Genomic DNA, 45,657 nt, shown 5'->3' on the forward strand with positions numbered 1-45,657 from the left:
TACATGGCCTATGCATTCGAAAAGATGCTGCGCCTGATGGCGGAACGCGAAGAGGTATGGCGCCCGACCCGCGCCGAGATCGCCGATTTCATGTTGAAGTCAGGCGCGGTGCCCGAGCTCTATCAGCCGGTCGCCTGAAACGAAAAATCATGGAGCTTTCAGTTGACGCCGAGCACCTCGACGGCGTCGAATGCCTCTGGCGGCAGGCGGCGGTGCCATGTCGCTATCTCGGTAACGAAAGCCCGGCGGCATTCGCGGGCGAGATCGTTCGGCACGTCCATCAGCCTGTTTTTCTCGTTGGAAAGATAGAGTTCCCGACTATATTGCGCCGGTAGCATCACCCAGGCGATTTTCTCCATGTCAAAATAGAGCCGCGCGAGGCTGAGCGGCGTGATGACGGCCCATCCGAAGCCCTGTGCCACGAGATCGAGTGTCGCGCCGGTCGAAAGACAGTCAGTGCTGCGGCTGATGACGATGTCGTTTTCGTCGAAATAGCGCTTGGTCAGTGCCAGCAACTGCGCCGGCACGCCGTTACTGAGGAAGGTCAGCCGCTGGGCGATCTCGGCGATGCTGGTGGTGGACCGGTAGACCTCAGCTGGAACGATGGCGATCAGGCGCTCGCGGAAGAGCGGCTGGCTCTCGATGTTGGGAATATGGGAGAGATCGTCGGTGGAGATCAGGATATCCCAGACTCCACGCAAGAACTCCTCGATATAGTCCGAGCGCGGTGTCGACTGGACCGAGAGATCGCCGACCATATCGCTGAAGGAGGTGATAAGTGTTGGCAGCAGCACCTTCGCGACCGTTTCCCGAACGCAGATGCGCAGCCTCGGCAAAGCAAGGTTCCGGTACCCGTCCAGCGTCTCGAGCATCTCCTCCCCGACTTCGAGCAGGATCGACGCATGACGGCGCAACGCGGCTCCTGCCGGAGTCAGTCGGATGCCATGCGAGCTGCGCTCGAGTAGGGCAACACCGAAATCGCGCTCCAGCCGGGCGATCGACTGCGAAATCGCCGCTGGGGAGACCCCGAGACGAACTGCCGCTGCCTTCATGTTGGGGGCATTGCACACGATCATATATTGGGAAAGCGAACGCAGATCAGGGAACTTTGTCAGGATACACTCCTCGATATCCAAGCGGGCAATATGCACTTCATCGTGTTGAACCGCCCCCGCCACTCCCAAGCAGGAGGGATGAGGAACTCTACATCAGTCCAATCGGCGCACCAGCAGAAAATCCCAAGTTTCTCCGTGTGAGAACTGGTGTCGTTAAGCCTGGCATGGGGATCGGCGGCGTAATTGAGCTATGGAGCGGAAGCTAACACCCACGAGCCCGTTACATCATGGGAAGCGAATATAATATCCACCTTAACGCCGAAGCGCCTAAATACTGGGCAGATTTTACATTCCATCCCAGTAAGTTTGACAAAACCGGAGCCCGAAGCGCCCTTTGTCAAATTTGACCTAAAAATCGCATTGCAGGCTCGTCAAATCTCATGCGATAATGCTGATACTGATTAAGTCAGCAATTAATCGCTTTGGATGGAACTTCGTGGAGACGATTGCAAAGAGCGCCATGGTAGAAACGCATGCCAACTTTGACGTGTTGGCGGGCGGCGCTAGCCAGTGGGAGTTCGATCTCGGGCTTCGCTTGAAGCAGGCCCGCATAGCAGCGCATCTATCCCAACGTCAACTTGCCTTGAGGGCGGATATATCGAATACCACAATTTCATTGATCGAACAGAACCGTACGAGCCCATCCGTGGCTATGCTGAAGCGCATCCTTGCTGCGCTACCCGTCTCTTTGTCAGACTTCTTTGATGGCACTGCCGCCATTGCGCGGAAATCGATCTATCGTGCGGCCGAGCTGGCGGAGGTTTCATCCGGGTCCGTGACCACGCGTCGGCTCGAACTACCGGGCGAGGGGGCGGCGCAAATCATGCATACTTTCTATCAGCCCGGCGCCGACACTGGAAACCGCGTTAGCACCAGCGAGAGCCTCCAGGGCGGGGTGATCGTCCGCGGCCATCTTCAGGTGACAATCGACGGCGTCCGCAGCGTTCTCGGTCCCGGCGATGCCTACTCGCTCCAGGGGAGCCTGTCACACCGTTTCTGCAATACCAACAGGATCGAGTGCGAAGTGGTCAGCGTGTTTTCAACGCAGTCGGCCTGAATGCCCGGAGGCGCGTCCGTCCTGTTTTATCCCAGTTCACCTTTCCCAAGGTAAAGAATTTATGTTGTGGGTGAGAAACTGGAATGGCTTCCCCCAAGCGCAAAAGCCAGTCGGCGTTGGCTCTAAATGCGGGCTATTAGTTCGAATTCCTTCAGAACGAGGGCCCGGTCGGCGGTAGCCAGGGATTCCCAAGCTGCCGAGGAAGCCATGCGTGCTCAGCAGACTCCCGTCCTGAGGGCAGAAACCACGTTGCCTATCGCGAACGGGGATCGAGCGCGTCGCGCAGGCCGTCGCCGAGCAGGTTGAACGACAGTACCGTCATGAAAATCGCCATGCCGGGCCAGAGCGCCATCCAGGGCGCGTTGCCCAGGAAGCGCTGGGCGGAATTGAGCATCGAGCCCCAGGAAGGTGCCGGTGGCTGCAGGCCGAGTCCGAGGAAGGACATGCTGGCTTCCGCTATGATCGCCGACGCGATCGTCAGCGTTGCCTGAACCATGAGCTGCGGCAGGATGTTCGGCAGGATATGCCGGACTGCGATGCGCCATTGCGGATTGCCGACCGCGCTTGCCGCCTCGACGTATTCCTCGGCCTTGATGGAAAGCACCTGGCCGCGCGTCAGCCGGATGAACAGCGGCATGGCGGTGATGCCGATCGCGAGCATCGCATTGGTCAGGCTCGGCCCCAGGAAGGCCGCAAAGGCGATCGCCAGGATCAGGAAGGGGCAGGCGAGCATGGCGTCCGTGAAGCGGCTGATCAGGCCGTCGACGATGCCGCCAAGGAAGCCTGCGGCAAGGCCGAGCGGCACGCCGATCGCCATGGCGATGCCGACCGATGTCAGACCCGCCATCAGCGAAGCGCGAGCACCCCAGACGATACGCGAAAGGATGTCGCGGCCGGCTTCGTCGGTTCCCATCCAATGGAGGGCGGACGGTGCCTTGCGCACCGCGGTCCAGCTTTGGGCGGCCGGATCATAGGGGGCGAGAACCGGCGCGAAGACCGCGACGAACACCATGAACAACACGACGACGAGGCCGACGAGTGCGCTTTTGCGTTTCGACAGCCGCCGCCACAGGCGGCTTCGATAGAAGCCCGTCAAGAAATTGGTCGAGGTTTGGGTTTCCGAGATCGTCAGCACGGTCAGCCTCTCAATCGGGGGTTGACGAGGATATATCCGATATCAGCCAGCAGGTTGAGGATGATGTAGAATAGCGAGGTCACGAGAACGACACCCTGCACGACGGGATAATCGCGGGTAAAGACCGCATCGACGATCAGCTTGCCGAAGCCGGGAATCGTAAAGATCTGCTCCGTCAACACAGCACCCGACAGCAATGCGCCGAATTCGAGCGCGCCGAGCGTGATAATCGGCGTCAGCGCGTTGCGCATTGCATGCTTGAACACTACGACCCACTCGCTCAAGCCCTTGGCGCGCGCCGTTCGTACGTAGTCGCTCTCGAGCGCCTGCAGCATCGCTCCCCGGGTATGGCGCATGATGACGCCGGCGATCGCCATGCCGAGCACGAAGGCAGGCATGACCGTCGTCGAAAGGCTCATCCGCCAGTCCTCCCAAGGACTGACGAAGCCGGACGCCGGCAGCCAACCGAGATGGACCGAAAAGAACAGGATCAGCATGATGCCGAGCCAGAAGTTCGGCACCGAAATGCCGGCGAGCGACACGACGTTCGTCGCGTAGTCCACGGCTGTGTTCTGCTTCAGCGCCGAAATGACGCCGCCGGTGATGCCGAGGATCAGGGCGACGACGATACCCATGATCGCGAGCTGCAGCGTGACCGGCAGCTTCAACAGGATCAGGTCGAGGACGGGGCGGTTGTGGCGCATGGATTCACCAAGGTCGCCGGTCAATACGCCCTTCACCCAATAGAGATACTGGACGAAGATTGGCTGATCGAGGTGATATTGCGCCCGGATTGCCGCGAGCGTCGCCTCGTCCGGATTGTCGCCAGCGAGCACCAATGCCGGATCGCCGGGCAGCAGGTGCTGGAGCGAAAAGATGATGAGCGACAGAAGGACGACTGTCGGAATGAGCTGCAGGAGGCGGCGCGCGAGAAGCGAGGACATGGCTTAGCTTCCTGTGACTGTCTGGGCCGACCGCGCGGCCATGGCCTCGAAGGCTGCGAACAGCTTTTCAAGCTTGGGATTGCGAGGCTCGCGCACGCTCTCGGCCTCGTCCGGTGCGGGCAGATCACGCCAGAAGGCGCAGGCGTTGGCGTGACCGTTCTCTTCGGTTTCGAGCCTCATGCTGACCGTCTCGCACTCCGGCCGGGCATACGGACAGCGCGTGTGCAGCCGGCAGCCCGGCGGCGGGGATAGCGGGCTCGGCAGATCGCCGTGCAACCGCGCGGCGCGCGGCCGCTGATGGCTGGGAGGTGCGGCTACCGGAATCGCCGAAAGCAGGGCGCGGGTGTAGGGATGACGTGGCGCGTCGAATATCTCGTCGGACGTGCCGATCTCGACCACCTTGCCGAGATACATGACCGCGACGCGATCGGCGATATGCTTTACGACGCCGAGATCGTGCGAGATGAAAACGAAGGCGAGACCGAGCCGGTTCTGCAGGTCCTTCAGGAGGTTGAGAATCTGAGCCTGGATCGACACGTCCAAGGCCGAAACCGCTTCGTCGCAGATGATCGCCTTCGGCTCGGAGGCGAGCGCGCGCGCAATCACCACGCGCTGGCGCTGGCCACCGGAGAACTCGTGGGGATAGCGGCTTGCCTGGTCGGGGCGCAGGCCGACCATTTCCAGCAGTTCCGCGACCCGCTTGGAGCGCTGCCCGGCCGGCACGATGTTGTGCAGCATCAGCGGTTCGGCGATCGTCTGGGCGATCGTCATGCGCGGATTGAGCGATGCGTAAGGGTCCTGGAAGATGAGTTGAACATGCCGCCGCTGCTGACGCATCGCCCTGTGGCTGATGTTCGTGACATCCTGTCCGTCGATAAAGACTTCGCCCGCAGTCGGCGTGATCAGCCGCATCAACAGCCGCCCGAGAGTCGACTTGCCGCAGCCGGATTCTCCGACGATCGCGAGCGTTTCGCCCGGCATGAGGGAAAACGTGACGTCATCGACGGCGCCGACCTGCGCCAGCGGGCGGCCAAGGATGCTTCGCTTGACGATGAAGTTCTTGCCGAGCCCGCGGACTTCGATAATCGGCTTTGCCGTAAAGGAAGAGGAAAGGGCTTGGTTCACAGAACGATGTCCTCCATCGGCGCCCGCCAGCAGCGGCTGAAATGACCCTGCGACACTTCCCTGAGCTCGGGCATATTGGCGCATTGCTCGACGCGGAAGGGGCAGCGTGCCTGAAAGCGGCACCCGCTCGGCGGATTGGCCATGTCGGGGACGGTGCCGGTAATCGCCACAAGCCGCTCCCGCTTCTCGTCGAGGCGCGGCAGCGAACCGAGCAGGCCGACGGTATAGGGATGCTGAGGGAAGGTGAAAAGTTCCTCGACCGAGCATTGCTCGACGACTTGGCCCGCATACATGACGATGACATCGTCGCAGGATTCGGCAACGACGCCGAGATCGTGGGTGATGAGGATAATGGCCGCTCCGGTCTTTTGCTGCAGCTCACGCATCAGCTCGAGCACCTGCGCCTGGATTGTCACATCCAGTGCCGTGGTCGGCTCGTCGGCGATCAAGAGCTCCGGATCGCAGGCGAGCGCCATGGCGATCATCACGCGCTGACGCATCCCGCCGGAAAGATTGTGCGGATACTGGTAGTAACGGGTTTCGGGGGAAGGGATGCGCACCAGCCGGAGCATGGCGATCGCCCGTTCCGTCGCCTCTTTTTTGGACATCCGCCGATGCCGCAGGATGACTTCGTTGATCTGCTCGCCGACCGTGTAGGAAGGGTTGAGCGAGGTCATCGGCTCCTGGAAGATCATCGCCAGCCGGTTGCCGCGCAAACTGCGCATGGCGCTCTTTGTTTCATTGAGCAGCTGACGGCCGTCGAAATTGACGCTGCCGGAAATGCGTGCCGTGTGCTCGGGCAAGAGCCGCATCACGGCAAGCGAGGTGACGCTCTTGCCGCTGCCGGATTCTCCGACGATCGCAAGCGTGCGGCCCTTCTTGACAGAAAAACTCACTCCGTCGACCGCGGTGACAGTCCGTGTGTCGCCCTCGAAGACGACGCGCAGGTCCGAGACATCAAGCACGGACGGGACGGGATCGTCAGCCCGATTGGATCGGGCTGACTGGTCGTGAACCATATGGTGAGGCGTGCTCATCGAAGCTTGGTTGCCGACTTAGTTCTTACGGCTGACGCCGGCGAGACGGATGATGCCGTCCGGAGCGGGCTCGAAGCCGGTGAGGTTGGAATTGTGCGCGAAGATCCACTGCGAGTGGTACAAATAGACGATCGGCAGATCCTTGAGCAGGATTGCGATAGCCTTGCCGTATTCGGCGTTGCGGGCCCCGGTGTCGGTGAGCGCGCGGGCCTTGGTCAGGATCGCATCGAGATCCTTGTTGCAATAATGCGCATCGTTGCCGGCAGCGCCACAGGCCAGCATCGGAGTGATGTTGAGGTCGGGATCGACGCGACCGCTCCAGCCCACGAGGTGGGACTCGAACTTGCCCTGACGGGCGACGTCGAGGAGGGTCATCAGTTCGGTCGGCTTGATCGAGACGTTGATGCCGATCTCTTGAACCATCGCCTGAATGAGCTGGGCTACCTGCTGGCGCTCCGCATCGGTGGGAACGAGAAGTTCGAGGTTGACGGACTTCACTCCGGCTTCTTCCATCTTCTTTTTGGCGGCGTCGAGGTCACGTGCCGGAACCGGGAAGCTCTTGTCATAGAAGGGGCTCGACGGCGGGAAGGGCTGGTTGCCGGTGCTTGCCTGACCGTCGAAGACGACGCTGTTGATCGCGTCACGGTCGATCGCGAGGCTGAAAGCTTCACGGATAGCGGCCTTTTTGCCGGCATCGAGGTTTGCGCCTTCACCGGTGATATCGAAGGTGATGCCGTAATAGCCGAGCCCGACCACTGGGTCGACGGCAAGCGCGCTATCGGCCTTGACCGCTTCCACGTCGGTCGCGGCAAGGCGCTCGATCAGGTCGAGCTGGCCGGAGCGCAGGTTCAGCAGGCGGACGTTGGAGTCCGGCATGCCGCGATAGATGAGCTGATCGAAGTGGAACTGGTCGGCGTTGTAATATTGCGGGAATTTCTCAAGAGTGATGTGGTCCTGCGTCACGCGTTCCACGAACTTGTACGGGCCGGAGCAAACCGGGGCATCTGTGAACTTCTCGCCGAGCGCCTCGCCGGCCTTCGGGCTGATGATCATGCCGGCGCGGTCGCTGAGCGCGGCAAGCAGCGGAACGGAGGGTTCCTTGAGGTTGATCTTGACCGTGTAGTCGTCGACCACCTCGACGTTGCTGATCGCACTGATTTCGGCCTTGCGGCGGGAGATCTTGAGGTTCAGGTCGCGTTCGAGATTGTACTTGATCGCAGCCGCATCCACCTTGGTACCGTCGTGGAAGAGGGCGTCCTTGCGCAGTTTGAGCGTCAGCGCGGTGCTGTCTGCGTTCCATTCCCAGCTCGTCGCAAGCATCGGCACGATCTGGCCCTTGTCGTCGATGTCGACGACCTTGTCGCAAAGCGACTGCAGCACGTGGCGGCCGACGAAACTCCAGTTGGAGGCGGGATCGAGCGTGTCTGGATCGTCCTGCAGGCCAATCTTCAGAACCGACTGGGCCGCGGCCGGAGCAGCGGTGACCGCAAGGCCGCTCAGGGCCAGGCCGGCTGCAAGTGCGAGATACAATGGTTTCATCAATCTTCCCTCTCTTTAGTTTTGATTGGTTATTTCTGAGTCAGCGGGCGACGGCGTATCCCTGCACGCCGCGCGGATTGGCGCCGGCCTTTACCAGCTGCGTCTCGCCGTCCATCTCTCTCGCGACGGCGGAAAGCCTGCCTTCCGACCAGGCATCGCCAACGGTGATTTTGTGTCCGCGTGCTGCCAGTTCCTCCCGCATCGCTTCCGGGAAACGGGATTCCAGCGTGATCGCGCCGAGACTGATCTCGCGTGGCCAGAAGGAGCTCGGCAGATGGTCGGTGTGGAAGGAGGGCGCGTCGATCGCCTCCTGCAGATTCATGTTGTTGTGGATGTGGCGCAGCAGCATGATCAGCTGCCACTGTTCCTGCTGGTCGCCGCCCGGCGTGCCGAAGGCCATGTAAGGCTGGCCATCGCGGAAGACCGTCGACGGCGTCAGCGTCGTACGCGGCCGCTTGGACGGCATCAGCGTGGAATTCAGGCCTTCTTCGAGCCAGAACATCTGCCCGCGGGTTGTCAGGCTGAAGCCAAGGCTCGGAATGACCGGGCTCGACTGGAACCAGCCGCCGGAAGGTGTTGCCGAGACCATGTTACCCCAGCGGTCGACAGCGCTGACCTGCACCGTATCGCCACGCTGTGCGCCCTCACGGGTGAGGGCCGGTTCGCCTTCTTTGTCGTTCGGTAGTACGGGCTCGCGCGCCACGGTAGGCTCGCCGCCGCCGAGGCCGGGCTGCGGAATGGTGCCGACCGCACGCAGCGGCGGCAGATTGGGATTGCGGCCGTCCGGTGAGCCGGGGCGCACCTCCATCGAGGCTGTGCTGCCGATCAGCGCGCGTCGGGCGTCGGCATAGCTTGAGGAAAGCAGTGTCTTGAGCGGTACGTCCGAGCTGTCGCCATACCAGGAATCACGATCGGCCATGGCAAGCTTGGCGGTCTCGACGACGAGATGCACGAAATCGGCGCTCATCGGGTCGAGATCGGCGATATCGGTTCCCTTCAGGATCTGCAGCATCTGCAGAAGCACGGGACCCTGCGACCAGGGTCCGCATTTGAAGACCTCGTAGTTGCCGTAAGTGACCGAAACCGGCTCCTCGACCAGCGGCTTGTAATCCGCCATGTCCTGGGCGGTAATCAGGCCTTTGTGGTGGCGGCCCGAGACGTCCCATGCCTCTTCGGTCGCGCAATATTCCTCGATGCGTTCGGCTACCGGTCCGCGATACCAGAAATCTAGTGCCGCATCGATGCGGGCTTCGCGGTTCTTGCCGGACTTTGCTTGATCGAGGATCTGCTGGTAGAGCGCGGCGATCTTCGGGTTGCGGAAGAGTTTTCCCGACTGAGGAGCCACGCCGCCCGGCAGGTAGACCTCGGCCGAGCTCGGCCAGTGAGTTTCGAACAGCTCGCGCATCGACGCAATCGTATTGGCGATGCGCGGCACCAGCGGATGGCCGGTCTTGGCGTAATAGATTGCAGGCGCCAGCACGTCTTCGAGTTCGGCCGTGCCGTAATCCCGCAAGAGCGTCAGCCATGCGCCGAAAGCGCCGGGAATGCAGGCCGCGAGCAGACCGGTTCCGGGAATGATATCGAGGCCGAGATCCTTGAAATACTTGACCGTCGCGTTGGCGGCGGAGGGGCCTTGGCCGGAGATCACGGTCGGCTTTTCGGCACCGGCCGGCGTCACGATGATCGGCACTTCGCCGCCGGGGCCATTCAGATGCGGTTCGACGACCTGCAGCACGAAGCCGGCCGCGACCGCTGCGTCGAAGGCGGTGTGGCCCTTTTCGAGAATCGACATGCCGACGGTAGATGCCAGCCAATGCGTGGAGGAGACAGCGCCGAATGTGCCCCTGAGTTCCGGACGCGTCGTAAAGGTCATTTCAATTCCTGCTCCCTATCGGCCGCCCGCCGACCTGAATGACATCTCGCTTTTGGAGTTTGTCGACAATGTTCGGCTATCTAGGTCAGATTATATACGTGCTTTGCCCTCGTCGAGGTGCTAAACGCCATTGTCACGCGGTTTCTGTAGACATATTGTATATTCGTAACGCGCTTGGCAAGCGGATTGTGTAAATTGCGCGCGCTTGCATAATCAAAGGGGCAGGCGGGAGGAAAAGCGCCATGGGGCAAAGGACGAGAAGATGCTGGATGAAGCGGCTCCCGCTAAGAAAAGTCGCAGTGATTTCATTGCCGAACAGCTCGAAGAAGCTGTGATCAACGGTGCGATCCCGGCGGGCGCGCGTCTCGACGAGACCTCGATTGCCGCGCAGTTCGGCGTATCACGCACACCGGTGCGCGAAGCGCTGCACATTCTCTGCGGGCGCGGGCTTGCCGAACGGGAGCCCTACAAGGGGGTCGTTGTCACGCAGATTTCGGCGCAGCGCATCGACGAAATGTTCGAAGCCATGGCCGAACTCGAAGCCACCTGCGGTCGTCTGGCATCCCACCGGATGACGATGAGCGAGCGGGCAGAGCTGGAGAGCATGCATCACGAGATGAATGTGCTCGCCGATGAAGGCGATCACGCCGCCTATAACGAGCTCAACACTCGTTTTCACAATCTCCTCTTCCAGGGCAGCCATAACAGTGACCTGATCGCTGCGGCCCAGACATTGCGGCTGAAGCTTGCGCCCTTCCGCAAGTACCAGCTCAAGGACAAGGGACGCCTCAAGCGCTCCTGCAGCGAGCATCAGCAGATCGTCGATGCAATCCTCAACCAGGATCCCAAGGCGGCGGAAAATGCATTGCGCCGGCATCTCGTTTCTGCGGCGCAGGAAGTTCTGATCAAGCGTCAGCGGCAGGAAGAAAACACTGTCGCCAAAACAAACCTTATCGAGGAGGCATGAGTTCGAAATGTCCGTGAATGCAGATCAGAATGCTATCCGCACCGTCATCGCCGACATGGAGGCGGCCTGGAACCGGGGGGATTTCGGGGGTTACATGGCAGGGTTCGCCAATCCGGATGTCGTCTTCGTTTCGCGCGGCCGCATCCAGAAAGACTGGCAGGCGACGCTGGATCACTACGTCGCCGATTATGGCGGTTCTCCGGGGTCGCAGGGGCAACTCGCCTTCTCGAATATCCGCATCGAGATGCTCGCGGCCGACGCCGCGCAACTCATCAGCGACTACAATCTCGTGCGTTCCGCCGGCAACCAGACGGGCGTTAATACCCGCCTAATGCGCAAGCGCGATGGCAGATGGGTGATTGCGCTCAATCACGTTTCGCAGATCGAGAAATGACGATGCCAGGCCGCGCCTTAGACCGGAGGCGCATCACGCAAAGGGTTCGGTCGGGCCCTTCGCCGGCTTGGTGAACCACTCAGGTCCGGTTTCGGTCATGTGGATGTGATCTTCGAGCCGGATGCCGAAGCGACCGGGGAAGACAATCATCGGCTCGTTGGAGAAGCACATGCCGGGCTCCAGCATGGTGGCGTTGCCGCGAACGATATAGGGCTCTTCGTGGATTTCCATCCCGAGGCCATGGCCGGCGCGGTGTGGTAGGCCGGGCAGGGCGTAATCTGGACCGAGGCCATGTTTGGCCAATACCCGGCGTGCGGCGTCGTCCAGACTGCCGCAGGCAGCGCCGAGGCGGGCCGCCTCGAACACGGCCTGCTGGGCCTCGCGCTCGATTGCCCAGGCGTCAGCGAATTCCTTCGTCGGCTCCTCCAGCACATAGGTGCGGGTGAGGTCCGAATGATAGCCGTCGAGCCGGCAGCCGGTATCGACGAGGACCACATCGCCCGGTGCATAGATCTGGTCGCCATCGGCGCCATGAGGAAGCGAAGTCGCCAGCCCGAAGGAAACAATGCAGAAGCTTGATCCGCCCTCTGCGCCCAGTGCCCGGTGCTGTTCATCGATATGACGCACAACTTCCGAAGCCCTGACACCCGGCTTGATGAAGGCATGCGCGCGCCGATGCACTTCCAGTGTTAGGCTCATGGCATAGTCGATGAGGGCGATTTCGGTCTGGGATTTCCTGAGACGCAGGTCGCGGATCAGCCGGCCGCCATCGACGAGCTGGTCGGCGCCGAAGACGCCTGCAAGCTGGTGATAGACGAACAGCGGTAGGGCATCGTCGAGCGCCAGTCTGGCATTTGCCGGAAGCATCGAGGCGATCAGCGCCGCGCTTGACTGTTCCTCCTGCCAAACGACGATTTCGCCCGGTAGATGCGGCAGGCTTTCGACCCTGCTCTCTTCGAAGCCCGGTGCGATGTAACAGATGTCCTTCGGCGTCACCAACGCGCCAAGCAGCCGTTCGCTCGGATGCCAGTCGAGACCGGTGAAATAGCGAAGGCTCTCCGTCGAGCCGAGCAGGCAGCCATCCAGAGCCTTGTCTTCGAGCGCGGCCTGAAGGCGCGCAAGGCGCTGGCGCCGCTCATCATCGGTGATCTTCGCAACGGGATGGGACCAGGACATGTCGACGTTTCCTTTTCGCGGAGCCTGAGGGCGAGTCGCTCTATACGAGCATGTCGCCAGATTGTCGACAGGTCACACTTCGACATTGCTTCCGAAGCCGGTCGGTCCTTGGCGGCATAGTCGTTTCTTTCCTTTTCCAGGAAATGGGATGGCCTCAATGGGCCGAAAGGTCGATCGGGTCGGAGAGATCGCGGGCGAGATAATCCTGGACCTGCTTGACGATCTGTTCTGCGTGCTTGGTGGCAAGCTTGTCGGCAAGCTCGACATCACGTCCCTCGATCGCCCCGATGATCTCTTCGTGTTCGTCGACATATTGGCGGGGCAGGCGATCGTCGAAGGTGCGGTAATAGAGGCGCAGGATGCGCCGCCCTTCGTCAAGAAGCCGGCTAAAGAAGGTAGTGTAATAGGCGTTGCCGGCGAGCTCCGCAATCGCCACGTGGAACTCCCGGTTCGCCTCGATCATCGCGAAGGCATCGCGGGCGGCCACGGCGGCGGCGAATTCCTCCTGCCGTTTGCGAATGTTGGACATGGCCGCAGGCGTTGCGCGCTGCGCGGCGCCACGAGTGGTCACGCGGTACATCAGCGTCAGCGCATCGAAATAGGTCGGCAGTGCGGCGAAATCTATCGGCGCCACGATCGAATTGCGGTTGGGGAGCGTCGTGACCAGGCCTTCGCCGGAGAGCCGCAGGAGTGCCTCGCGGACCGGCGTGCGCGACATGCCGAAACGCTCCGAAAGCCGGACTTCGTCGAGCGGGCAGCCGGGCGGCAGCGTCATGGCTAGGATCTCCCCACGCAACGCCGCATAAACGCTTTGGGTGCCGGTGCCGCGCGCGCGGCGGAAGTCGCTTTCTTCTGGTTCGATATGCGCCATAGCCTATTCTTCTTTTATGGGAGACGAACACCGGATCGGGGCAGCTTGTCGACGACCAGGGCACCTTAGTCAAGCAGACGCTCAGGTGAAGTCAAGGTATCCGCCCGCCTCATCCGCCTTACATCGAATTTCTTGTCGACAAATAGAATACAAGGCGCTATGACCTATCCGAGGCACCGTTTTCTGTGTGAACGATCGTCAGGCTGGCAGGCCAATAGGAGTTTGAATGAAAGCCAAGATTTTTTCCGGAGTCATTCCGGCGCTCATGACCCCTTGCAAGGAAGACCGCAGCCCGGACTTCGACGGGCTCGTGCGCAAGGGCAAGGAACTCATCACGCAGGGCATGTCTGCCGTCGTCTACTGCGGCTCCATGGGGGATTGGCCGCTGCTCAGCGACCAGCAACGCATGGAAGGGGTGGAGCGCCTGGTCAAGGCGGGTATTCCGGTCATCGTCGGCACCGGCGCCGTCAACACCGCTTCGGCCGTTGCTCATGCGGCACATGCGCAGAAAGTCGGCGCCCAGGGTTTGATGGTGATTCCGCGCGTCCTGTCGCGTGGCTCGGTGATTGCGGCCCAGAAAGCGCACTTCAAGGCGATCCTGTCGGCTGCCCCCGATCTTCCTGCGGTCATCTACAACAGCCCGTATTACGGCTTTGCCACGCGGGCCGATCTGTTCTTCGCCCTGCGCGCCGAACACTCCAACCTCGTAGGCTTCAAGGAATTCGGCGGCCCGGACGACTTGCGCTATGCCGCCGAGAACATCACCAGCCGCGATGACGGCGTTTCGCTGATGATCGGTGTCGATACGGCCGTTTTCCACGGCTTCGTCAATTGTGGCGCGACGGGCGCCATCACCGGCATCGGCAACGTGCTGCCGAAGGAAGTGATCCATCTTTGCAGCCTTTCGCAGGCTGCTGCCGCCGGCGATGTCGATGCACGTCAACGCGCTCAGGAATTGGAACAGGCGCTGGCTGTCCTTTCGTCATTCGACGCAGGTCCGGATCTCGTCCTCTACTTCAAGCATATGATGGTGCTGAAGGGCGACAAGGAATACACGCTCCATTTCAACGAGACCGACGCGCTGACCGAGAGCCAGCGTGGCTATGTCGAAGCCCAGTTCAAGCTCTTCAACACCTGGTATGCCGAATGGAGCAGGCTTCCAGGTGCCGTGCAGAAGTGGAAGCCCTGAGATCGACCTGATCGAGGATTGAATGAAGGCCCGCCTCGGCCCCGCCTCGGCGGGCCTTTTGTTTGAAATATGCCGGAAGCAAATTGAGGACCGGCGAGTAGTCGACGGCATCCCGCCCGTAGCATCTATAAGTCGAGGCTTGGAGTAATCCCGCCGAGATTTTCTCTGTGCGTCCCGTCTTGCAGAACAAGGGACATGTGCTGCCAGAAGAATGGGTCAGGCGGGACGGGTAGCGAACAATCGTACGCCGCTGATGACAACGCCTAAAGCAGCAAACCCAGCACCGATACCGATGCATTCCAACGCCGCGTCGGCCCCCCTTGACGCGAAGATCAGAGCGACGAGCGCTGATCCCAAGGACCATCCGACCGTTCGAGCGACAGCAACCATGGCACTGGCGGCCGCATTGCGTGTCACGGGGCCGGCCGTCATCAAGGCGGTATTGTTCGGCGTCTGGAAGAGGCCGAAACCGACGCCGCAGAGCGCCATACGCCAGGCAATGTCGAGATCGCTGGGGAGGGACGGCAGGGCGGCCAGGAGCAGAAGCCCTGCAGCAAGGAGCGTCAGGCCGATGCTGCCAAGCACGGAAGCCGGATAGCGTGTCGAAAGACGTCCGGCGACGGGGGCGGTAAATGCAACCAGCACTGGCCAGGGTGTTATCAGCAGTCCCGTCGCTACCGCCGAGCGATGGAGCACCGTCTGGAAAAGGAAGGGCAAGGAAACGAACGCCATGATCTGTGCGATGTAGGAGCAGACCGAGGTGGCCGCCGACAGCGCGAACACCGGAATACGCAGCAAATCAAGCGGCAGCATCGGCGTAACGCGTTGCCGCTGTTGAAGGATGAACACAGCAAAACAGACGAGGCCGGCGCAAATCTGAAGGAGACTCGCTACCGTGTGTTCGCCGCTCAGGCTCCCCACGCCGACCACGATCAGCCCGAAAGCCAGGGCGTTCAGCACAGCGCCGGAATAGTCGAACGGCTTCTTCTGTCCCCGAGTGGCCGGCGCAATCGCCTGGAAGAGGGGCACGGTGATGAGGCAGAAGGGCACGTTGACCAGAAACAGCCAAGGCCACGACGCGATGGACAGGATCAGGGCTGCAACCGTCGGGCCTAAAGCCGCTGATACGGCAACCATAAGAGCAAGCAGCGCAAACCCGTCGGCAATGAGTCGACGTGGATAGATAGACCGGATCATTGCCGGAGAGAGAGCCGCGAGACACGCTCCGCCGATCCCCTGGAAGAGACGCGCGGCGATCAAGGTGTCGATGTTCGGCGACAATGCGCAGCCCAAGGAGGCCACAGTGAACATGACAAGGCCGAAGACGTAGACGCGCTTCAATCCGAAGATCTCACCCATCGCGGCTGCCGGCAGCAGACAAACGGCGACCGTCAGCTGGTAGATGTTGACCACCCAAACAGTGGCTCCCTCACTGGTCCCGAAGCCATGGGCGATCGTGGGCAGCGCGACATTTGCGATCGCCGCGTCGAGGTTCGTCAAGGTCGTCGCAAGCAAGATGCAGACCATAACCCAATAGCGCTGCGGTGCCGCCAAGCCGTCGGCCACATTTTGCGTTGCTTGCACTTCATTCTCCGGATGCGCCGGTTAATCGATGGGCTCCTTGAATCTCATAATGCGGGATTTTGCAACGGACCATTTTGCTGCAGCGTCTATTTGAGTCCGCGTTGTGTTGCCGCAGCAGCACCGCCGCCATTGATCGCGGCCCAGATGGCGCCACGTCGGCATGGCCTTGATGTCCGGCCCATTCCGAACCGGAATAAAGATTAGTCCCCCGCCAACACTGGAAAACTGACCGATAATTCGGGATCTAGTCGGTTAAGGATTGGCAGCGATGTGAGTGCCACGTTGGATACGGCGCCCAGTCACATTGAGATCTGGTTCAGAAATGGTGCCGGACGCTTGCTGCCGAGGCACGGGAAAATTGGGATTTGATCACCATGTTCGACGATCGCAGCGACGACGAGGTCACCTTTTATGCACGCTTACTCCCCGGCTCAGCCGCACCGATAACCGTCGAGCCTAATCCTGACCGGGTCGTGGTCTTCCTCTCAGGGCGACTGATCGCCGACACGAAGAATGCGCTCACGGTCTACGAAGCCGGCCACAGGCCCGTACAGTACATCCCTCGAACGGATGTCCGAATGGACTTCCTCGTCCGCGGGAAGTCACCTGTAGATTCCGATGTCGTCAATTACTACGCCGCTGCTCCATCAGGCGTAAGTACCAACGTTGCTTGGTCCTTTGAAGACCGGCACCCTGTCATTCAAGAACTCAGGGGATATGTCGCGTTCAGGTCGGAACTCGTCGACCTGCGTGAACTTCCGGCCCTCCAGAGCAAAGGCGGGTCTTCCGTCAGAACCTGATCTTTTCGCCACTCGGGTCTGTTCGCGCTGCCTTATGCCACACGCAGCTAACAGCATGGCATGCGTGTCCCACTATGAAGGAAGCCCGTCCCCTTACCCGACAGATGCTCGACGCGACCAACGCGACCTTCGCTCTGCCTTGTTGCATCTTGAAAACCTTTTAGGCAGCCAGTGCAGCTAAATGCCTAAAAAGCCATCGGGATCGAGACGGGGCGGAAGTCGAAGCTCCGCCCCGTCGTCCCCTCAGTACTGTGAGACGCCACCGTCGACATCCAGCTCGACGCCGGTAATGTAGGCGCTGTCGTCGGAGGCCAGGAAGACCGCGACTTTCCCCATATCCTCGGGCGTGCCCAGACGACCAAGGGGGATTGTGCCGACCAGACCCTCATGGGCCTCTGCAGGCAGTAGTCCCGAAAGACCAGGGGTCAGCGTATGACCAGGGCTCAGGATGTTGATACGGAACCTGCGTTCTTTCGTATCGATCATCCAGCCGCGCGCGAGATTCCGCACCGCGGCCTTCGTCGAAGAATAGACGGACATGCTGGGGATGCCCTTCGAGGCGGCGATAGACCCGATCAAGATAATGGAAGCGCCGTCGTGAAGCAGCGGAAGTGCCTTCTGGAATGCGAACAGAAGGCCCTTGACGTTCGTGTTGTAGGTTTTGTCGTAGTGCTCTTCAGTGATCTCGCCGAACTTCATGAATTCATAGAAGCCCGCGTTGAGGACGAGCACGTCAATGTGACCATTGTTCTTGCGGACTGTGTCGTACACCCGGTCGATATCGCTTAAGTTCGAAGCATCCGCTTGAACCGCGACCGCACCGTGCCCGATTTCGGCGACCGCCTTGTCAAGTTCGCTTTGACGCCGGCCCGTAATGTAGACAGTGGCGCCCTCGCGCGCCATTTGCTTTGCAATGCCAAGCCCGATACCGGCACTGCCCCCGGTTACCACCGCGACCTTTCCATCCAACTTCATGCTCATGTTAAATCGTCCTTCGAAAACCCGTTGGCCTGCCTCGTTCTTCTGATTGGTGGCGACGCAGGAGGCGCCGGTCCGGCGCCGGGTTTTCAAATAAAAGCAATGTTGGCGGCGCTGTAGCAGTTGGAACGGACTATTCTTTATTCCTGATTGGAATGAGGGTTCGGCTTGCCGAACACTATCCGGCCGTTAGCCCGTCGCCTTGGATGGCCGATCTGCCGAAAATATCGCGTTAATCGGGGTAGGGGAGGACCAAAGCTCGCGAGACCCCCAAGCTCCCGCGGTAATGCCAGGGTAGGTCTGGAAGAATTCCGGGAGCCGGGGAATTGCCCATAGCCGGCCGCCGCATGCGATTCCTTTGCCTTTTTATCGCATCCTCGAATTGGTTAGGACGCGAGCCACTCGCGCGGCCCGCGTCCTAGCACTCTCGATTTCGTTGGGCCTGTGGTCAGGCGTTCTTGACTTCCAAGGCGAGGGTGATGAGGGACTGCTTCGCGTCGCCGAAAAGCATGGACGTCTTCGGGCTGACGAAAAGGTCGTTCTCGACCCCAGAGAAGCCAGCGCCACGACCGCGCTTCATGGCGATGACGCTCTTGGACTCTTCTACCTTCAGGATGGGCATGCCGTAGATAGGCGATTTTGGATTTGTCCTAGCCGCCGGGTTCACGACGTCATTTGCACCGACCACGAGAGCGACATCGGCCTCCGCGAATCTGTCATTGATGTCTTCCATGTCGAGCAGCTTGTCGTATGGGACGCCTGCCTCTGCGAGCAATACGTTCATGTGCCCGGGCATGCGACCGGCCACCGGATGTATCGCAAAACGAACATCGCCACCGCGCTTTTCGATCAAATCTGCGAGCTCACGAGCCTGGTGCTGGGCTTGCGCCACCGCAAGGCCATACCCGGGAACGATGATGACCTTCTCGGCATAGGCCATGCGAAGTGCAGCGTCCTCGGCAGAGATCGGCACCATTTCACCGCCCGTCGGAGATAGTCCGCCCGCGTCGGCAGAAGGTGCCGACCCGAAAGCTCCGAACAAGACGTTGGCGAAAGACCGGTTCATCGCCTTGCTCATTGCAACGGAAAGGATGAAGCCGGACAGGCCATCGAGCGCCCCGACAATTATCAGGATATTATTGTCGATGGCGAAGCCCGTTGCCACTGCCGCGAGGCCCGCATAGGAGTTGAGAAGACTGACGACAACGGGCATGTCAGCACCACCGATAGGAAGAACCAGAAGAACACCGACGATAAGGCTGACCGCAAGCATGACGGCGGCGACTGTCACGTTCATCGGATCTGCGACAAGCCACACGAGGCTCGCAACACCAACCGCAAGGACGGCGAGGTTTAAGGCGTTCTGTCCGGGAAAGGTAATCGGCTGCCCGGGCAAGATGTCCTGTAGCTTCCCAAATGCCATCAGACTGCCTGTAACAGTGAGGCCGCCGAGCAGCACCTCGAACCCCAACGCCAGCACATGGCCCCGTGTGAGTTCCCCGACGGAGAGGCCGTTGTGATACTCACCGACACCAACCAGCGTAGCTGCAAGAGCACCGAGTGCATGGCTAAGTGCGATGCGCTGTGGCATCGCCGTCATCGGGACCCATTTGCCGAGCGGGTAGCCCGCGACCGCTCCGACAACGCCGCCGATGGCGATCCACTCGTAAGAGACGATGCGCGAATTGAAGAGGGTTGCCGCAATGGCAACCGCCATACCGAAGGCCGCGAGTTGCATGCCTCGGCGTGCCGTGTCCGGTTTGCCCAGGGCGCGCAATGCGGTCAGGAAAAGAAACGCGGCGAAGAGATAGGCGATTTGGATGAGAGTATCGCTCATTGGGCAGAAGCGCTGGATGCGCCCTCCTTGTTCTGGGAATTGTCGCGCTTGAACATCGCCAGCATTCGGTCTGTGATCAGGAATCCGCCAACGACGTTGGCCATGGCGGCAGCAACCGCGACCGTCCCGAGAACAGTCGCCAGTGGTCCGTGATCAGAGCCAGCCAACACCAGCGACGCAACGAGGGAAATCCCTGATATGGCGTTAGTCGCTGCCATCAGGGGCGTGTGCAAGAGCGGTGGGATGCGGCTGATGCTTTGAAAGCCGACGAATCCTGCCAAAAGAAACACGAAGAGCTGGATGAGAGTTGTGGTGTTCATATGAGAGCCCTTTACTTACGCTGCCGTGCGGAGGACCGCGTCTACGCCGAGCAGAGGGCCGACGATCGGATCCTCTGACTTCAAGAGCACGCCGGTCTCGTCGGGGATGAGGTATTCGAGCAAAGCGCGAATATTGCCGCTGAAAAGCCTGCTTGCATCAGCGGCCATCTGACTCGGTAAATTCACCGACCCGATAATCGTGACGCCATTGAACCGGATCGTTTCGCCCGGCTTTGTACGGCTCGTGTTGCCGCCCGTCTCTGCCGCCAGATCGACAATGACTGTTCCAGGCGTCAGCGACGATAGCGCTGCGTCGTCGATCAGTAGCGGGGCGGTTCGCCCGGGGATCTGCGCGCTGGTGACGATCAGTTGCATCTGCGCAAGCGTTGGAGCAAGTGCCTGCCTCAATCTGGCCTGTTGGTCAGCGGATTGTTCCCCTGCATAGCCGTTGGCGACTTCCTGCGACTTCAATGCGTCGCCAAGGGAAACAAACCGCGCGCCAAGGCTCTCGACCTGTTCCCGGGCAGACTCACGCACGTCGAACCCGTGCACCATTGCTCCAAGCCGGCGCGCTGTGGCGATCGCTTGCAGTCCGGCAACCCCGGCACCGAGTGCAATTTCTTGGCCGGCTTCACGCTTCCCGCCGCAGTCGTCAGCATGGGCAGGAATACGTCGAGTTCACGCGCGCCCTCGATGACCGCCGCGTAGCCAGCCACAGTGGCCTGTGATGACAAGACATCCATTGCTTGCGCGCGCATCGTACGCGGCAGGCGTTCGAGACCGAGATGTTTGATATCCCTTTCCAGAACGGCGTCGAGGACGTCTATGTCTCGGCCTCCCAGGGAGATCAGAATTTTTCCCTTGGGCAAGTCGGAAAGATCGATGGGCGCGCGCACGCCCAAGAGAATGTCGGAGGAAGACTTCAAGTCGGTGCGGTCAACAATGGCGGCACCTGCCTCCATGTAAGCCTCGTCGGAGTATCCGGATTTGGTTCCTGCGCCTCGCTCGACGATGAACGTCACGCGATTTGCCATCCGTTTGATGTCGGCGGGCACGATCGCGGCACGACGTTCACCGTCGTGACGCTCGGACAAGAGCCCGATGATCGGCCGAGGGTTCGTATCTGGCATGTTACGCTCCACAAAAATGCTTGGCCATGGAATGTCCCGCTCGCGGGTCCTGCCGTGGCGCTGCTGTGAATAGTGGTTGGTGTCGGGAGGACCGGCCCATGCGGTCGGCTCTCGCCGGAGATGGGTCAGGCCAAAGGTGCTGCTGAGGCCTTTGATGCTTTAAGCAGCAGGCACGAGAGCGGTAACTCGCTCGACGCCCCGCTTAACCGCCGGTCGGGCATCAACTTCGTTGTACCAGCGAGCGATGTTGGGGGTTTTCTCGAAATCGATGCCTGCGAATTCGCGGCGCCAGAGCCAGCCAAAATGGACGATGTCGGCAATTGTGAATTCATCACCAGCGACATACTTGCGGCGGCCGAGGACACCCTCAAGGACGGCGAGCACCCGTTCCGATTCGGCCTGGAACCGGGCTATGGCGAACGGGATCTGCTCCGATGCTTGCCGCTTGAAGAAGCCGAGTTGCCCCAAGGCAGGCCCGATCCCTGTAAGATGGAAGAACATCTGCTCGAATACCCATGCCCGCGCCACGCCATCCTTCGGCAGAAGCTTGCCGGTCTTTTCGGCAAGATAGACGAGGATCGCGCCTGACTCCGTCAGCGTTATTGGTTCGCCGCCGGGGCCGTCGTTGTCTACGAGAACCGGTACCTTCCCGTTAGGGTTCATCGCAAGATGCTCGGGAAGCTTCTATTCGCCCTTCCTTACATTGACCGGTCTGAGCTCGTAGCTCAGTCCCATCTCTTCAAGCGCAATTGGCACACGAACGCTATTCGGTGTGGAAAATGCATACAATTTAATCATGTGTTCTTTCCGTGTTTATTAATGAACGGGGGACTACGCAGGCTTTGCATGAAGACCGCGAACGCTTGTTTTGCTTCCAGCCTGCTGTAGGCAACGCAGCCCGGCGAGGATGTCTGGTGGTTCGATCCGATTGGTAAAATCGCTATCCAGGTAGGAAAACACGATCGTTCCCGAGTCATCGACGATGTAGACTGCCGGTATCGGCAGGTCCGTCGTATCGTTTTCGCGGGCAGGGCGCCCGAGAGCGGCGTAAGTCTCGTCCATCTCGGAGACCGGCGTGAGAGCAATACCGAACAGTTTGGCGACGGCTGCTCCTGTATCCACGAGCAGAGGAAACGAGACGTCCGCCGTGGTGATCCGACGGTCATGCGCAGGCTGCGGTGCAATGGCGACCATTGTGGCGCCCAGTCTTTCGACCTCGCTTGCAACCTCCGCAAGAGCGGCCAGTTCGAGCCGACAGAACCCGCACCAATCTCCCCAATAGAAGCAGAGCACGACCGGCCCCCGCTGAAGAAGCTTGTGCAGGCCTACGATCGATCCGAGGTCATCCGGGAGTTCGAAGTCCGGTGCCGAATTTCCAGCCCTCAGCGCGACTTGGCGTCCGCCCGGCTGCTCAAACGCAGCTGCTTCCAAACGTAGCCGTGTCAGCGCGCCCGAGGGAAGATCGCTCTCGAGCGCGAGGCGCAACGTGGCGAGTTTCTCTTTCAGGGACATATTCCGGGTCTCACATTTGCCGATTATCTGCCGGCGTTGATCGAACCTATTTGCGCGTCTGCACTTGACGATGGTAGGCGGCAGAAGGACATATGCTTCATTCCAAGGAGGAATGGCGATGAATCGGCTAGCAGCCATGGACGCGTTTGTGCGTGTCGTTGACACTGGATCCTTTACCGGGGCGGCTCGACAATTGCGGCTTGGGCAGCCGGCGGTTTCCAAGATGATTGCCCAACTGGAAGAGCGTGTCGGAGTAAAGCTCCTGCTGCGGACGACACAGGGGCTGACGCCGACTGAGGCCGGTGAAAACTTCTATGGACACGCCAAGCGGGCTGTCGAGGAGGCGGACGAAGCCGAACTGAAAGCAAGGGGATCCGGCGCTGCCCTGAGTGGTCGGCTGCGCATCAGCGGTGCGGTGACCTTCTCCAGGCTTTACGTTGTTCCCCGCCTGCCCAAGTTTCTATCGATGCATCCCGCCCTGGACATTGAAGTCTTTCTCGATGATCGGAACGTAGATCTCGTCGAAGCGGGCATCGATGTCGCCTTGCGTATGGGCGAATTGCAAGATTCCTCGCTGACGGCACGGAAAATCGGGCAAAGCCCCCGGGTGGTCGTAGGCTCGCCCGAGTATTTCGCGACTGCTGGCGAGCCAACGACGCCTGCAGAACTCGTTGCTCATGAGGCCGTCGTCTATGATCTTCGCGGGGGAGGAGCCGTCTGGACGTTCACACAAGGAACAGCCGAGAGTGCTGCTACCATCAAGGGCCGAGTCCGCTTGACGGCTGCCGAGGGCGTTCGGGAAGCGGTATTTGCAGGTATGGGATTGGCCGTCGCATCGGAATGGATGTTCGCGCCTGAGATAAAATCTGGCAAGGTCCGGCGAGTCTTGAATGATTGGCGGTTGCCGCCAGTTGACCTTTGGGCAGTCTTCCCGACCGGGCGAAACGTAAGTACAAAGGCACGAGCCTTCGTCAATTTCATCGAGCAGGAACTCACTCAGGATTTCCAAGATAACGCCTGGGAAGCTGACATGACCACAGGCTAACCGGCTTCTAAGGTAAGTGACCTCGGATAGACTTTGCGTTCGGCCTCGGCGTCAATTCAAGCGCCCGCTCTCAGCGAACCCAACGCGCTCGGTATTCCAGCTAGGAATGATTTTCATTCCAGTCACCTGTCTTACGCACATGCCTTCAAGATTCCATTTGTTGCCACAGCCGCCGTCATCCGGGCGGCGCCGAAAGGAGAAAATCGTGTCTAGTCTTGAAGGAAAAGTCGCAGTCGTCACCGGCGGGTCGAGCGGAATTGGCCTGGCAACCGCCAAGCGCTTTGTCGCAGAGGGCGCATATGTATTCATCACGGGTCGCCGCCAGGCCGAGCTTGAGAAGGCAAAGGCTGAAATCGGAAAGAACGTAACAACCGTTCAGGGCGACGTGCAGAATCTGGCTGACCTGGACAAGCTGTATGCACAGGTGAAGGCCGAGAAGGGCGTCGTTGATATCGTCTTCGCAAACGCCGGTTTCGTCGAGCATGCCCAGATCTTCGACCTCACCGAGGAGCACTACAACAAGACCATGGACATCAACGTCAAGGGTGTCGTGTTCACGGTTCAGAAGGCTCTGCCGCTCATGACCCGGGGTGGCTCCATCATCGTGAACGCCTCGGTTGTGGGTGTCAAAGGCATTCCGGCGCATGGCATCTACGCCGCGACGAAGGCGGGCGTCCGCGCACTGGTTCGCACCTGGGTTCAGGAACTGAAGAGCAAGGGCATCCGCGTGAATACTCTGAGCCCCGGTGCTACCGAAACTCCCATCATCCGCGGTCAATTCGACAGCGATGCAGCGTCCGAGGCCGCGAAGAAGGTCTTTGCTGAGGCTACGCCGCTCGGTCGTATCGGTCGTGCGGAAGAGCTTGCGAATGCAGCGTACTTCCTGGCGTCCGACGAGAGCAGCTATGTCAACGGCATCGACCTTCACGTCGATGGCGGCCTTGCACAGGTATAATCGGGAGCGCTGAGCAGACTACCTCAGCCTCGGATATCACCGGCCATCGAGGACTAGATGGCCGGTGAAACTGCCGCAGCGTTTGAACGCGGGCCGCCTTCGAGGATTATCAAATGCGAACCCGTTGTTGGCTTGCGCCGCGAGTTGCTCCTCGAGAATCGAGGCACGTCTTAGGGACCGTAACCCTCCTTAAACTTGACATTGCTGACCTCCCAACATCGGCGAGATGACTGGAACCGCTTTCCTCTGTGGTATTGGTTGCCATTGACTACCGCGCATCACGCACTCGTTACCTCCTCGCCTGTAACAAGGCTCTCTCCGCTTGCGAGTAGCTGACGTGCCCCAATGAAGAGGGGCGTCAACGAGCAACGGAGTACACGAATGTTGAAGACTTCCATCAGCGCCGCCCTTCTTGCCGGCGCAGTCACGTCCGCCCTCGCCACGATGGCAAGCGCCGCGCCACTGACCAAAGCCGAAGCCGCCGCCGCGGTCGCAGCTCACAAAGAGAAGTGCTACGGCGTTGCGCTCAAGGGCCAGAACGATTGCGCCGCCGGACCGGGCACGACCTGCCAGGGAACCTCCGTCAAGGACTTCCAGGGCAACTCCTGGAAGTTCGTTCAAGGCGGTACCTGCGCATCGCTTGAACTGCCTGGCGGCCGCCATGGTTCGCCGAAGCCGCTGACGCGCGACATCTAAACGGCAAAATCAGGAAAGCGGAGGCGAACATGGCCAACGTCAAGGTGACGACCGACCTTCCCATGGAGACGGAAAGCACCCTCCGCTTTCCGACGATTTCAGTTGCCGGACAGGCCGGCACCAGCTTCAAGCCAGAGCATCTCCTCTCAATCGCTGCGGAAGCTAGGCCCCAAGGCTTCTTCGAGGTCCACGCCGAGAACTACATGAGCGCCGGCGGCCCTTCCCACCGAGCTCTGGAAAAGGTGCGCCGCGACTATCCCATATCCCTCCACGGAGTCTGCATGTCGCTCGGTGGGCCGCAGCCGCTCGACAGGGCGCATCTTGGCCGCTTCAAGTCCCTCGTCGACCGCTACGAGCCGGCATTGGTCTCGGAACATCTGGCCTGGTCGACGCACGCGGGCACCTATCTCAACGACCTTCTGCCGCTGCCCTATACCAGCGCGACGCTGGCATATGTCTGCGATCATGTGGACGAGATGCAGAATGCGATCGGTCGTCCGATCCTGCTCGAGAATCCTTCGACCTATGTGCTTTTCGCGGAATCCTCGATGAGTGAGACCGACTTCATCCGGGAAATCTCCCTACGCACCGGATGCGGGCTTCTGCTCGACATCAACAACGTCTTCGTGTCTGCGACCAATCATGGTTATTCGGCACTGGAGTATCTGAAGAACTTCCCGCTGTCGAAAGTGGGCGAGATCCACCTCGCCGGCCATGCCGAACAGGAGGACGACGAAGGCGAACTCCTGCTCATCGACAGTCATGACGGGCCGGTGGCCGATGCGGTCTGGCAGCTCCACGAAATCGTCATAAACAGCTGCGGGTCGATCCCGACGCTGATCGAGTGGGACAGCAAAATCCCCGATTGGCCGGTGCTTCGGGCCGAAGCGCTCGCCGCACAGGCGATTCTCGACAGACACGCGGTTCGAAGGAAGACGTCCCATGCCGTCGGCTGAAGTCATAAAGATCAGCCGGGAGTTGCCGGATTTCGCCGGCCAGTTCTCGGCCCCGCTGCTGGTGCCCGACGCCCCGGCGCCGGCACTCGTGTCGGGTCCGCGCGGCAAGCAGGCGGACAAGCGCTACAATGTCTACCGCAACAACGTTACGGTCAGCCTCATCGAGGCGCTCGCCTCCATCTTTCCGGCCGTCCAGCGCATCACCGGGCCGGAGTTCTTCCGCGCCATGGCGCGCTTCCATATCCGCGAGACGCCACCGCGCTCGCCGCTGCTGTTCGAATACGGCCGGGAGTTTCCGGCCTTCATCGACCGGTACGAGTACGCGCAGGACATGCCATGGCTTGGCGACGTGGCGAGGATCGAGCGCGCTTGGCTGGATTCCTATCATGCAGCGGACGCCCCGATCCTGCGAGGGGAAGAGCTTGCAAGCGTTTCACCGGACCGGCTCGGAGACCTGAGGTTCAAGCCGCATCCGGCTACGCGTGTGATTTCGTCGGAAGATCCCGCCGTGACCATCTTCGCCATGAACCGAAACGCGAGACCCGTCGGCCGGGTTGAAGACCTTCCAGAAGATGGCCTGATCACGCGCGTGGCGGACGAGGTCGTCATCCGCCTTCTCCGGCCGGGGGGCGCAGCCTTTCTTAACAGTCTTGTCGCCGGGGCGTCGCTTGGAACGGCGGCTGCAGCGGGACTGGACGCCAATCCCAACTTCGACCTGTCCGGAATGATCGGACAGATGATCGACGCCGGCGCCTTTTCCAATATCGAGATGGAGACCTCAGATGTCGAACACGCTTGATTCCCTGCCCGATCGCGGCGCCTTCTCTTTCTTGGCAAGGCTGGTGGCGACAGCCAGCGGGCTCGTCCGGGCCGCCGCTCAGCCCGACTTCGTCCAAGCTGTCGTCCGCATGGCGCTTGCCGTGCCCTTCTGGCGATCAGGCATTCTCAAATGGGACGGCTTCCTTCAATTGAACGACACCGCTGTCGATCTCTTCACACAGGAATTCATGCTGCATCTTCCGGGCGGCCCGTATCCTTTCCCCGCGCCGGCGACGATGGCGTTTCTGTCGGGATGCGGCGAGATCGTCTTCTCCACGCTTCTCGTTTTAGGCTTGGGGACGCGCTTTGCAGCTCTTGGTTTGCTGTTTATGACGCTCGTCGTCGAACTCACCGTTCCTGACGGCTGGCCCATCCACATCACTTGGGCGGCGATGGCGCTTTCGATAATGCGATGGGGGCCGGGCCGGCTGTCGCTCGACCATCTGATTGCGCGGACAGCGGGAGCTCCCAATCTTTAGAATGAACGTCGGTCCTGGCTATAGTCTCGTCGTCTGGCTCAAAATCGAGCCGGGCGGCCTTTGCGTTTTGTTGCCGCGCTGCCCCTTGCCGTTTGTTCTACAATGCGCTCAATAGGCGCCGACGTCCGCCTCGCCTCCATTGCCGTGTAAGCAGAATTTTCGAGGCGACCGTAACAAACACGTGGCCGCGCGCGTAGGGGTTAATGGCGGATGAAATATTCGGCCCGTGAAGAGGAATGGGCAGCCTGGATGCGCGCGGCGATGGCCGGCGACACCCAGGCCTACGACCGATTCCTGAAGGCCGTGACACCATATCTCCGGTCGATCGCCCGGCGGCGGTGCGATCAGTTCGGTGCTCCGCCGAGCGAGGTCGAGGACGTGGTGCAGGAAGTTCTACTAGCAGTGCATCTCAAACGCGGAACCTGGGACGTTTCGCGCCCGATCGGCCCGTGGCTGTCGACCATTGTGCGAAACAAGCTCGTCGATAGCCTTCGCCGGCGTGGCCGACGTTCTAGCGTGCCCATAGAGGATGTCATGGAGACGCTCGAAGCGGATCATCGTGACGAGCGAGCGGACCGCGTCGATGTCGATCGCATGCTGGAGGGGCTTAGGAATCCGCAGCGCGACATCGTGCGTTCCATCTCGATCGGCGGCGCTGGTATCCGGGAGACGGCCGAGCGGCTACATATGACAGAAGGCGCCGTGCGGGTGGCGCTGCATAGGGCACTGAAAGGGCTGGCGGCCCTCTATCGGAGCGAAGCACGTGAAAACGGATGACTTGATCAACCTGCTTGCAAACGATGCGCGCGTGCGTGTCCGCTTCGGTCGCGCATTCCTGATCGCGCTGGCCGTCGGGGTGCTGGTATCCGCCGTCCTGCTGCTGTCCACGATCGGCGTCCGTTCTAACATGGAACAGGCCATTCAGACGCCACGCGTCATGTTCAAGATCGGCCTGACCCTGCTTCTTGCGATCGTCACCACAAGGGTGGCATTCAGGATCGGGAGACCGGACGCTTCAGTCCGATCAGCGGCGATGGCGCTGGCCTTACCACTCGTGATTCTTGCCGTCGGGATTTTTACCGAGCTTCTGGCAGTTCCTCAGGACGCGTGGAGACCGAGCATGATGGGGCACTTCTCGGGGTTCTGCCTGTTCTTCGTTCCGACACTTTCGATCGCCCCCCTTGCATGCATCCTGTACTCGCTCAAGCAGGGTGCTCCGAAAAACCCGGGAGCGGCGGGCGCCGTGGCAGGTCTCGCCGCGGGAGGCATCGCCGCTGCCATCTACGCTTGGCACTGCCCTGACGACAGTCCGCTATTTCTGGCAACCTGGTATTCCATCGGGATCTCGATCGCTACCATGGCCGGATTTCTTGTAGGACGGCGAATTCTTCGCTGGTGAGACTGAGATGTTCTTCGGCATCGCTTGATGTCAAACAGAACGCGTTGACAAGAACCTCCTCCGGAGTAGCATCTCATACCAGTGCCATGGTCGAACCAAGATCCGATTAAACGCATCATCGCCACAGGTTGATCCTGTCGAGGGTTGAGCAATGGGACTGTCCTGGCAACAAGGTCCGCTATCTCCAGGAGCAATTGGCCGGTTTCTTCTGCCAGAACCGCTGCCAGAGAGACTATTGTACGCCGAACGGCTCCGCCGGCGCATGCGCGTGCGCTTTGGCGGCGCCTGGATCGCCGATAGCGAAAACGTCGTCCTGCTGTTCGAACCGGGGCGTTATCCCGTGGCTTACTTTCCCGAGAGCGACATCTCTCCTGACGCCCTCCAGCGTACGGAGCATACCACTCGGCATCGCGACCTAGGGCTCACGGCTTGGTACACGGTACGGCTAGGCGACCAGAGTGCTCAGCGGGGCGCTTGGCAGCATGTCGAACTGCCAGAACACGCGAAAGAGTTGCAGCGGCGGGTGGCTTTTGCGTGGCCGGCGATGGACGCTTTCTACGAGGAAGACGAACGTATCCTCGGCCATGCCGCCGACAGTTACCATCGGATCGACATCCGACAGACGTCCCGTAAGCTGATCGTTCGTCAGGGAGACCGCATCATTGCCGACACGGAAAAGCCACTCGCGTTGTACGAGTCAGGCTTTGCGCCGCGATGGTACGTCCCACGCGCCGACGTGGACGAATCCGCCTTGACTGCTGTGGAACTCAAGACCTTCTGCCCTTACAAGGGGCTGTGCAGCTACTATGACATCGGCGACGCCAAACGGGCTGCGTGGTCTTATCGGGAGGCCTACCGCGAGGTCAACCGCATCTCCGACTTCGTGTCGTTTGAGCCCGACATCCTTTCGGTTCAGCTCGATGGGGTTCAGCTTCGTCTTGAGCCGGGTCAGTCTGTGGTTCCTCACGGGCCCGATCGCGACCTCACCGTCGATGAGGCGCTGCCTCCGCATACGCGCTCATGACAGGCGTACGCGATGCTGACCCACGTTTCGCCAAGATAAGAGGTGAGGGGAGGCTGCCAGCCGCCAAGAGAGCAAGGGTGCTATGGCTCAACTATTATCGGTAAATGTCGGACTTCCGCGCGACATCGAGTGGAAAGGCCGCACAGTACATACAGGGATATGGAAGAAGCCGGTGAACGGCCGCTGTCGGGCCGGTAAGCTGAATCTTGAAGGAGATGGGCAGGGCGATCTCGCCGGGCATGGCGGGGAGCAGCGCGCCGTTTTCGTCTATCAGATCGAATCCTATCGATATTGGCAGGAGCAGTTGAAACGGACTGACTTCGTGCACGGCGAGTTCGGCGAGAACTTCACCATCGAAGGCTTGCCCGACGATACCGTTTGCATCGGCGATCGCTATCAGATCGGAAGCGCGCTGTTTGAGGTCACTCAGCCTCGCGTCACCTGCTATCGCGTCGGTATCCGCACGAACGAGCCCCGAATGCCCGCGTTGCTGACCGGCAGTGGGCGGCCGGGATTTTACTTCCGTGTGTTGCAGGAAGGAATGGTGGGCGCCGGCGACGAGATCATCAAGGTGGGAGAAGCCAAGGAGCGCATGACCGTTGCGGAGATCAACGCGCTCCTCTATTCGCCCAACCACCCGCGCGACCAACTGAAGCGGGCGATCGCGATAGAAGCCCTTTCACCGGGATGGCGTTCCTCGTTCGAGGCCCTCTTGCAGAGCGGAACCTCTCCCGCCGAGAGTGGCAATGCTGGTCTTATACCGGCGGCTGCGGCACACCCCGTCAAATCAGGATTTCGGCGGCTGGTTGTGACATCAACCGATCAGGAATCTGCGGATGTGCTCTCGCTGACGATGAAGAACTCGGACGGCCAACCGTTGCAGATGGCGCTACCAGGTCAGTACGTCGTCCTGCGTCTGCAAGGAGCGGGCGGATCACCGCTCTATCGCAGTTATTCACTCTCTGGTTCTCCTTCAACGAAGGAATATCGCATCAGTGTCAAACTTGAGCCGAACGGAGCGGCCGGAGCCTATCTGAAGGAGCATGTCAGGGTTGGCGATGTTCTCGACGTCAGCCTGCCGCGGGGTAACTTTCTTCTACAACCCGGAGAGCGGCCAATTATACTGATCAGCGCGGGGATCGGCGCGACGCCACTGCTTGCAATGCTGCATGAGTTGGCTGGCACGCGATCGGCAAGGCAACTCATGTGGATCCATGGAGCTCGCGATCGCGAGCATCATCCCTTCGCCGGCGAGGTTCGTCGGCTCATGCGAGCGCTTCCACACGGCCGAAGTGTTATTTATCACAGCAGACCTGGACTGGACGAGAAAACGAGCGAAGATTTCGATGCGGCAGGGCACCTGTCGCTATCGGTCTTGAGAGAGATCGGCGTCCCTCAAGATGGGGATTTTTACCTATGCGGGCCTGCATCTTTCATGTCGGAGATGAAGGGGGCGCTTGCAAGCCTCGGAGTCCCGCCTACTCGGATTTACCTCGAAGTTTTCGAGGGAAGCGAACCGCTGACGCCGGGCGTCGTCCGCGCGGCAACGCGGCCTCCCCATGTTCCCGAAAACGATGCGAAAACCGGTCCGCTCGTCTCATTCGCGCGCAGCGGGATTGCCGCGCATTGGGATGGCTCGTTATATCAAAGCATTCTGGAATTGGCGGAAGCGTGTGACGCGCCGGTGCGCTGGTCCTGTCGTACCGGCGTCTGTCACAACTGCGAGAGCGGGCTCATCTCAGGCGCCGTAAGCTACATGCCCGATCCACTTGATCCACCGGCGAGTGGAAACGTTCTGATCTGCTGCTCCCGGCCGCAGAACGACGTCGTGGTCGACATTTGACGAGGTCAGACGTGGCCGCGTTCCTGCAAGATCCAGGTGTTGCCATCCGGATCGGCAAAGTCGGCAAAGCTGGCGTAGTCGCGACGCTGCGGATCCAGTCCTTCGCTCCACCCGCCTGCCCAGGCTTCCACCGGGCTCTTGTGCCGCATCTTCCCGACCGCGACACCGCGACTGATCAGCTCCCGGCGCCCGGTCTCGAGGTCATCGGTAACGAGGTAGAGATTATGCACGCGGTCAGACGAGGCTGCGGCAACCAACTGCACGGAGCATGCCGATCCGGGCGGCGTAAGCTGGACAACGCGGAACGCAGGCGAGGGGCGGTAGTCGACGTCCAGGTTGAAGCCGGCCTGCTCCGTGTAGAAGGCAAGAGCGCGATCGATATCCGTGACAGGCAGCGGAACAACCTCCAGCATAAGCATCGTTGGCCCCCAAAGCTTGCAACGAATGTTCGGCGTTGCAGTGCTCAACAGCCGTCAGTCTATCGCGAAGGTTATGATCGGTCCATTCCGAAGCCGAAGCACAATTCGGTGGCGCAACTGCCCGCATGGAGACAGGGGCCTATCTGCTAGGAGCCTGAGGCCGCACGTACAAGATCAGAGCGCAGCAAATCAATCCAAATCCGATCAGGGGAACGAACGGCGATATCAAGGCCGCGGCCACGAATATTGCGAGCGCGGCAATCGACCGGCGCCGGGCCAGGCGACGGGCCTTTTCGGGCATTTTGGTTGGATCAGCCTGAGCGAAGACTTCCCTTTCAAAGCCCAGATAAGCCACTTCGACAAATACGAAAATCGCGGCGTAAACCGCGACGGGCGCTGGGGCCAGATGTGATCGCGCCAACCAGGCAGTGGCAAACGGAAGTAGCGACACCGCGAACAGATGGACGAAGTTGATCCAAATCAACCGCGGCGTCGCATCTTGAACAAACCGCAATAGATGATGGTGGTTCACCCAGATGATCGCAACGAAGAAGTAGCTCACGCCATAGCCGATGATCGTCGGCCAGAGCGGCGCGAGAGAATCGAAACTCGAATCTTCGGGAGCTTTAAGTTCCAGGGCCATGATCGTGATGATCACCGCCATGACCGCATCCGAAAAGGCGGCAAGGCGATCGGCCGTTATCCTTTGATCATGCATGCCCTAATCCTCCCATATAAAGGCGACGAATTCATCTGTTTGTCGGATATTCTCCATGGCTTCCTAGTAAAGCCCGTCGATTGATAAACTCTCCGCGTCTCCAAGCAAAGCGCATCAGGGCAGCCAGGCAGAGCCAGTTCTGGGCTAAAAAAGAGTCGACCTTCCGAGAAGCCCGACCGCGATCGTCGTCCAGCCAAGGCATTGGACAGACAAGGCTCGCGCCGGCGCTACTTCCAACGTAGGTCCTAGTGCACGGTCTAATGCGGCGAAACTGGTGGGCCCACCCAGCCGAACAGCCAAGCAAGCAGAAACGCCAGTGCCACGGCCAAAGCTATCAATATCCACACGCCCAAGGTACGCCGTGGAGGTCTGCCGGAATATCGATCAGGATCGCTCATTGATCACTCCCGAAGTGTTCGGGAAACGGTGACCGCGCGGGCGCCACGACGAAGGGTCATTCATCGCTGGCGGTTAACAGGAAGACCGCCGCGCGGCCATGCTGATAACCGGTCAACACCGGCAGACGTTCCAGTCTGCTAGCGTACCGAAAAAAACCGGCCGGAAGGGGCGATTTGTGATGAAGAATGAGGCCGCGCGGCTCTGGTTCGAACACAAATCCCACGCCAATAGCACGGTGGGAATATACGCGGCGTCCCGTGTCTCCGCTTGAGTTCGAGCTCTACCGGATGCGCTGACGGGCCCCGGAAATGAGGTTCTCGGTTTCTCTTGAACTAACTCCCTGGATGAGAGCGACATTGCGACCCGCGCCATAGGGCATCGCGCTCCACTCAGATTATACCCATAGAGTATGAAGTTTAACTTTTTTAGTTTTGGACCAGCCAAGTCCAGAACGCTAGTTTCCATGGACCGCTAGGAGAGTAAGACAGTGACGGCTGACATCAGCATCCTTGCAATCGAAGCTATTATACTCGATTTGCCCATCGTACGCCCGCACCGCTTGTCGATGACGACCATGAATCGACAGAGCATGACGATCGTTCGGGTGCGTTGCTCGGATGGCGTCGAGGGCGTGGGGGAGGGAACCACGATTGGCGGCCTTGCCTATGGGCCAGAAAGCCCGGAAGGCATCAAGCTGACGATCGACCAGTATATCGCCCCTTGTCTAATCGGCGCCGATGCCACCCGTATTCAGCTGGCCATGAGCAAAGTCGGCAAATCGGTCAAAGGCAACAACTTTGCGAAATGCGCTGTCGAAACCGCCCTGCTCGACGCCCATGCCCGCCGCCTCAACGTTCCCTTGTCGGAACTCCTCGGAGGTCGCCAGCGCGACCGCCTGCCAGTGGCTTGGACGCTCGCTTCGGGAGACGCCGGCCGCGACGTCGCCGAAGCACAGCAGATGCTGGACCTGAAGCGGCACAAGCATTTCAAAATAAAGATCGGCCGCAAGTCGATTGACGAAGACATAGGCCATGTCGCGCAGATCAGGAAGGCTTTGACGGACAACGCGACCGTGCGTGTCGACGTCAACATGGCATGGCGCGAACGTGAAGCGATCAATGCCGTGGCCGCTCTTGCAGATGTTGGCTGCGTATTGGTGGAGCAGCCCGTATCCGGTATTGCACCCCTCGCGCGGGTTGCCCGCGCCTCCTCGATCGCCTTGATGGCCGACGAGGCCCTGGTCGGTCCGCAGAGTGCGCTCGAAGCAGCGTCGGAGCGGGCTGCGGACGTCTTCTCGATAAAGATAGAACAGGCAGGTGGACTGTTTGCGGCATGGCAGGTGATCGCAGTCGCCGCGGCGGCCGGGATCGGCATTTATGGTGGCACCATGCTCGAGGGACCCATCGGGACAATCGCAGCGGCACATCTGTTTGCGGGCGTCGAAGACTTGCAATGGGGCACGGAACTCTTCGGACCGCTACTTCTAACCGAGGAAATTCTGACCGAGCCGCTCGTTTATCGCGACTTCGAGCTTGAGTTGCCTGACGGCCCCGGTCTGGGCGTCACCCTGAACGAAGCAGCAATAGATCGGTTCAGGCGCGATGCCCAGCCGGTCCCCAATCTGCGTATGGCGAGGTGAACGCGATGCTGTTCCATGTTGAAATGACTGTCAATCTCCCGCACGACCTTCCCAAGGATGTGGCCGACAACCTCAAGGCAACAGAGAAGGCGCGGGCGCAAGAACTGCAGCGGTCGGGCAAGTGGCGTCACCTTTGGCGGATCGCCGGCCGATACGCGAATGTCAGCGTCTTCGACGTCAGCGACACCGCCGAGCTGCACGACATTCTTTCCACACTGCCGCTGTTTCCGTTCATGGCCATCGAGGTCACACCATTGTGCAGGCACCCATCGGCGATCGCAGAAGATTCAAACTGATCGAGACGACGGCCGTCAGCCCCAGGGTTGCCAGCCTGAATGAATACACGGTGGCCCCAACATTTTGTCAGGCTACCCAGCCACAGGAGGAGAAAATGGCAAAAGGTATCATCGAAAGACGTGTTATCGAGGATCTGGCAAGTCGTGCCAGCGGGCTCGACATCCAGGGCGGTGACCGGCGCCTCAAGGAGATCATGAATCGGCTTCTCGTCGATCTGTTCCAGGCCATCGATGACCTCGACATCAGCATGAATGAAGTCTGGAGTGCCGTTGGCTACCTCGGTGCGGCCGGCCGGAACAACGAACTCGGGCTCATTGCGCCGGGTATCGGACTTGAACACTTCCTCGATCTCCGACTCGACGAAGCCGAGCGCCGAGCCGGGCTTGCCGGTGGTACGCCGCGGACGATCGAAGGTCCGCTTTATATTGCCGGCGCCCCGATCTGTCACGGAACCGGGCGCCTCGACGACGGATCGGACGAGGGCGAAGTCCTGTTCATGCAGGGTCAGGTGCGCGACCAGAACGGCAAGCCGGTTCCAGGCGCGATCGTCGACGTCTGGCACGCCAATACCCGCGGGAACTACTCGCATTTTGACCCGCAGCAAGCGCCGTACAATCTTCGTCGCCGCATCGAGACCGATACCCAGGGCCGCTATCAATTCCGTACGATCATGCCGAGCGGGTATTCCACGCCTCCGGGTGGCTCGACCGAGCAGCTTCTGTCCGCGATCGGCCGCCATGGGAACCGCCCGGCGCACATCCACTTCTTCGTTGAAGCCCCAAGTTTCCGCCAGCTCACGACGCAGATCAACATCGAAGACGATCCCTACCTCTTCGACGACTTCGCTTTTGGTACACGTGACGACTTGATCCCCCCAGTCGCCCGCATCAGCGATCCGAAGCTGATGGCCGAAAAGCAGGTGCAGAACCCCTATGCGTCGATCGACTTCGATTTCGTGCTGACGCCAGCTGCGGAAGGCCTGGTCGATACGATCGTCGAACGCGAACGCGTAGTGGCCTAACGTCAGATCAATATCCATGGGAGGCGTCTGAGGAGGCGCCTTGCCAGACGCCAAAGGAGGAGAGCCATGCTCGACACGAACGCGAATGATCGCATTGAGGAAAAACTCTACAACGCTGTTGTCGACGATGCAGATGCGGGCACGTATCGGTGCCGCCGCGACATCTTCACGGACCCCGATCTATTCGAGCTCGAAATGGAGCATATCTGGGAGGGAAACTGGATTTATCTTGCTCACGAGAGCCAGATTCCGAACCCAAACGACTATCTAACCGGCTATATCGGGCGTCAGCCAATTGTGATTTCTCGGGATCGCGGCGGCATACTGCACTGCTTCCTGAATGCCTGTTCGCATCGGGGCGCCCAGATCTGCCGCCACAAGCGTGGCAACAAGGCGACGTATACTTGTCCGTTCCACGGATGGTCCTTCTCCAACACCGGCAGGCTACTGAAGGCAAAGGACCAGGATGGCGCGGGATATCCCGAACAGTTTAACAAGAACGGCTCCCACGACCTGACCAAGGTTGCCCGGTTCGAGAACTACCGCGGCTTCCTGTTCGGAAGTCTCAACGCTGACGTCTTGCCCCTCGAAACGCATCTCGGCGAGGCGCGGAAAATCATCGATATGATCGTAGACCAATCGCCCGACGGCCTCGAGGTGCTGCGCGGCAGTTCCACCTATGTCTATGACGGGAATTGGAAGTTGCAGACCGAAAACGGTGCCGATGGTTACCATGTTTCATCTGTGCATTGGAACTACGCCGCAACCACCAACCACCGCAAGGATGCGATCGCCGCTGCCGCGGGCCAGGATGTTACCCGCGCGATGGATGCCGGAAACTGGGCGAAGCAGGGCGGTGGTTTTTATTCCTTCGAGCATGGCCATCTCTTGCTCTGGACACGCTGGAGCAACCCTGAGGATCGGCCGCTGGCAGAGAAGCGTGATGAACTTACGGGGCGCTTCGGCCAAGCCTGGGCGGACTGGATGATCGACCGATCGCGAAATCTCTGCCTCTATCCAAACGTCTATCTGATGGACCAATTCTCCTCACAGATCCGGATGTATCGCCCGATCGCCGTCGATAAAACAGAGGTGACGATCTACTGCATTGCCCCGAAGGGTGAAAGTGCAGATGCGCGTGCGCGCCGCATTCGTCAGTATGAGGATTTCTTCAACGCAAGTGGCATGGCAACTCCCGATGACCTGGAGGAATTCCGATCCTGCCAGATTGGATATCAGGCGCGTCATGCGGCTTGGAATGATCTTAGCCGAGGTGCGACACATTGGATTGACGGCGCCGACGAAGGCGCGGCTTCCATCGGCTTGAAGCCATTGCTGTCCGGCGCCAAAACCGAAGACGAAGGTCTCTTCGTTATCCAGCATGGCTACTGGAGAGACGCATTGGCGAAGGCGATCGGGCGCGACCCGTCGCGCTGAATGTTGCGAGGCCAGCAGAGCCGCTCCTCGCCGTCATTTCGAAATATCCAGATTGAGCGGGCTGAGGAGCGGTCCGCCGGAGGAGATGTCATGACTATTTCACGCCAGAAGGTCGAGGAATTCCTCTATCGCGAGGCCCGTTATCTTGACGACCGCGACTGGGACAACTGGCTCGCCCTTTATGCACCGCATGTCGAATTCTGGATGCCGGCATGGGACGATGACGACAAGCTGACCGAGGATCCGGAGTCCGAAATCTCGCTGATGTATTACGCCAGCAAGCAGGGGCTTGAAGATAGGGTGTTTCGGATCCGAACGGATCGGTCGAGCGCCACAAGCCTGCCGGAACCCCGCACGGTGCATCACATCTCAAATGTCGAGATCCTGTCTCAGACCGAAGATCGCGTTGAGATCCGCTTCAACTGGATGACGCAGAGCTTCCGCTACAAGACGACCGACACACACTTTGGCACTACTTTCTATACGCTCGAAGTCGCGGGCGAAGAGATGAAGATCGCCCGAAAGAAGATCGTCCTCGTCAACGATTACATCCATCACGTCATCGACATCTATCACGTCTGAAGTCCGAGGAGGTTCCGACGATGCCCAGGATTGCCCTTAATTTCGAAGACGGCGTTACACGTTTCGTCGAATGCGTCACGAACGAACGCCTGGTCGACGCAGCGTACCGCGCGCGGCTCAATATTCCGATGGATTGTCGCGATGGCGTCTGCGGAACCTGTAAATGCCACTGCGAATCCGGCAGCTATGACATGGATTCCTATATTGATGAAGCGCTCACGGACGACGAAGCGGCGCAGGGTTTTGTGCTTGCCTGCCAGATGCGGCCGCGCAGCGATTGCGTCGTCAACATTCCAGCGACATCGGCGCTATGCAAGAGCGGGGCCCTGACCTTCGCAACCCAACTCGCCGACGTCCGCCGGCTTTCCGATACAACGATCGGCTTCACACTCGCGCTTGAGGAGCCTGACAGCCTTTCGTTTCTGCCGGGACAATACGTGAAGGTCTCGGTTCCGGGCACGGAGCAAAGCCGGGCATATTCCTTCTCCTCCCGGCTCAGTGACGGTCGTGTCGATTTCCTGGTTCGCAATATTCCAGGGGGGCTGATGTCCACCTATCTTTCGGAGCAGGCCACACCTGGCGACCAACTGACGATACACGGGCCGTCCGGCGCCTTTTATCTTCGCGACCTCAATCGCCCGGCGATGTTCCTTGCCGGGGGGACTGGCCTGGCGCCATTCCTCGCCATGCTCGACCACCTGCACGACAAGGGCGATTCAACGCCGCCCATCCGATTGCTCTACGGCGTCACCAGGGATGCCGACATGGTCGAGGTCGGCAGGCTCGAGGAGTTCGCCGCGGCACTCCCCAACTTCACCTTCGATGTCTGCGTCGCCGATGCCGCGAGCACCGCCGACCGCAAAGGCTTCGTTACCGACCATCTCGGACCGGAAGATTTTCATGGTGGCGACAGCGATGTTTATCTGTGCGGCCCGCCGCCTATGGTCGAAGCCGTGCGAAAGCACTTCGACATAATCGGCATCAAGCCGGCGTCCTTCCATTATGAAAAGTTCAATGCTTCCGAGGCAGCGTGATGAGGTCGGACCGCTTTGCCGAGAAGGTGATGGTTGTGACCGGTGCAGCCCAGGGCATCGGGCGCGAGGTGGCGGTCCGCGCCGCGGCCGAGGGCGCGCGCCTCGCACTTATCGACCGGTCTGATCACGTTCACAAGGTTGCAGGGCGCATCGAGGCCGCCGGTGGCACCGCGACCGCCATTCTGGGCAACCTGGAGAATTGGGATGGCGCCCAACGGGCCATTGCCCATGCAGAGCAACACTTCGGCCGCATCGACGTTCTCGTGAACAATGTCGGTGGGGCGATATGGATGCGGCCATTCGAGTACTTTGACGAGCGGCAGATCGAGGCGGAAATCAGGCGTTCGCTGTTTCCGACGCTATGGTGCTGTCGCGCCGTTCTGCCGTCGATGATCAAGTCGGGCCGCGGTATCATCGTAAACGTCTCGTCGATTGCCACACGCGGGATCAATCGCGCGCCATATTCAGCGGCAAAGGGAGCCGTTAACGCCCTGACCGTTGCGCTTGCCATGGAGAATGCAGAGCGCGGAATCCGGGTGAACGCGATCGCACCAGGCGGCACCGTAGCGCCGCAACGCGTCATACCTCGCAACAGCGATGACCAGACGGAAGACGATCGGCGTTGGATGGAAGAGGTCGTGCAGCAGACGACGCAATCCAGCCTGATGAAGCGGTACGGTACGCTTGAAGAGCAGGCGAATGCGATCTTGTTTTTGGCATCGGAGGAGGCGTCCTACGTGACTGGAACCATCCTTCCAGTCGGCGGCGGCGATACCGGATAAATGCCTGAATGGAAACTTCGTTGGCCGAGGAAAATCGGTGAACGGCAAGCCAATCCAAGGGAGGAACTATTATGCAGCGGAGAATTGTCGATGTTCAGGAGGTGTTCGATGCGCACCCCTTATCGAACTACCAGAAGATCGTGATTGTACTGTGCTTTCTTGTTGCCGCTCTAGACGGCTTTGATACGGCAGCCGTGGGATTTATCGCGCCCATGCTGAAGGCTGAATGGGGCGTGTCGCCGGTTGAATTGGCCCCCCTTTTCGCCGCAGGCCTGTTCGGCCTCATGACGGGGGCATTTATCTTCGGACCGCTTTCTGACCGGATCGGCAGAAAGCCGGTACTCTTGGTAACCACCGTGTTCTTCGGCCTCGCCACCTGTGCATCGACCTTTGCCACAGATATCCAGATGCTGACGGCCATGCGCTTCATCACCGGACTTGGTCTTGGCGGGGCGATGCCGGCATCGGTGACAGTCACCGCTGAAATCAGCCCTCAGGCAAGGCGAGCCACCCTCGTGACAATGATGTTCTGCGGCTTCACCATTGGGTCGGCTGCGGCGGGACTGGCCGCTTCGCATATCATGGCCGTTTGGGGCTGGCAGGGGCTTCTTGCCCTTGGCGGCGTGCTGCCCCTCCTGCATTTCCTTCTCCTGTGGGCATTGCTGCCTGAATCGCCACGCTATCTCGCACGTCACGGTGCTGCGCCCGACAGGATCGCCGCATTGCTGAAGCGCCTGGTGCCAGCAGCCAATCTTGAACAGACGGAGTTTGCCGTTCCCGTTCGTGCCCCCGGATCGCCCGTCCGGCAGTTGTTCGGACAGGGATTGGCCATGGGCACCTTCCTGATCTGGGTGACCTTCTTCATGAGCCTGCTGGTCTTTTATTTGCTATCGAGTTGGTTGCCGCTTCTGATCACGTCCGCCGGCTTCTCCATGGGAAGCGCTTCTGCAATGGGTGCGATGCTTGCGATGGGTGGTACCATCGGCGCCATCGTGATCGGGAGAATGATGGATGCCTTCGAGCCCCACAAGGTGTTGGCCGGAGCCTACATCGTGGCTAGTCTTTTTGTTGTCATCCTCGGCCACGCCGCGACGGTGCCGTGGCTCCTCGTCGTCGCGATCTTCGGCGCCGGTTTCGGGGTCGCGGGAGCACAGGTCGGAATCAACGCGCTCGCTGCCGGCTATTACCCGACCGAAAGCCGCGGTACCGGTGTCAGTTGGGCGCATGCGGTGGGTCGTACAGGGTCCATTTTGGGATCGGTGACTGGAGGCGTCCTACTGTCGCTTGGCTGGGACCTTTCCACGGTCTTCGCCGTTGCTGCGCTACCGGCCCTGGTCGCTGCATTGGCAATGCTTGCAAAGGCGCCGCGGTCTACCCGCACAGCCGCCCAAACTTCGCCGTCGAGAGCCGAATGAACGACATGCTCATCGACCTCGACGATCTCACCATGTACCTGCGGGCAGATGGCCCGCAGGAGGCACCGGTTCTCTTGATGCTACACTCGCTTGGAACAGATCATGGGGTCTGGGATCCGCAGGCAGAGGTGCTTTCTCAATATTTCCGCGTCCTCCGCCCCGATCTGCGTGGCCATGGCAGGTCCTCCGCTACCCCAGGCCCCTACAGCATCGAGGGTCTGGCTCTGGATATATTGTCCGCGATGCATCGGCTGGGTATCAGGCGTGCGCATGTCGTCGGCCTGTCCATCGGAGGCATGGTCGCTCAGGCTCTGGCAGCGGCTGCACCTGACGTTGTCGCTTCGCTTGTGCTTTCTGACACCGCCACTTCAATTCCCCCTGCTAGTCTCTGGCGAGATCGGGCCAGGACTGTCCGTCTGTCGGGCATGACTGCGATCGTTGATGCCGTTCTTGCCCATTGGGTAACGCCGGCTTTCCTCGATGCTCCGGAAACCCGGCGGCTCAGGTCAATGCTCTTGAATACGGCACCAGAAGGATATGCAGCGGCGGCCGAAGCAATCGCCGATGCGGACCTTTCAACAAAAATTCAAGGGTTGCGAATTCCGGCGTTGATCCTCGTCGGTGACCAGGATACCGCAACCCCGATATCGAGTGCGAAGCAGCTCGCCGACAGCATTCCTGGGGCGCAGTTCAGGCTGATAAAAAACGCTTCCCACATACCGACGTTCGAACGTTCGCAAGACGTTACAAAATTGATCCAGAACTTCCTCTGTGGGCACCTGGAGACGAGGCAAGAAAGCGCCCTTGAAACAAAGTAGATCGCTGCAGTGGACAGGGAGAAGATCTGATAGGTTCGCCATCCGATTGCTTGTCCTCCACCTTGCTGTGATCGGTGCGAGATCATCCTCAGTGTGACGACGGTAAGCGAATATTTGATAGTTGCAGCCATGGCGGGTTAGCGGCGTACATCTCACTGATTAGCTGCTTGACTTGCTTGATCCTTCCATTCGCGTCGGCGCGCCGGTAGCTCATGATGATCGGGGACGTTGCGTTTTCATCCGCGATCATCCTGTAGCAGACATCATCCGGCCTCTGCCTTTGCGAGGCGGCGGGAATGATGCAGAGTCCCATGCCCGCCGCGACCATGCCCAACGCGGCCTGGATTTCTCGAACTTCCTCCACCGAAGCGGGAACGACATCCAACTCGCCAAGGAGGTTCAAGATTTCATCGGCAAAGCTTGGCCGGGGTGTCGAAGGATAGACAATCAAAGGTTCATCCTGCAGCTCGATGAGCGCGATCGGGTCCTTCGGTAGTGATTTTGCATGTCCTTTCGGCAAAGCTACGACCAGTCGCTCTTCACGAAGCGTCAGTCGCTCCACCTCGCGATCGTTGAAGCGAACCCGGCCGAAACCAACGTCGATTCGCCCATCCTTCAATGCGGTGACCTGTTCCGTCGACATCATTTCGCTGATCTCTATGTCCAGTTCCGGCCACTGAGCGCGCATGCGTCGGACAAGGTCCGGAATACCACCATAGAGCGTCGAGCCGACGCAGCCGATGACGAACCGTTCACGTTGCGACCGGCCAATCCGCTGGGTTTGTTCCTTGATATGATCGATATTGACAAGCGTCCTCGTCGCTTGTTGATAGAGAAATCGTCCTGCTTCAGTGAGAGAGAGAGGTCGTTTCGACCTATCGAGGAGATTGACGCCAAGCTCTTCCTCCAGCTGCTGAATCTGACGGCTAAGTGGTGGCTGGGCAATATGCAGTTTGTCCGCCGCGCGCGAAAAATTCTGCTCGCGGGCGACTGCAACGAAATATCGAAGCTGGCGCAGATCCACGCTACTATACCTCCTCGGTATGGAAATCGACCATTATAGTTTTGGACCGGATTTAACGCGAGAGCTAGTGTTCTTCTCCCAAGGGAAAGCGTTTTGTTTTTGTCTCAAGCGCACGTGTCGCGTCTCGAGTGGTCGCCACCTGCCAAACAAAATGCCCCGAAAGATTTGAGTAAGCGAGGGCGGCTTCGACACCGCCTGCCTAAGCAGGAGATCAGACATGGATACTGGTGAGTCGTCGGATCGTCGAGAGCTGAGTGGAGTATCAACTGACAGGGGCGCCTCCGAGGCAGCGCTCTGGAGCTGGAGTGCGGCGAAGCTCGCAACGGCAATACGTGAGCGCGAGATCAGTAGCCGTGAGGCCACGCTCAGTGCTCTTGAGCGGGTCGCTTCCGTCAATCCAAAGGTCAATGCAATTGTCGATCTCCTTGCAGATGAGGCGTTGGCTGCAGCCGATATTGCCGATCTTGCCATCAAGGAGGGAAGGGCCGTTGGCAGCTTGCATGGCGTGCCGGTGACCATAAAGATCAACGTCGACGTCAAGGGACGCCCGACGACCGAAGGCGTTGTGGCGCATAGGGACAGAATTGCGGAGGATGACAGTTCCGCGGTTCGAAACTGGCGCAAGGCGGGAGCCGTGATCATCGGCCGTACGAACACACCGGCGATGTCATTCCGTTGGTTCACTGAGAATGACCTCCATGGCCGAACGTACAATCCTTGGGATCGTCGTCTTACGCCAGGTGGTTCCAGCGGCGGCGCCGGTTCGGCAGTCGCGGTCGGAATGGGCGCGCTTGCCCACGGAACGGACATCGCCGGCTCTGTGCGTTACCCTGCATATGCGTGTGGCGTCTGCGGAATCCGACCATCATTTGGCAGGACTCCTTCCCGCAACCTTCAAGGGGGGCCTATCAGTGCAGCGCTGATGGCCGTCCAAGGTGTGCTTGGCAGGAACATCACGGACCTTCGACTTGGGCTCGAAGCTCTCTCCGCACATGATCCTGGAGACCCCTGGTGGGCGCCTGCTCCCCTTCACTGGCCCGGCTCGGCGAGCAAGCTGAAAGTCGCACTCTTCTCGCATGCGGAAGGCTACAAGCCGGCCCCATCTGTCGTTGCTGCACTCGAAAGCGCAGCCAAAGCCCTCATGGCTGCAGGCTACATCGTCGAAGAAAAGGAACCGCCGCACTTCGCGGAAGGTGCACAGCTCTGGTCTCGCCTCGTGATCAACGAGCGTCGGCAAGAGCTGAGCGTTGGCATGGAGAAATTTGGAGACGATCGTCTCCGGAATTTCGTTGGAGCATGGCTGAAGGTCACGCCGGAAGCTGACATCTACGACTTCTCACAAGCGATGAAACGCCGTGCTGCGATTGCCGCAGCCTGGGACCTTCTATTTGAGGAATATGCGGCGGTTGTCATGCCAAATTCTTGGGAGCCACCATTCCTGAACGATCGCGATCAGGGTGGGCCGGAGGCGGTGCGAGAAATCCTCCACGCACAGTCCCCGATGCTGCTTCCTGCGGTATTGGGTGTGCCGGGACTTTCAGTTCCGACTGGGGTGCTGGAGAGTGTACCGACCGGCGTTCAAATAGTTTCACGGCGATTCCGAGAGGATCTATGCTTCGCAATTGGAGAGGTGATCGAGAACGCGCACCCTATGCCGGTACCCATCGATCCCAAAGGCTAGTTCAACAAGCTACCGGGTCGCCAAACGTCGATCCGCTCAACATCGGTGCTTTGTGATGGTAGGCGGCGTTTTGATGCTCTCCCGAAACCCCGGTCCGGCGCCTGACTCGGATAAGCTTATGCCCTCATTCAAAAGGCGGAGCAGCCTTCATCTTTGGGTATAGCTGCTGCGCCTATGGCTACGTAGAGCATGAAAATGTGCAGATTTTCTAATATGGAAAGCTGATGCAGAATGACGGGTAGCATTTCGTCTCCAGCGCCAATCGAAAGGAGAGAGCTATGTCGTCAAGCCAGGTCAACAACGCGCGGCGTCAAGTCCTCGGTCTCGCTGCCGCAACGGGTGCTAGAGTAGCGGCGATAGGTGCAGTAGCGGGGATTGGTGCCCTTGGGGCGACGGTATTGGCCCAGCAGGGCAGCGGTAGCGGAAACGGGTCCAATTGCTTTCTCCGAGGCACCTCTGTTCTGACACCAACAGGCGAGGTTTGCGTCGAAAACCTTCAGATCGGCGATCTTGTCGAAACCGTGCGCGGCCAAGCCATACCGGTGAAATGGGTCGGTCGTAGTCTCTACAAGCGAAGCGGCCCATCCTGGAA

At 60.0% G+C, this 45,657-nt stretch carries 46 protein-coding genes and 1 pseudogene; 26 read left to right on the forward strand and 21 right to left on the reverse strand.

Features of this window, described 5'->3' with window-relative positions; translation table 11 throughout:
- Nucleotides 1-158: 158 nt before the first annotated feature.
- Nucleotides 159-1,151 (reverse strand): LysR family transcriptional regulator, encoded by a 993-nt coding sequence (locus tag ACPYOJ_RS21475; RefSeq protein WP_481418042.1) that lies wholly within the window; start codon nucleotides 1,149-1,151, stop codon nucleotides 159-161.
- A gap of 400 nt (nucleotides 1,152-1,551) precedes the next feature.
- Between ACPYOJ_RS21475 and ACPYOJ_RS21480 the strand changes: the two genes are divergently transcribed.
- The gene (locus tag ACPYOJ_RS21480; RefSeq protein WP_481418043.1) at nucleotides 1,552-2,172 is read left to right on the forward strand and encodes a helix-turn-helix domain-containing protein; all 621 of its coding nucleotides are present in this window, start codon (nucleotides 1,552-1,554) and stop codon (nucleotides 2,170-2,172) included.
- A gap of 253 nt (nucleotides 2,173-2,425) precedes the next feature.
- Here the strand turns inward: ACPYOJ_RS21480 and ACPYOJ_RS21485 are convergent, their stop codons facing one another.
- Genes ACPYOJ_RS21485 through ACPYOJ_RS21510 form a run of 6 tightly spaced genes read right to left on the reverse strand, consistent with a single transcriptional unit; the run spans nucleotide 2,426 to nucleotide 9,825 of the window.
- Entirely contained in the window at nucleotides 2,426-3,307 is an 882-nt protein-coding gene (locus tag ACPYOJ_RS21485; protein WP_481418044.1) for an ABC transporter permease, read from the reverse strand.
- A gap of 2 nt (nucleotides 3,308-3,309) precedes the next feature.
- The gene (locus ACPYOJ_RS21490; RefSeq protein WP_481418045.1) at nucleotides 3,310-4,251 is read right to left on the reverse strand and encodes an ABC transporter permease; all 942 of its coding nucleotides are present in this window, start codon (nucleotides 4,249-4,251) and stop codon (nucleotides 3,310-3,312) included.
- Nucleotides 4,252-4,254: 3 nt separating this feature from the next.
- On the reverse strand, nucleotides 4,255-5,376 hold the full coding sequence (locus ACPYOJ_RS21495) for an ABC transporter ATP-binding protein (RefSeq protein ID WP_481418046.1): 1,122 nt from the start codon (nucleotides 5,374-5,376) through the stop codon (nucleotides 4,255-4,257).
- Nucleotides 5,373-6,395, reverse strand: coding sequence for an ABC transporter ATP-binding protein (locus tag ACPYOJ_RS21500; protein WP_481418084.1), 1,023 nt, complete (start codon nucleotides 6,393-6,395; stop codon nucleotides 5,373-5,375). The genes ACPYOJ_RS21495 and ACPYOJ_RS21500 overlap by 4 nt, the downstream gene beginning before the upstream one ends.
- 36 nt (nucleotides 6,396-6,431) lie before the next feature.
- Complete coding sequence (locus ACPYOJ_RS21505) at nucleotides 6,432-7,952, reverse strand: ABC transporter substrate-binding protein (RefSeq protein ID WP_481418047.1); 1,521 nt, start codon at nucleotides 7,950-7,952, stop codon at nucleotides 6,432-6,434.
- Between the two features lie 40 nt (nucleotides 7,953-7,992).
- Nucleotides 7,993-9,825: a gamma-glutamyltransferase family protein gene (locus tag ACPYOJ_RS21510; RefSeq protein ID WP_481418048.1), complete on the reverse strand. Its 1,833-nt coding sequence runs from the start codon at nucleotides 9,823-9,825 to the stop codon at nucleotides 7,993-7,995.
- Nucleotides 9,826-10,087: 262 nt separating this feature from the next.
- On the opposite strand from ACPYOJ_RS21510, the gene ACPYOJ_RS21515 reads away from it, so the two are divergent.
- Both ACPYOJ_RS21515 and ACPYOJ_RS21520 read left to right on the forward strand, forming a co-directional pair.
- Complete coding sequence (locus ACPYOJ_RS21515; protein ID WP_481418049.1) at nucleotides 10,088-10,792, forward strand: GntR family transcriptional regulator; 705 nt, start codon at nucleotides 10,088-10,090, stop codon at nucleotides 10,790-10,792.
- 7 nt (nucleotides 10,793-10,799) lie between these two features.
- On the forward strand, nucleotides 10,800-11,186 hold the full coding sequence (locus ACPYOJ_RS21520) for a YybH family protein (protein ID WP_481418050.1): 387 nt from the start codon (nucleotides 10,800-10,802) through the stop codon (nucleotides 11,184-11,186).
- Between the two features lie 33 nt (nucleotides 11,187-11,219).
- On the opposite strand, the gene ACPYOJ_RS21525 is transcribed toward ACPYOJ_RS21520, so the two are convergent.
- Together ACPYOJ_RS21525 and ACPYOJ_RS21530 are read right to left on the reverse strand one after the other, a co-directional pair.
- Nucleotides 11,220-12,362, reverse strand: coding sequence for a M24 family metallopeptidase (locus ACPYOJ_RS21525; protein ID WP_481418051.1), 1,143 nt, complete (start codon nucleotides 12,360-12,362; stop codon nucleotides 11,220-11,222).
- A gap of 154 nt (nucleotides 12,363-12,516) precedes the next feature.
- On the reverse strand, nucleotides 12,517-13,233 hold the full coding sequence (locus ACPYOJ_RS21530) for a GntR family transcriptional regulator (protein ID WP_481418052.1): 717 nt from the start codon (nucleotides 13,231-13,233) through the stop codon (nucleotides 12,517-12,519).
- A 226-nt stretch (nucleotides 13,234-13,459) separates the two neighbouring features.
- Between ACPYOJ_RS21530 and ACPYOJ_RS21535 the strand changes: the two genes are divergently transcribed.
- Entirely contained in the window at nucleotides 13,460-14,422 is a 963-nt protein-coding gene (locus ACPYOJ_RS21535; protein WP_481418053.1) for a dihydrodipicolinate synthase family protein, read from the forward strand.
- 216 nt (nucleotides 14,423-14,638) lie between these two features.
- On the opposite strand, the gene ACPYOJ_RS21540 is transcribed toward ACPYOJ_RS21535, so the two are convergent.
- Nucleotides 14,639-16,006, reverse strand: coding sequence for an MFS transporter (locus tag ACPYOJ_RS21540; RefSeq protein WP_481418054.1), 1,368 nt, complete (start codon nucleotides 16,004-16,006; stop codon nucleotides 14,639-14,641).
- A gap of 374 nt (nucleotides 16,007-16,380) precedes the next feature.
- Here ACPYOJ_RS21540 and ACPYOJ_RS21545 point away from each other — a divergent pair, with 374 nt between their 5' ends.
- A complete protein-coding gene (locus ACPYOJ_RS21545) occupies nucleotides 16,381-16,806 on the forward strand; it encodes a DUF427 domain-containing protein (RefSeq protein WP_481418055.1) in 426 nt (141 codons plus the stop codon).
- Nucleotides 16,807-17,049: 243 nt separating this feature from the next.
- Here the strand turns inward: ACPYOJ_RS21545 and ACPYOJ_RS21550 are convergent, their stop codons facing one another.
- From ACPYOJ_RS21550 to ACPYOJ_RS21585, 8 genes and pseudogenes are all read right to left on the reverse strand, one after another.
- Complete coding sequence (locus ACPYOJ_RS21550) at nucleotides 17,050-17,787, reverse strand: SDR family NAD(P)-dependent oxidoreductase (protein WP_481418056.1); 738 nt, start codon at nucleotides 17,785-17,787, stop codon at nucleotides 17,050-17,052.
- A 445-nt stretch (nucleotides 17,788-18,232) separates the two neighbouring features.
- On the reverse strand, nucleotides 18,233-19,621 hold the full coding sequence (locus ACPYOJ_RS21555; RefSeq protein ID WP_481418057.1) for an NAD(P)(+) transhydrogenase (Re/Si-specific) subunit beta: 1,389 nt from the start codon (nucleotides 19,619-19,621) through the stop codon (nucleotides 18,233-18,235).
- Entirely contained in the window at nucleotides 19,618-19,941 is a 324-nt protein-coding gene (locus tag ACPYOJ_RS21560; protein WP_481418058.1) for an NAD(P) transhydrogenase subunit alpha part 2, read from the reverse strand. The genes ACPYOJ_RS21555 and ACPYOJ_RS21560 overlap by 4 nt, the downstream gene beginning before the upstream one ends.
- Nucleotides 19,942-19,956: 15 nt before the next feature.
- Nucleotides 19,957-20,523 (reverse strand): Rossmann-fold NAD(P)-binding domain-containing protein, encoded by a 567-nt coding sequence (locus ACPYOJ_RS21565; RefSeq protein ID WP_481418085.1) that lies wholly within the window; start codon nucleotides 20,521-20,523, stop codon nucleotides 19,957-19,959.
- Complete coding sequence (locus ACPYOJ_RS21570) at nucleotides 20,409-21,071, reverse strand: Rossmann-fold NAD(P)-binding domain-containing protein (protein ID WP_481418059.1); 663 nt, start codon at nucleotides 21,069-21,071, stop codon at nucleotides 20,409-20,411. Before ACPYOJ_RS21570 ends, ACPYOJ_RS21565 begins: the two co-directional genes overlap by 115 nt.
- Before the next feature lie 159 nt (nucleotides 21,072-21,230).
- Complete coding sequence (locus ACPYOJ_RS21575) at nucleotides 21,231-21,572, reverse strand: glutathione binding-like protein (protein ID WP_481418086.1); 342 nt, start codon at nucleotides 21,570-21,572, stop codon at nucleotides 21,231-21,233.
- Nucleotides 21,573-21,635: 63 nt separating this feature from the next.
- Nucleotides 21,636-21,737, reverse strand: a pseudogene (locus ACPYOJ_RS21580) (glutathione S-transferase N-terminal domain-containing protein); the annotation flags it as partial.
- Nucleotides 21,738-21,902: 165 nt separating this feature from the next.
- Nucleotides 21,903-22,583 (reverse strand): peroxiredoxin-like family protein, encoded by a 681-nt coding sequence (locus tag ACPYOJ_RS21585; RefSeq protein ID WP_481418060.1) that lies wholly within the window; start codon nucleotides 22,581-22,583, stop codon nucleotides 21,903-21,905.
- A gap of 118 nt (nucleotides 22,584-22,701) precedes the next feature.
- Here ACPYOJ_RS21585 and ACPYOJ_RS21590 point away from each other — a divergent pair, with 118 nt between their 5' ends.
- The 10 genes from ACPYOJ_RS21590 to ACPYOJ_RS21635 all read left to right on the forward strand — a co-directional run bounded on the left by ACPYOJ_RS21590 (nucleotide 22,702) and on the right by ACPYOJ_RS21635 (nucleotide 31,799).
- On the forward strand, nucleotides 22,702-23,628 hold the full coding sequence (locus ACPYOJ_RS21590) for a LysR family transcriptional regulator (protein ID WP_481418061.1): 927 nt from the start codon (nucleotides 22,702-22,704) through the stop codon (nucleotides 23,626-23,628).
- Between the two features lie 205 nt (nucleotides 23,629-23,833).
- The gene (locus ACPYOJ_RS21595) at nucleotides 23,834-24,583 is read left to right on the forward strand and encodes an SDR family NAD(P)-dependent oxidoreductase (protein ID WP_481418062.1); all 750 of its coding nucleotides are present in this window, start codon (nucleotides 23,834-23,836) and stop codon (nucleotides 24,581-24,583) included.
- A gap of 381 nt (nucleotides 24,584-24,964) precedes the next feature.
- A complete protein-coding gene (locus tag ACPYOJ_RS21600) occupies nucleotides 24,965-25,279 on the forward strand; it encodes a BufA1 family periplasmic bufferin-type metallophore (protein WP_481418063.1) in 315 nt (104 codons plus the stop codon).
- Between the two features lie 29 nt (nucleotides 25,280-25,308).
- Nucleotides 25,309-26,235, forward strand: a complete 927-nt coding sequence (gene bufB / locus ACPYOJ_RS21605) for an MNIO family bufferin maturase (protein WP_481418064.1) — start codon at nucleotides 25,309-25,311, stop codon at nucleotides 26,233-26,235.
- A complete protein-coding gene (locus ACPYOJ_RS21610) occupies nucleotides 26,222-27,034 on the forward strand; it encodes an HvfC/BufC family peptide modification chaperone (protein ID WP_481418065.1) in 813 nt (270 codons plus the stop codon). Before bufB ends, ACPYOJ_RS21610 begins: the two co-directional genes overlap by 14 nt.
- Nucleotides 27,018-27,533: a DoxX family protein gene (locus tag ACPYOJ_RS21615; RefSeq protein ID WP_481418066.1), complete on the forward strand. Its 516-nt coding sequence runs from the start codon at nucleotides 27,018-27,020 to the stop codon at nucleotides 27,531-27,533. Before ACPYOJ_RS21610 ends, ACPYOJ_RS21615 begins: the two co-directional genes overlap by 17 nt.
- 210 nt (nucleotides 27,534-27,743) lie before the next feature.
- Nucleotides 27,744-28,310 (forward strand): sigma-70 family RNA polymerase sigma factor, encoded by a 567-nt coding sequence (locus ACPYOJ_RS21620; RefSeq protein WP_481418067.1) that lies wholly within the window; start codon nucleotides 27,744-27,746, stop codon nucleotides 28,308-28,310.
- Nucleotides 28,297-28,932, forward strand: coding sequence for an NrsF family protein (locus ACPYOJ_RS21625; RefSeq protein WP_481418068.1), 636 nt, complete (start codon nucleotides 28,297-28,299; stop codon nucleotides 28,930-28,932). Before ACPYOJ_RS21620 ends, ACPYOJ_RS21625 begins: the two co-directional genes overlap by 14 nt.
- 235 nt (nucleotides 28,933-29,167) lie before the next feature.
- Nucleotides 29,168-29,956 carry a DUF427 domain-containing protein gene (locus tag ACPYOJ_RS21630; protein WP_481418069.1) on the forward strand — a complete coding sequence of 263 codons (789 nt, stop codon included), beginning with the start codon at nucleotides 29,168-29,170 and terminating at the stop codon, nucleotides 29,954-29,956.
- An 82-nt stretch (nucleotides 29,957-30,038) separates the two neighbouring features.
- Nucleotides 30,039-31,799 (forward strand): MOSC domain-containing protein, encoded by a 1,761-nt coding sequence (locus ACPYOJ_RS21635; protein ID WP_481418070.1) that lies wholly within the window; start codon nucleotides 30,039-30,041, stop codon nucleotides 31,797-31,799.
- Nucleotides 31,800-31,804: 5 nt separating this feature from the next.
- Here ACPYOJ_RS21635 and ACPYOJ_RS21640 read toward each other — a convergent pair whose 3' ends face one another.
- A complete protein-coding gene (locus ACPYOJ_RS21640; protein WP_481418071.1) occupies nucleotides 31,805-32,218 on the reverse strand; it encodes a VOC family protein in 414 nt (137 codons plus the stop codon).
- A gap of 139 nt (nucleotides 32,219-32,357) precedes the next feature.
- Nucleotides 32,358-32,936: a TMEM175 family protein gene (locus ACPYOJ_RS21645; protein WP_481418072.1), complete on the reverse strand. Its 579-nt coding sequence runs from the start codon at nucleotides 32,934-32,936 to the stop codon at nucleotides 32,358-32,360.
- An 886-nt stretch (nucleotides 32,937-33,822) separates the two neighbouring features.
- Between ACPYOJ_RS21645 and ACPYOJ_RS21650 the strand changes: the two genes are divergently transcribed.
- From ACPYOJ_RS21650 to pcaD, 9 genes are all read left to right on the forward strand, one after another.
- Nucleotides 33,823-34,974, forward strand: coding sequence for a muconate/chloromuconate family cycloisomerase (locus ACPYOJ_RS21650; protein ID WP_481418073.1), 1,152 nt, complete (start codon nucleotides 33,823-33,825; stop codon nucleotides 34,972-34,974).
- 5 nt (nucleotides 34,975-34,979) lie between these two features.
- Nucleotides 34,980-35,270, forward strand: coding sequence for a muconolactone Delta-isomerase (gene catC, locus ACPYOJ_RS21655; RefSeq protein ID WP_481418087.1), 291 nt, complete (start codon nucleotides 34,980-34,982; stop codon nucleotides 35,268-35,270).
- Between the two features lie 95 nt (nucleotides 35,271-35,365).
- Nucleotides 35,366-36,292 (forward strand): catechol 1,2-dioxygenase, encoded by a 927-nt coding sequence (gene catA / locus ACPYOJ_RS21660; RefSeq protein ID WP_481418074.1) that lies wholly within the window; start codon nucleotides 35,366-35,368, stop codon nucleotides 36,290-36,292.
- Nucleotides 36,293-36,358: 66 nt separating this feature from the next.
- Nucleotides 36,359-37,729: a benzoate 1,2-dioxygenase large subunit gene (benA, locus tag ACPYOJ_RS21665; RefSeq protein ID WP_481418075.1), complete on the forward strand. Its 1,371-nt coding sequence runs from the start codon at nucleotides 36,359-36,361 to the stop codon at nucleotides 37,727-37,729.
- A gap of 90 nt (nucleotides 37,730-37,819) precedes the next feature.
- Nucleotides 37,820-38,311 (forward strand): benzoate 1,2-dioxygenase small subunit, encoded by a 492-nt coding sequence (gene benB, locus ACPYOJ_RS21670; protein ID WP_481418076.1) that lies wholly within the window; start codon nucleotides 37,820-37,822, stop codon nucleotides 38,309-38,311.
- Nucleotides 38,312-38,331: 20 nt separating this feature from the next.
- Nucleotides 38,332-39,345 (forward strand): benzoate 1,2-dioxygenase electron transfer component BenC, encoded by a 1,014-nt coding sequence (gene benC / locus ACPYOJ_RS21675; RefSeq protein WP_481418077.1) that lies wholly within the window; start codon nucleotides 38,332-38,334, stop codon nucleotides 39,343-39,345.
- Nucleotides 39,345-40,127: a benzoate diol dehydrogenase BenD gene (benD, locus tag ACPYOJ_RS21680; protein WP_481418078.1), complete on the forward strand. Its 783-nt coding sequence runs from the start codon at nucleotides 39,345-39,347 to the stop codon at nucleotides 40,125-40,127. The genes benC and benD overlap by 1 nt, the downstream gene beginning before the upstream one ends.
- A 71-nt stretch (nucleotides 40,128-40,198) precedes the next feature.
- A complete protein-coding gene (locus ACPYOJ_RS21685; RefSeq protein WP_481418079.1) occupies nucleotides 40,199-41,542 on the forward strand; it encodes an MFS transporter in 1,344 nt (447 codons plus the stop codon).
- Entirely contained in the window at nucleotides 41,539-42,360 is an 822-nt protein-coding gene (gene pcaD / locus ACPYOJ_RS21690; RefSeq protein WP_481418080.1) for a 3-oxoadipate enol-lactonase, read from the forward strand. Before ACPYOJ_RS21685 ends, pcaD begins: the two co-directional genes overlap by 4 nt.
- Nucleotides 42,361-42,448: 88 nt before the next feature.
- Here pcaD and ACPYOJ_RS21695 read toward each other — a convergent pair whose 3' ends face one another.
- Nucleotides 42,449-43,384, reverse strand: a complete 936-nt coding sequence (locus ACPYOJ_RS21695; RefSeq protein WP_481418081.1) for a LysR family transcriptional regulator — start codon at nucleotides 43,382-43,384, stop codon at nucleotides 42,449-42,451.
- Nucleotides 43,385-43,601: 217 nt separating this feature from the next.
- On the opposite strand from ACPYOJ_RS21695, the gene ACPYOJ_RS21700 reads away from it, so the two are divergent.
- Both ACPYOJ_RS21700 and ACPYOJ_RS21705 read left to right on the forward strand, forming a co-directional pair.
- Nucleotides 43,602-45,065: an amidase gene (locus ACPYOJ_RS21700; protein ID WP_481418082.1), complete on the forward strand. Its 1,464-nt coding sequence runs from the start codon at nucleotides 43,602-43,604 to the stop codon at nucleotides 45,063-45,065.
- Nucleotides 45,066-45,343: 278 nt separating this feature from the next.
- Nucleotides 45,344-45,657: Hint domain-containing protein (locus tag ACPYOJ_RS21705; RefSeq protein ID WP_481418083.1), on the forward strand; the 314-nt coding region annotated here is incomplete at its 3' end.

It is taken from the genome of Rhizobium sp. SVR5-9E, from assembly GCF_056755095.1.

Bases quoted from the DNA above. Each gene is read 5' to 3' on its own strand.
- ACPYOJ_RS21490 (WP_481418045.1), bottom strand. From the start codon at position 4,251: ATGTCCTCGCTTCTCGCGCGCCGCCTCCTGCAGCTCATTCCGACAGTC.
- ACPYOJ_RS21500 (WP_481418084.1), bottom strand. From the start codon at position 6,395: ATGGTTCACGACCAGTCAGCCCGATCCAATCGGGCTGACGATCCCGTC.
- ACPYOJ_RS21505 (WP_481418047.1), bottom strand. From the start codon at position 7,952: ATGAAACCATTGTATCTCGCACTTGCAGCCGGCCTGGCCCTGAGCGGC.
- ACPYOJ_RS21510 (WP_481418048.1), bottom strand. From the start codon at position 9,825: ATGACCTTTACGACGCGTCCGGAACTCAGGGGCACATTCGGCGCTGTC.
- ACPYOJ_RS21515 (WP_481418049.1), top strand. From the start codon at position 10,088: ATGCTGGATGAAGCGGCTCCCGCTAAGAAAAGTCGCAGTGATTTCATT.
- ACPYOJ_RS21520 (WP_481418050.1), top strand. From the start codon at position 10,800: ATGTCCGTGAATGCAGATCAGAATGCTATCCGCACCGTCATCGCCGAC.
- ACPYOJ_RS21525 (WP_481418051.1), bottom strand. From the start codon at position 12,362: ATGTCCTGGTCCCATCCCGTTGCGAAGATCACCGATGATGAGCGGCGC.
- ACPYOJ_RS21530 (WP_481418052.1), bottom strand. From the start codon at position 13,233: ATGGCGCATATCGAACCAGAAGAAAGCGACTTCCGCCGCGCGCGCGGC.
- ACPYOJ_RS21535 (WP_481418053.1), top strand. From the start codon at position 13,460: ATGAAAGCCAAGATTTTTTCCGGAGTCATTCCGGCGCTCATGACCCCT.
- ACPYOJ_RS21545 (WP_481418055.1), top strand. From the start codon at position 16,381: ATGTTCGACGATCGCAGCGACGACGAGGTCACCTTTTATGCACGCTTA.
- ACPYOJ_RS21550 (WP_481418056.1), bottom strand. From the start codon at position 17,787: ATGAGCATGAAGTTGGATGGAAAGGTCGCGGTGGTAACCGGGGGCAGT.
- ACPYOJ_RS21555 (WP_481418057.1), bottom strand. From the start codon at position 19,621: ATGAGCGATACTCTCATCCAAATCGCCTATCTCTTCGCCGCGTTTCTT.
- ACPYOJ_RS21560 (WP_481418058.1), bottom strand. From the start codon at position 19,941: ATGAACACCACAACTCTCATCCAGCTCTTCGTGTTTCTTTTGGCAGGA.
- ACPYOJ_RS21570 (WP_481418059.1), bottom strand. From the start codon at position 21,071: ATGCCAGATACGAACCCTCGGCCGATCATCGGGCTCTTGTCCGAGCGT.
- ACPYOJ_RS21575 (WP_481418086.1), bottom strand. From the start codon at position 21,572: ATGTTCTTCCATCTTACAGGGATCGGGCCTGCCTTGGGGCAACTCGGC.
- ACPYOJ_RS21585 (WP_481418060.1), bottom strand. From the start codon at position 22,583: ATGTCCCTGAAAGAGAAACTCGCCACGTTGCGCCTCGCGCTCGAGAGC.
- ACPYOJ_RS21590 (WP_481418061.1), top strand. From the start codon at position 22,702: ATGAATCGGCTAGCAGCCATGGACGCGTTTGTGCGTGTCGTTGACACT.
- ACPYOJ_RS21600 (WP_481418063.1), top strand. From the start codon at position 24,965: ATGTTGAAGACTTCCATCAGCGCCGCCCTTCTTGCCGGCGCAGTCACG.
- bufB (WP_481418064.1), top strand. From the start codon at position 25,309: ATGGCCAACGTCAAGGTGACGACCGACCTTCCCATGGAGACGGAAAGC.
- ACPYOJ_RS21610 (WP_481418065.1), top strand. From the start codon at position 26,222: ATGCCGTCGGCTGAAGTCATAAAGATCAGCCGGGAGTTGCCGGATTTC.
- ACPYOJ_RS21615 (WP_481418066.1), top strand. From the start codon at position 27,018: ATGTCGAACACGCTTGATTCCCTGCCCGATCGCGGCGCCTTCTCTTTC.
- ACPYOJ_RS21620 (WP_481418067.1), top strand. From the start codon at position 27,744: ATGAAATATTCGGCCCGTGAAGAGGAATGGGCAGCCTGGATGCGCGCG.
- ACPYOJ_RS21635 (WP_481418070.1), top strand. From the start codon at position 30,039: ATGGCTCAACTATTATCGGTAAATGTCGGACTTCCGCGCGACATCGAG.
- ACPYOJ_RS21640 (WP_481418071.1), bottom strand. From the start codon at position 32,218: ATGCTTATGCTGGAGGTTGTTCCGCTGCCTGTCACGGATATCGATCGC.
- ACPYOJ_RS21645 (WP_481418072.1), bottom strand. From the start codon at position 32,936: ATGCATGATCAAAGGATAACGGCCGATCGCCTTGCCGCCTTTTCGGAT.
- catC (WP_481418087.1), top strand. From the start codon at position 34,980: ATGCTGTTCCATGTTGAAATGACTGTCAATCTCCCGCACGACCTTCCC.
- catA (WP_481418074.1), top strand. From the start codon at position 35,366: ATGGCAAAAGGTATCATCGAAAGACGTGTTATCGAGGATCTGGCAAGT.
- benA (WP_481418075.1), top strand. From the start codon at position 36,359: ATGCTCGACACGAACGCGAATGATCGCATTGAGGAAAAACTCTACAAC.
- benB (WP_481418076.1), top strand. From the start codon at position 37,820: ATGACTATTTCACGCCAGAAGGTCGAGGAATTCCTCTATCGCGAGGCC.
- benC (WP_481418077.1), top strand. From the start codon at position 38,332: ATGCCCAGGATTGCCCTTAATTTCGAAGACGGCGTTACACGTTTCGTC.
- benD (WP_481418078.1), top strand. From the start codon at position 39,345: ATGAGGTCGGACCGCTTTGCCGAGAAGGTGATGGTTGTGACCGGTGCA.
- ACPYOJ_RS21685 (WP_481418079.1), top strand. From the start codon at position 40,199: ATGCAGCGGAGAATTGTCGATGTTCAGGAGGTGTTCGATGCGCACCCC.
- pcaD (WP_481418080.1), top strand. From the start codon at position 41,539: ATGAACGACATGCTCATCGACCTCGACGATCTCACCATGTACCTGCGG.
- ACPYOJ_RS21700 (WP_481418082.1), top strand. From the start codon at position 43,602: ATGGATACTGGTGAGTCGTCGGATCGTCGAGAGCTGAGTGGAGTATCA.